The sequence below is a fragment of the Actinomycetes bacterium genome (assembly GCA_036510875.1).
Classification (GTDB): domain Bacteria; phylum Actinomycetota; class Actinomycetes; order Prado026; family Prado026; genus DATCDE01.
On record DATCDE010000361.1, the window covers coordinates 1 to 43,190 of the forward strand.

31 protein-coding genes and 1 pseudogene are annotated in these 43,190 nt (G+C 69.8%); 23 read left to right on the forward strand and 9 right to left on the reverse strand.

Annotated features, from left to right (window positions below):
• Nucleotides 1-135 precede the first annotated feature (135 nt).
• Complete coding sequence (gene polA, locus VIM19_20690) at nt 136-2,829, forward strand: DNA polymerase I (GenBank protein ID HEY5187254.1); 2,694 nt, start codon at nt 136-138, stop codon at nt 2,827-2,829.
• 118 nt (nt 2,830-2,947) lie between these two features.
• Here the strand turns inward: polA and VIM19_20695 are convergent, their stop codons facing one another.
• Complete coding sequence (locus tag VIM19_20695; protein ID HEY5187255.1) at nt 2,948-3,904, reverse strand: hypothetical protein; 957 nt, start codon at nt 3,902-3,904, stop codon at nt 2,948-2,950.
• 427 nt (nt 3,905-4,331) lie between these two features.
• Between VIM19_20695 and VIM19_20700 the strand changes: the two genes are divergently transcribed.
• Nucleotides 4,332-6,083 (forward strand): hypothetical protein, encoded by a 1,752-nt coding sequence (locus tag VIM19_20700; GenBank protein ID HEY5187256.1) that lies wholly within the window; start codon nt 4,332-4,334, stop codon nt 6,081-6,083.
• Nucleotides 6,084-6,119: 36 nt separating this feature from the next.
• Nucleotides 6,120-6,245 (forward strand): hypothetical protein, encoded by a 126-nt coding sequence (locus VIM19_20705; protein ID HEY5187257.1) that lies wholly within the window; start codon nt 6,120-6,122, stop codon nt 6,243-6,245.
• On the opposite strand, the gene VIM19_20710 is transcribed toward VIM19_20705, so the two are convergent.
• Entirely contained in the window at nt 6,230-7,426 is a 1,197-nt protein-coding gene (locus VIM19_20710; protein HEY5187258.1) for a glycosyltransferase family 4 protein, read from the reverse strand. The genes VIM19_20705 and VIM19_20710 overlap by 16 nt on opposite strands.
• A gap of 197 nt (nt 7,427-7,623) precedes the next feature.
• Between VIM19_20710 and VIM19_20715 the strand changes: the two are divergent.
• A pseudogene (locus VIM19_20715) lies at nt 7,624-9,630 on the forward strand (alpha-(1->3)-arabinofuranosyltransferase family protein).
• Nucleotides 9,631-11,682: 2,052 nt separating this feature from the next.
• Here the strand turns inward: VIM19_20715 and VIM19_20720 are convergent.
• Nucleotides 11,683-12,855: an acyltransferase gene (locus tag VIM19_20720; protein ID HEY5187259.1), complete on the reverse strand. Its 1,173-nt coding sequence runs from the start codon at nt 12,853-12,855 to the stop codon at nt 11,683-11,685.
• A complete protein-coding gene (locus VIM19_20725; GenBank protein ID HEY5187260.1) occupies nt 12,852-14,462 on the reverse strand; it encodes a hypothetical protein in 1,611 nt (536 codons plus the stop codon). The genes VIM19_20720 and VIM19_20725 overlap by 4 nt, the downstream gene beginning before the upstream one ends.
• A 433-nt stretch (nt 14,463-14,895) precedes the next feature.
• On the opposite strand from VIM19_20725, the gene VIM19_20730 reads away from it, so the two are divergent.
• Together VIM19_20730 and VIM19_20735 are read left to right on the forward strand one after the other, a co-directional pair.
• On the forward strand, nt 14,896-16,005 hold the full coding sequence (locus tag VIM19_20730; GenBank protein HEY5187261.1) for a DUF3068 domain-containing protein: 1,110 nt from the start codon (nt 14,896-14,898) through the stop codon (nt 16,003-16,005).
• A gap of 205 nt (nt 16,006-16,210) precedes the next feature.
• The gene (locus VIM19_20735; protein HEY5187262.1) at nt 16,211-18,175 is read left to right on the forward strand and encodes an acyltransferase family protein; all 1,965 of its coding nucleotides are present in this window, start codon (nt 16,211-16,213) and stop codon (nt 18,173-18,175) included.
• A gap of 45 nt (nt 18,176-18,220) precedes the next feature.
• On the opposite strand, the gene VIM19_20740 is transcribed toward VIM19_20735, so the two are convergent.
• A complete protein-coding gene (locus tag VIM19_20740; protein ID HEY5187263.1) occupies nt 18,221-19,015 on the reverse strand; it encodes a methyltransferase domain-containing protein in 795 nt (264 codons plus the stop codon).
• A gap of 169 nt (nt 19,016-19,184) precedes the next feature.
• On the opposite strand from VIM19_20740, the gene rpsA reads away from it, so the two are divergent.
• Nucleotides 19,185-20,663 carry a 30S ribosomal protein S1 gene (gene rpsA / locus VIM19_20745; GenBank protein HEY5187264.1) on the forward strand — a complete coding sequence of 493 codons (1,479 nt, stop codon included), beginning with the start codon at nt 19,185-19,187 and terminating at the stop codon, nt 20,661-20,663.
• A gap of 79 nt (nt 20,664-20,742) precedes the next feature.
• Nucleotides 20,743-21,339 (forward strand): dephospho-CoA kinase, encoded by a 597-nt coding sequence (gene coaE / locus VIM19_20750; protein HEY5187265.1) that lies wholly within the window; start codon nt 20,743-20,745, stop codon nt 21,337-21,339.
• A gap of 16 nt (nt 21,340-21,355) precedes the next feature.
• Here the strand turns inward: coaE and VIM19_20755 are convergent, their stop codons facing one another.
• On the reverse strand, nt 21,356-21,529 hold the full coding sequence (locus VIM19_20755; protein ID HEY5187266.1) for a hypothetical protein: 174 nt from the start codon (nt 21,527-21,529) through the stop codon (nt 21,356-21,358).
• A gap of 70 nt (nt 21,530-21,599) precedes the next feature.
• On the opposite strand from VIM19_20755, the gene uvrB reads away from it, so the two are divergent.
• Complete coding sequence (gene uvrB, locus VIM19_20760; GenBank protein ID HEY5187267.1) at nt 21,600-23,705, forward strand: excinuclease ABC subunit UvrB; 2,106 nt, start codon at nt 21,600-21,602, stop codon at nt 23,703-23,705.
• Nucleotides 23,706-23,803: 98 nt separating this feature from the next.
• Nucleotides 23,804-24,787 carry a TerC family protein gene (locus tag VIM19_20765; GenBank protein ID HEY5187268.1) on the forward strand — a complete coding sequence of 328 codons (984 nt, stop codon included), beginning with the start codon at nt 23,804-23,806 and terminating at the stop codon, nt 24,785-24,787.
• Nucleotides 24,788-24,942: 155 nt separating this feature from the next.
• On the opposite strand, the gene VIM19_20770 is transcribed toward VIM19_20765, so the two are convergent.
• The 3 genes from VIM19_20770 to VIM19_20780 form a co-directional block, all read right to left on the reverse strand.
• Nucleotides 24,943-25,161 (reverse strand): hypothetical protein, encoded by a 219-nt coding sequence (locus tag VIM19_20770; GenBank protein HEY5187269.1) that lies wholly within the window; start codon nt 25,159-25,161, stop codon nt 24,943-24,945.
• Nucleotides 25,162-25,276: 115 nt separating this feature from the next.
• On the reverse strand, nt 25,277-25,930 hold the full coding sequence (locus VIM19_20775) for an MBL fold metallo-hydrolase (protein HEY5187270.1): 654 nt from the start codon (nt 25,928-25,930) through the stop codon (nt 25,277-25,279).
• A gap of 26 nt (nt 25,931-25,956) precedes the next feature.
• The gene (locus tag VIM19_20780; GenBank protein HEY5187271.1) at nt 25,957-26,670 is read right to left on the reverse strand and encodes a maleylpyruvate isomerase family mycothiol-dependent enzyme; all 714 of its coding nucleotides are present in this window, start codon (nt 26,668-26,670) and stop codon (nt 25,957-25,959) included.
• A 132-nt stretch (nt 26,671-26,802) separates the two neighbouring features.
• Between VIM19_20780 and uvrA the strand changes: the two genes are divergently transcribed.
• The 13 genes from uvrA to VIM19_20845 form a co-directional block, all read left to right on the forward strand.
• Nucleotides 26,803-29,748, forward strand: a complete 2,946-nt coding sequence (gene uvrA, locus VIM19_20785; protein ID HEY5187272.1) for an excinuclease ABC subunit UvrA — start codon at nt 26,803-26,805, stop codon at nt 29,746-29,748.
• Complete coding sequence (locus VIM19_20790) at nt 29,745-30,161, forward strand: Rieske (2Fe-2S) protein (protein HEY5187273.1); 417 nt, start codon at nt 29,745-29,747, stop codon at nt 30,159-30,161. Before uvrA ends, VIM19_20790 begins: the two co-directional genes overlap by 4 nt.
• A 24-nt stretch (nt 30,162-30,185) precedes the next feature.
• Nucleotides 30,186-32,201, forward strand: coding sequence for an excinuclease ABC subunit UvrC (gene uvrC / locus VIM19_20795; GenBank protein ID HEY5187274.1), 2,016 nt, complete (start codon nt 30,186-30,188; stop codon nt 32,199-32,201).
• Nucleotides 32,202-32,245: 44 nt separating this feature from the next.
• Nucleotides 32,246-33,079: an RNase adapter RapZ gene (gene rapZ / locus VIM19_20800; protein HEY5187275.1), complete on the forward strand. Its 834-nt coding sequence runs from the start codon at nt 32,246-32,248 to the stop codon at nt 33,077-33,079.
• Entirely contained in the window at nt 33,076-34,032 is a 957-nt protein-coding gene (gene yvcK / locus VIM19_20805) for a uridine diphosphate-N-acetylglucosamine-binding protein YvcK (GenBank protein ID HEY5187276.1), read from the forward strand. Before rapZ ends, yvcK begins: the two co-directional genes overlap by 4 nt.
• A complete protein-coding gene (gene whiA, locus VIM19_20810; GenBank protein ID HEY5187277.1) occupies nt 34,023-35,003 on the forward strand; it encodes a DNA-binding protein WhiA in 981 nt (326 codons plus the stop codon). Before yvcK ends, whiA begins: the two co-directional genes overlap by 10 nt.
• Nucleotides 35,004-35,107: 104 nt before the next feature.
• Nucleotides 35,108-36,115: a type I glyceraldehyde-3-phosphate dehydrogenase gene (gap, locus tag VIM19_20815; protein ID HEY5187278.1), complete on the forward strand. Its 1,008-nt coding sequence runs from the start codon at nt 35,108-35,110 to the stop codon at nt 36,113-36,115.
• Nucleotides 36,116-36,123: 8 nt separating this feature from the next.
• The gene (locus VIM19_20820) at nt 36,124-37,314 is read left to right on the forward strand and encodes a phosphoglycerate kinase (GenBank protein ID HEY5187279.1); all 1,191 of its coding nucleotides are present in this window, start codon (nt 36,124-36,126) and stop codon (nt 37,312-37,314) included.
• Between the two features lie 8 nt (nt 37,315-37,322).
• The gene (gene tpiA / locus VIM19_20825; protein HEY5187280.1) at nt 37,323-38,141 is read left to right on the forward strand and encodes a triose-phosphate isomerase; all 819 of its coding nucleotides are present in this window, start codon (nt 37,323-37,325) and stop codon (nt 38,139-38,141) included.
• Nucleotides 38,142-38,390: 249 nt separating this feature from the next.
• On the forward strand, nt 38,391-40,136 hold the full coding sequence (locus VIM19_20830) for an ABC transporter substrate-binding protein (protein ID HEY5187281.1): 1,746 nt from the start codon (nt 38,391-38,393) through the stop codon (nt 40,134-40,136).
• 147 nt (nt 40,137-40,283) lie between these two features.
• Nucleotides 40,284-41,303, forward strand: coding sequence for an ABC transporter ATP-binding protein (locus VIM19_20835; GenBank protein ID HEY5187282.1), 1,020 nt, complete (start codon nt 40,284-40,286; stop codon nt 41,301-41,303).
• Nucleotides 41,304-41,347: 44 nt separating this feature from the next.
• Nucleotides 41,348-42,409 (forward strand): oligopeptide/dipeptide ABC transporter ATP-binding protein, encoded by a 1,062-nt coding sequence (locus VIM19_20840; protein HEY5187283.1) that lies wholly within the window; start codon nt 41,348-41,350, stop codon nt 42,407-42,409.
• Nucleotides 42,396-43,190 (forward strand): ABC transporter permease (locus VIM19_20845; GenBank protein ID HEY5187284.1); only part of this gene is annotated, 795 nt, incomplete at its 3' end. The genes VIM19_20840 and VIM19_20845, both read left to right, overlap by 14 nt.

A 43,190-nucleotide genomic window follows, 5' to 3' on the forward strand; every position in this document is an offset into this window, starting at 1 on the left:
CATCCGTTACCCGAAGGCCGCGTAACCATGTTCGGAAGACCGTCGATAAGCCGTGTGCGGGAAAACCGCACGCACGGTTTGAAAGGGGGATGGGGAACCAGGGCCGCTACGCGGCTCCTGCGCCCCTGACTACCAATGACCACCGCCGACCGGTCGACCGAGCGGCCGCGGCTGCTGCTGCTCGACGGGCACTCGCTGGCCTACCGGGCGTTCTACGCGCTGCCGGTCGAGAACTTCTCGACGACGACCGGCCAGCCGACGAATGCCGTCTACGGCTTCACCTCCATGCTGATCAACGCGCTGCGCGATGAGCGGCCCACCCACCTCGCGGTGGCCTTCGACGTCTCCCGGCAGACGTTCCGCAGCGAGGAGTACCCCGAGTACAAGGCCACCCGCAGTGCGACTCCAGACGACTTCAAGGGGCAGGTGAGCCTGATCCAGGAGGTGCTGGGCGCGCTGAACGTCCCGGTGCTCCAGGTCGACGGGTTCGAGGCGGACGACGTGATCGCCACCTTGACCAGCCAGGCGGAGGCCGCCGGGTTCGAGGTCGACATCGTCTCCGGTGACCGGGACGCGTTCCAGCTGGTCAGCGAGCGGACCACCGTCCTGTATCCCCGCAAGGGGGTCTCCGACCTGGCCCGGATGACCCCGGCTGCGGTCGAGGAGCGGTACGGCCTCACGCCGACTCAGTACCCCGACTTCGCCGCCCTCCGCGGCGACCCCAGCGACAACCTGCCGAGCATCCCGGGGGTCGGCGACAAGACGGCGGCGAAGTGGGTCCGCGAGTTCGGCTCGCTCGCGGAGCTGATCGACCGGGTGGACGAGGTGCCCGGCAAGGCGGGGGAGTCGCTGCGGGCGCACCTGGCCGAGGTCGAGCGCAACCGTCGGCTGACCGAGCTGGTCCGCGACGTCCCCCTGGACCTGGGGCCGCTGGACCTGGCGCTTCGCCCATGGGACCGGGACGCCGTCCACAAGGTGTTCGACGCCCTGCAGTTCCGGGTGCTGCGCGACCGCCTCTACCAGACCCTCACGTCGACCGAGCCGGAAGCGGAGTCCGGCGTCGAGGTCACGGTTTCGGCGCTCCCGCCCGGGGAGCTCGCCGCCTGGCTGGGCTCGCACGCCGCCAACGCCCAGCGCTGCGGGGTCGCCGTCCACGGGACCTGGGGGAGAGGGACCGGGGAAGTATCGGCCGTCGCGGTGGCCGCCGCCGACGGCAGCGCGGCCTGGTTCGAGCCGGCCGAGCTGTCCGAGGCCGACGACCGGGCGTTCGCAGCCTGGTGCGCCGACCCGACCGCCCCGAAGGCCCTGCACGACGCCAAGGGGCCACTGCTGGCGCTGCGCGCCCGCGGCTACGACCTGCAGGGGGTGACCAGCGACACCGCGCTGTCGGCCTACCTGGTGCTCCCCGGCCAGCGCACGTTCGACCTCGCCGACTTGTCACTGCGCTTCCTCAAGCGCGAGCTGCGCGCCGACGACGAGGGCACCGGCCAGCTCTCCTTCGACGGCGCGGAGGAGGCCGCGTCCGTCGAGGTGCTGGGCGTGCGGGCCGCTGCGGTGATGGCCCTCGCGGACGTGCTGGACGCCGAGCTGCAGGCAAAGGGGCAGACCCCGCTGCTGCGCGACGTCGAGCTGCCGCTCGTACGGGTGTTGGCCGACCTGGAGCACGTCGGCATCGCCGTGGATGCCGACCACCTAGCCCATCTCGAGGCCCACTTCGCCGGCGAGGTGAAGGCCGCCGCCCAGGCGGCGTACGCGGTGGTGGGGCGGGAGTTCAACCTCGGGTCGCCCAAACAGCTGCAGGGGATCTTGTTCGACGAGCTCGGGCTGCCCAAGACCAAGCGGATCAAGACCGGGTACACCACGGACGCCGACGCGCTGCAGGGGCTGTTCGCGCAGACCGGGCACCCACTGCTGGAGCACCTGCTGCGGCACCGGGACATGTCCAAGCTGCTGGTGACGGTGGAGGGGCTGCAGAAGTCGGTCTCCGACGACGGCCGGATCCACACCACGTTCAACCAGACCGTGGCGGCGACCGGGCGGCTGTCCTCGACCGACCCGAACCTGCAGAACATCCCGATCCGCACCGACGAGGGACGCCGGATCCGGCAGGCGTTCGTCGTGGGGCCCGGCTTCGACTCGCTGATGACCGCCGACTACAGCCAGGTCGAGATGCGGATCATGGCGCACCTGTCCGGCGACGAGGGCCTGATCGCCGCGTTCGCCTCCGGGGAGGACCTGCACACCACCGTCGCGTCGCGGGTGTTCTCGGTGCCGGCGTCCGAGGTGACCCCGGTGATGCGCGGCCGGATCAAGGCGATGTCGTACGGGCTGGCCTACGGGCTGTCCGCCTACGGGCTGTCCCAGCAGCTCGGCGTCACCCCGGACGAGGCGCGCGGCCTCATGGATGAGTACTTCGAGCGCTTCGGCGGCGTGCGCGCCTACCTGCACGACGTCGTCGACGAGGCCCGCCGCACGGGGTACACCGAGACGATCATGGGACGGCGGCGCTACCTGCCCGACCTCACCTCCGACAACCGGCAACGGCGCGAGATGGCCGAGCGGATGGCGCTCAACGCGCCGATCCAGGGCTCGGCCGCGGACATCATCAAGGTCGCCATGCTGCGCGTCGACGACGGGCTGCGCGCCGCCGGGCTCGCCTCTCGGGTCCTGCTGCAGGTGCACGACGAGCTGGTGCTCGAGGTCACCGACGCGGAGCAGCCCGAGGTCGAGGTGCTGGTCCGGGCCGAGATGGCCGGTTCCTACCCGCTGCGGGCACCACTCGACGTGTCGGTCGGCTACGGCCGCACCTGGGACGACGCCGCGCACTGATGGATGGAGGCGCCGCCCCAAGGTCGGGCAGCTGAGCTCGGGTTCGCCGTGCCGGGTCGCTGGAGGCCGGCCTAGGCGACGCGGAGTTCTCGCAGTACCAGGCACGTTCGATGAGTGCTCACGACAGGGGCAGACGTACCGAGCCCGTCCTTTGCTGCCCACGTTCGAAGGCAAGGGCAAAAAGGAGCAACAACCCTGTCGTTGCCAGCGCGGCGGTGACCACCTCGACCGGCGAGCCGTGGGCCCGCCAGGCAACCACCAGGCTCTCAACCCCCACGGCCGCCCAGAGGCCCAGAACGGCCCAGCGGTCCCGGCGGGCAAGCCGGCCGAACAGGAGGAGCTGGGCGAGGCTGAAGCATGACCCCAGCAGGGCGAACATCCAGGCGTAGCCGTCGAGACCCGAGTACCCGTGACCTCCGACCAGCAGGACGGCGAGCCCGCCGGTCGCGGCCACACCCAACGTGACCAGGACACCGCTGGCGGCGACCAGGACAACCGAGATGCGCAGTGTCGACTCCCGGCGGGCCAGGTCGCTCATCCGGGGCAACGCAAGCACGACGACGAACTGAGGCAGCCAGAATGCGACCTTGGTGATGACCGATCCCACACCGTACTTGCCTGCCTGGTCCGCGCTGAGGAAGTGCCGGGCGAGCAGCAGGTCGAGGTTCGACAGCACCAGGAAGGCCAGCATCGAGTGCACGGCGTGCGCGGTCTCGCGGACGCCAACGGCAGGCCTGCGCGGCCTCCCGACGCCACTTCTGACCATGAAAGTGGCGGCCACGGCGCTCAGGGACGTTCCGACGGCCATGAATGCTGTCACGCCGATCAGGGTGGGCGTGGCCAAGACCCCCGCAATCGCCCCTCCGAGCCTGCCACCGGCAGTGAGCAGGAGCAGTACGGCCAGCAGTCCGAAGTCTTCCTCCCCTTGGGCCAGCCCGAGGACGTAGCCGGTCCATGTGAGAGGTACCAACGTCGCTGCGAGAAGCGCGACCGGTGTGGGGGATGGCAGGTGTAGGAACGCCTGTAGCGGGCGGGCGGCCGCGACGGCGACGATCCCGATGGCGATCGAGGCCACAATGGCCATAAGAGCCAGCCGCCCAGACTCGGAGGGTCTCGCGGCCAGCCGTGCCTGAACCACCCTCCGCGTGGTCACCGTCTGGACAGACGTCGACGCGACGTACCCGATGACGATCAAGCCCAACAGCGACGCGAGCGCACCGAACCCAGCCGGTCCGAGGCGCCGTGCCGCGATGATGTTCAGGCCGTAGGCCGATACGTTCGCAAGAGTGACGACTGCAGCGATGGCCACGCCCTCACGGACAACGTGAGTCGACGTCGTCACTCTGGCAGCTCGAGCCCACATGGTTGATCTGGTTCGACCCACCCGAAGGTGCCTCCCCGCCAAGGGCGCCGCGAGATCATCGAACGCCGGACTACAGTGCAGCGCACAATCGAGGACACGGTAGCCTCACTGGCTCCTCGGCCGAGGAGGTTTGGCAGCGATGCTGCGCAGGGGGTTGAGGAGCCGGCCGAGCTACCTGCTCCTCAGCTGGGTCCTCCTACTGACGCTCGCGATCCTTGCGCCCACTCTTCGACGCGGCTATGTGCTCACGCACGACATGGTGTTCACCCCTCGCCAGAGCCTCCTTCCGGACTCCCTGGGCGTCGGCTCTGCGCTGCCGCGCGCAGTGCCCGTCGACGCGGTCGTCTCCGTGCTGACGACGGTGGTTTCGGGCCAGGTGGTGGAGAAGGCCGCTCTCCTGCTCACGCTCTTCTTCGCTGGGTGGGGGGCGGGCGTGCTGGTGCCGTCCGGCTCCACACTCGTCAGGTGCCTTGCCGCAACGCTCTACCTGTGGAATCCCTATGTGGCCGAGCGCCTGTTCATCGGTCACTGGAGCCTGCTCGTTGCCTACGCCGCCCTGCCCTGGCTGATTCGCTCCCTCCTGTCGCTGCGAGCTGGACGAAGCAGGGCTTGGGCGTCCATCGTGCCGCTGCTGGCTGTGTCCGCAGTGACTCCCGGAGGCGGATTGATCAGCGCGCTCACCTCACTGTCGGTGCTGGCCTGGCCTGGGATACCGGGCCGGCTCCGTGACACCGGGCGGCTCGTGGGGGTGTGGGTGCTAGTCAATGCCCCGTGGTGGCTTCCCGGAGCGCTGCACGGCGCGACTGGTGCCGGCTCGGCTGGTGGCGTCGATGCCTTCGCCTCACGGGCGGAGCTGCCGCTCGGCACTGTCGGAAGCCTCATTGGTCTGGGCGGGATCTGGGATGCCGATGTCGTCCCGGCGTCCCGGGGGTCTGTCGTTGCGCTGGCTGCCGCACTGCTGTGGCCGGCGCTGGCGATTGCGGGCTGGGACTGGCTGCGCAGGGGATGGGGTGGCGCAGCGGCGGGTCTGCTCGCTGCAGCAGTTCTCGGTACCGTCCTGGCAGCGGCAGGCGCCGTTCCAGGCTCTTCCGAGGTCCTGCGCTGGGCCGTAGTATCCCTGCCGGGGGCCGGTCTTCTCCGCGATGGGCAGCGGCTGGTCGCTCCGCTCGCTCTCGTCCTGGCCGTCGCAGCGCCGCTCGGCCTGGCTCGGTTGGTCCAACGCTTGGCCGAACCGGCGGTCCGGACCGTGGTCCTCGGCGGGCTCCTCCTGCTGCCCATCGTGGTGCTTCCAGACCTTGCGTGGGGAGGGCTGGGGCGCCTCGATCCGGTTCACTATCCAGCGGACTGGCGACAGGTTCGCTCCATCCTCGCCAATGACCCGCAGGGTGGCGACGTCGTCGCTCTGCCCTGGCAGCCGTACCGACAGTTCTCGTGGAACGGTCGACGGACCGTGTACGACCCGGCCCCACGGTTCATGACGCGAGAAGTGGTGCTGGACGGCAGCCTGGCCGTCGGTGGGCTCACGGTGCCGACGGATGATCCCCGGTCCGCTCGCGTGGGAGCGCTGCTCAGTCAGCACCGGGTGCCCGACCTTCGCCTTTTGGGGGTCGGTTGGTTCCTCGTAGAGAAGGGGACCCCCGGGGTCGTCGATCCCGCACTGCTCCAGCAGGGTGTCCTGGTCTTCGATGGGCCAACGATCGCCCTCTATCGGATCGGCCCAGCGACAGGTGGCGGCTGGCCGCGGGAGTCCTGGCTCGTGGCCTCAGTCGATCTGATCGTGCTGCTCACCGTCGCCGCTTCGGTCGTCTTGCTGGCGCGGTTCTGGCTGGTTCGGCCGTCGTCGCGTCTCGGCGCTGCTATCGTGCGAAAGAGCGGGTACGGGAAGCCTTGACATTCGGGAGAATCGCTCATGGGTACGGTTGCGGGGTTGGCAGTCTCGTTGGCCGTCGGAGTCGTTTTGGCCGTCGTGGCCACGTTCACCGGCGCCACGTTGATCCAAAACAGCGCCCCGTCGACGGTGAGCGCGCCGCTGGTGGTCTACGGCAGTCGTTGAGCTGTGCTGACGCTGACGCGAGGATCTGTCGCGGCGACCCGGCGGGTGCCGCTCAGCGCCGCGTTCAGGACGATCCCGAACGACTCAGCCGTCTGAACCCAGGTGAAGGACTTGGCACGATCTCGGGCCGCGGCGCCGAGCGATTCCCGCAGGTCCCGGTCGGTCAAGAGCTGGTGCAGCGTATCGGTGAATGCGCGGACGTCGTCGTCGACCAGGACGCCGGTCACGCCGTCGACGATGGACTCGGCGACCCCCCCAGCGCTGTGATACGCGACCGAGGGGGTGCCGTGAGTGGCTGCCTCGACGACGGCCAAACCCCATCCCTCCTTGAGCGAAGGCAAGGCGAGCACCCAGGATTGGGCCAACAGCTCGTGCTTGCGCTTCTCGTTGACGAAGCCAGTGAACTCCGTCAGGTCATCCACGCCGAGCCGTTGCGCCTCCGCGTTGAGCCGGTCTGACCACCAGCCGTCACCGACAACCACGAGTCGGATGCCCGGCATTGTCGTCCGGAGCTCCGCGACCGCCTGAAGACAGTGCTCAACCCGCTTATGTGGCACCAGTCTTCCCAGAACGATGAGGGTGGGGACGGGGGATCGCTCGACGGGTCGGATCGGGACTTCCTCGGTGCCGTTGTGAACCACTGCCACCCGTTCCGCGCGGATCCCCAATTCGGCGAGCTCGCGTTTGGTCACCTCTGATACGGCGACGTACTGACAGTTCCGGTAGATCCTGGGGGCGAGCCAGGACTCGACCCACCAGCCGATCCGGGCCCGAACGCGGCCGTAGACGATCGGCCACTGCTCACGGTGCACGTGATGGACGAGCACGATCACCGGCCGGCGGGTCACGAGGCGGCTGAGGAAGGGCACCCCGTTCTGCACGTCAACCACGACGTCCACGTGACCGAGCCGGTGAGTGGCGATCGCGGTCGCGGCCGCTGGGTATACGCCGAGCTTGCTGCCTCGACGGACGAACCGCACTCCGTCTCGCACCTCGTCGTCGGGCGCATTGCGGTGAGCGGCGCAGACGATCGTCACCCGATACCCGGCCTGGACCAGCGAGGCGGCGACCCTTTCCACGTAGCGCTCGGAACCTCCGCCTTCCGGATTGTCCGTGTCGCGCCAGTTCAGGAAAGCGACATGCGGCGCCCGGGCGGCGCTGACGGGGGTCAGGCGCTGCATCGTCCCCGACCTCCTGCCCTTCGCCGGCCCGCTTCCGGTGGGAACGAACGTAGACCACTTCGAGTCTCCGGATGGCCTGGAAGCGAGAAGTCCCTCGGTTAGGGTCGGGGGATGCTCGCGCGCACCGCTACCCGCCGCTCCCCGCGGCGATGCTCTCGGGGGACCATCAGGTGACCCTTGGGCCGCAGCCGGTGCACATGCGCGTCGTCTGGTGGACCCGACACGCGGCGATCTGCGCTCTTCTCGCGGCTCTCACGTTCGCCCAGGATCCCGGGCAGGTGGTCCCGGACACCAAGGTCGACTTGACCGCGAATCCGCTCGGCCTGCTCACAAGGTCGCTGCACATGTGGGACCCCCACGGCTATCTGGGACAGGCGCAGGACCAGGCCTACGGCTACCTCTTCCCGATGGGACCGTTCTTCCTGGTCGGGCGCTGGTTCGGCGTCGCTGCCTGGGAGTTGCAGCGCCTTTGGTGGGCACTCCTTCTCTGCGTCGCCTACCTCGGGGTCGTCCGGCTCGGCCGTGTGCTCGGTATCGGCACACCGTGGTCGCTGGCGGCGGCCGGCCTGTTCTACGCGTTCGCCCCGCGGATGGCCGGTGACGTCGGGCCGATCTCGGTGGAACTGCTCCCGATGGTGCTCCTGCCGTGGGTCGTGGCCCCGCTAGCCGTAGGCACCCGGTACGGCTCACCGCGCAAGGCCGCCATGCGCAGCGGGGTGGCGGTGTTGTGCATGGGAGGGGTGAACGCCTCCGCGACCCTGTCGGTGCTGCCACTGCCGCTCCTGTTCCTGCTCACCCGTGAGCGAGGCCAGCGACGGCGGGCGCTGATGGGCTGGTGGCTGCTCGCCGTCGCGCTGGCCGTCGTCTGGTGGGTGGTGCCTCTCATCCTGCTCGGCCGCTACAGCCCGCCCTTCCTCGACTGGATCGAGAACGCCCACGTCGCCACCGCGGCCACGTCGCTGGTCGAGACCCTTCGGGGCAATTCGAACTGGCTCTCGCTGTTGACGGGTCCCTACGGCCCGCAGCGGCCCGCAGGATGGTGGTTCGCGACCAGTCAGCTTGCGGTCCTGGACACGGCCCTTGTCGCCGCCCTCGGCCTGTACGGTCTCGCCCGGCGTGATCTACCGGAACGCCGCTGGCTCGTGCTCGGTGTCCTCATCGGCGCGGTAGCGGTCACCTTCGGGCACCTCGGTGCCCTGGCACCGCCGTTCGCCGGGTTGGAGAACCGGCTCCTGGACGGTGCGCTGGCCGCCTTCCGCAACGTGCACAAGTTCCAGCCGCTCGTGACGCTACCCCTGGCGCTCTCCCTCGCACACGTGGTTGGGCTCGTCACCTCCGCTGCCGCGGCTCGCTCCCCGAGCGTGGCATTCCCGCGCCCTGCCGCTGCGGGCTCGCTGCTGCTTCTTGCCCTGGCCGGAGTCGGGTTCGTCCTGCCGGCCGTGGACGGTTCGCTGGTGCCCCCCGGCAGCTACGCCGGGATCCCCACGTACGAACAGCAGGCGGCGGGCTGGCTGGACCAGCGGGCCAGCCAGGGCAGCGTTTTGGTGGTTCCAGGGTCGTCCTTCGCGGTGTTCACCTGGGGGACGACGCAGGACGACCCGCTCCAAGCGCTGAGCCGCGACGACTGGGTTGTTCGAAGTGCAGTTCCGCTGACACCGGCTGGCACGATTCGAATGCTGGACGCTGTCCAGCAACGGCTCGCCACGGGTGTTGGTTCTGCCGGACTGGCCACGTACCTCGCCCGCGCCGGGATCGCGTTCCTCCTTGTTCGGAACGATCTCGCCTACGGTCAGGCCGACGCGCCGCGACCCGTCCTCGTCCATCAGGCGATCGACGACTCGCCCGGTCTGGCACGAGTCGCCGCTTTCGGCCCGCTGGTTGGTGGCACGCAGGATGGTGCCGTCACTGAGGACCAGTCGCTGGATCGCCCTTACAACGCGCTCGAGGTGTACCAGGTGACCGTCCCGGTCGCCGCCGTGAAGGCTGTGCCGCTCGCGGACTCCCCACGGGTGGTTGGGGGACCCGAGTCGCTGCTTTCGCTTGACGACGGCTCTGTGTTCCAGGGCACGCCGACCAGAATCGTCGGCGCCACTGCTGGTGGGGCCGTCGGGCCTACCGTCGTCACGGATGGCCTTCGGCGGCGTGCGCGCAACTTCGGCCAGATCGACAACTCGGCATCAGCGACGCTCACCCCCACCGAGCCGAGTCGCTCCTTGGGCGTCGTTCCCGACTACTTCCCACCAGGTTCCGGCCCCCGGACCACTGCGAGATACCTGTTCGCGCAGGTGTCTGCGTCCTCGTCCGCGGCAGACGTCTACACCGTCGGCGGGGCGCGCCCATACGAGCAGCCCTACGCCGGAGTGGACGGTTCTGGTGTCACCCAGTGGGTCTCGGCTCCCGCAACGACGGCAATCGGGCAGTGGCTGCAGCTGACCTTCCCGTTCGCGACCGACGTGCGTGGGAGCACATTGCAGCTTGGCACGGATCCCTCGGGATCAGTACCGACCCAAGTGGTTGTCTCCGGCGACAGCCAGCGGTACGTCGTCAATGTCGACAACCCGCAGGGGACCGTCCAGCTCCCGGATCTGGCGCCCACGAAGGCGCTTCGCATCACGTTGTCCGCCGAGAGCGGTGGCGGCGGCCTTCGCTCGTTCGCGATCCGGGAGATCGACGTGCCCGGCGTCCAGGTGCAGCGCACCCTGGTGACCTCCCCCGCTCCGCCAGGCTCTCTGGCGGCGGCCATCGTGCTCACGACGGCAGATGGTGCAGTCAACGGGTGCCCTCGATCGCAGGGGCGCTCCTGGTGCGCCTCCGGCCTCGAGGCCCCAGGTGAGGACGAACTCGGACTGGACCGTACCGTCGAGGTCGGCACGGACCGTGAGACGCTGCCGGTGCACGCCGTCGTGCTGCCGCATCCAGGCGCCGCGCTGGACAGGTTGATCGACCTGGCGTACCCCGGGATCCGGGTGACCTCGAGCTCCGCCTCGGTGAGCGATCCCGCAGGTCGCGCGCAATCAGCGTCCGACGCGGACCCGACCACCGGCTGGGTAGCTGCGACCGACGACGCTAGGCCGACGCTGGATCTCACCCTGCCGGAGAAGCGCGAGATCTCATGGTTGCGGCTTGACGTCGACCCGTCTCTGGCTGCCTCGCCTCCAACGGCTGTCCACATCAGCGCGCCCGGGCTCATTGCAGACGCCCCCGTCCCCCCGGACGGCCTCGTCGTGCTGCCTCGTCCGGTGGTCGTCGACAGCCTGTCAATCTCCTTGGTGGCGGCGCAGCAAAGGCAGTCCCACAACCCGTACGACAACATCACGTCACCGCTGCCGGTGGGAGTCTCCGAGCTGACTCTCGGCGGTGCCGAGGACCTTCGACAGCCGGTCGACCTCCAGCGACAGGTGCAGTTGCCGTGCGGCAGCACGCCCTCGGTCATCGTCGACGGGTTGGCCGTCCGGACCCAGGGCATGACAACAGTGGGTGACCTCATCGCGCTGCGGCCGATGGCGCTGACCCCCTGTGGCCCGCGATCTACGGCCGAGGTCGGTCCAACGAGCCGGATCGAGCTTCACTCGACCGACCTGTGGACGGCGCGGCAGGTAGTCCTGGGGCCAGCCGTGGACGTCGTGGTCCCTACGATCGCCGCCCGGGTTACCGTCGACTCGCCGGCGAGCCGCAGCATCGATGTGGCAGCGCGACCCTCCGCGACGCTGCTGGCCTTCTCCCAGAACGCGAATCCTGGCTGGCGCGCTACGGCGGGAGGACGGCCACTGGTCGCCGTGACCGTTGACGGGTGGCGCCAGGGCTACGTCCTACCGGCCGGTCCGGCCACGTCCGTCACGATGACCTTCGGCCCGGATCACGCCTACAGGCTCGGCCTGCTGGGGGGGCTGCTCGCCGCGATCCTGCTCGTCTCCGCCGCTGTGGCCCCTGCGAGAGGCGGTGAGACCGCCCCACGGAACTCAAGCAACCGGCTCGCGACCCCGGTTGCGGTCCTGGTCGCCTGTGTGCTGATGGCCACTCTGGGATGGTGGCCGGCAGCGTTCACCGCCTTCCTTGCCGCCGCAACGGCGCGGTGGTGGCCGGCGGTAGCCCGCTGGCTTCTTCCGGCGGTGGCGGCTGCGACCGCCACGGCGGCGGGGCTTGTCCTGTTGTCCGCCCCGTGGGGCGGGAGCTCCCCGTACATCGGTAACTCGGCGCTGCCCCAGGGCCTCTGTCTCGTCTCCCTCGCGGCCGTGGCGGGCGGCTTAGCGTTTCGGTCAGAGCGGAACCCTGCGTTTCAACCGCAGGAAGGGTCGCTCGAGGATCGACCAGCTGGTGAACGAGACCGCGACCGTCCAGGTCCAAGTGAGGGCGAACACGGCGAGGAACCCCCCAGCGAACTCATGCAGGCCAAGGACCTGGAAGGCCGTAGACAACAGGATGAGGTGCCACAGGAACATGCCGTAGGAGACCTCACCCAGGCGGTGCGCGACGCCGCCACTCGTGATCCGCAGGAACAGCCCCGGCCGTTCCGAGGGTAGCGCCGCTGGAAGGACCACCAGGACAGCGATGACGAGGTAGAGGAGGTTCTTCACCACGGCTGCTCCGGGCGTCTGGGCCGCCTCGAACGCTCGCGGCCCCGCGATCGGGGTGGCGGCCAGCAGCAGGAGCGCTCCTGCGGTCGCCCAGCAGGTACCCGGTGACGCTGCCAGTGACCTCAACGTAGACCCCCATGACGGCAGCTCTCCTGGCGCAAGCAACCGTTCGACAAGGGCAGCGAGCAGCATCCCTGCGCCGAACCAGGCCAGGTAACCGGGCAACCAGAAGGACCAGTACGAGGGTCGGCCGGCACTGTGCGAGAGGATCTGCCAGTAGATCCCCACAACGAGCATGACGATCGAGCCGGCGATCACGGCGCGCAGCTGGCCCACGACGCGCCCGACGGTCGTGATCGCGAGCGCGAGCAGCGGCAGGATCAGGTAGAAGGCCACTTCTGTGGCCAGGCTCCACATCTGGGTCAGCCCCTCCGAGAGCAGGCCGGGAGCGTAGATCTGAACGAGGAGGAGCTGGGCGACCCACTGTCGGGGGGTTGCCGCGATGTTGGCCGGCATCAGGGTGAGGGCCACGACGACGACCAGCCAGTAGGCCGGGAGGATTCGCAGGGCCCGATGCAACAGGTACGCGGAGGCTTTCGGCCGGCGGGCGTCGAACTGGGCGGCGACGGCCCACGGGCGGTAGAGCAGGAACCCAGAGAGGACGAAGAAGACGGCCACGCCGCAGTCCATCCGTGCGAGCACCGCCCCAACCGGCCCGCGAGCAGCGGTCCCGGTCTGGAACGCGGCGTGGGTGCTGAGTACCGCGGTCGCTGCCACGACGCGCATCGCGTCCAGCGCAGGGAGACGTGTGAGCGGGATGTCCCTTGCGCTGGGGGGGAGAGTGGCGATGGTCATGGACCTATCACGACCTCAGCCTGTCCGACTTGCGCGGCTCCGATGCACATTACGGCTGCGGGGTCCTGCAACGTGACGTTCAACTGGTCGCCGCCGCCCGCGAGCACGACGTAGACGTCGTGGAGCCCGCGTTCGAAACGCACCGGGACCGCGGGACCTGAACCTAGCTGCACCGTTCCATCGGTGCTGGACCCGTCCATATAGGCGAGGTGAAGGGTGTGCTGCCAATTGACGGCTGAGGCCGCAAGGCGGACGAGGCCGGCGCCGTCCGCAATCCGCCAGCACCCGGGGAGCGGCGGCGCAGCAGCTTCGGTCCCGCTGACCGCGCCAGGTCTGAGCACCCCATCCTGATCGAAAACCTGAAGCCGGGAGGTTTGGGCCGTGAAGGGTGGGCGGTTGGGATACGCAGCGAACACTCGTGAGGTGAGGTTGTCCGGGTATGACAACGGGAAGAGGACAAAGTCCGGGACGGTTTGGGGAAGCAGCCCCACGGCTTGGGGGGCTGCCTCGAGGCTCCGCTTCATGTTCACCAGCCACGGCTTCGAGGTGTTCGTTGTCGACCAGATATGGCCATAAGCCATGCTTGACGCCAGACAAAGCAGCAGGAAGGTCGCAGCTGTGACGGTGGCCACCGCGGTTGTCTGCGCCGGGTTACGGGCAAGGACTCGACGGGTGACGGCGACGGCCTCCTGCTCCACTTCCCCTCGGAGGGGCATCAGGACCAGCCCGAGCATCAGGGCGACGAAGACGGCGCCGTCGGCCGTGTACCGCAGCGCCAGTGGGAGCAGCGGCGCGAACGGGGCCGCCCCCCGGCCCACCTGGATGACGAACAGGTCAACGAGGACGTAGGCCGCCGCTGCAAGCCAAGCTCGGCGCGCCCTCATGCGGATGGCCGACGTCGCCAGCACGACGACGGTCACGGCTCCGGCGGCAGAGACCATCAACCAGACAGGGGGGTTCACGATGGCGCTGCCGTTGCCAGTGGGTACCCAGTCCACTGGCCCGCCCACAGCGGCGGGCACCACCGCCTGGCCAAGGCCACGTACCACGAGCTCGAGGAGCACCTTCTGGGGGTCTCCGAGCATGCTTGGGCGATCGCTCAAGGACAGGTAGACGACGACGTAGGCCACGGCGAGGACGGCGTAGGCGCGCCACAGCCACCTGAACCGCCAGAGGCTGCCGATCCAGGAAGTGCCGGTGGCACGGGAACCTGGCGCAACGACGAGCGTGGCCAGCACGACGCCCACGATGATCAGTAAGGACTTCTCGAAGAAGACCAGACTGACCGCCACGGCCCCGACCTGGCCGCCGAGATACGTCAGCCGCTCCGTCCTCAGGTAGGACAGGTGCATGCCCAGGGCGACGGCAAAGGCCGCCTCCATGGGAAGGATGTTCACCGCGGCTGCCCACCAGAGACCGGACGGGAGGGTGAGCGGGGAGAAGAGGAACAGCCCAAGCGGCACAAGGATCAGCGGACGGGCGCCGAAGGCTCTGACCAGCAGCCACAGCACCAGCGCGGACACTGCGGCCTGCAGGACCAGCAGCTCGATCGTGAGCGCGATCGGCGCCAGGGGCGCGAGCCTGGTCGTGAGCCAGGCGATCGCCAAGCCACCCGGCATGAGGTGACCGTCGTGCTGGTCAAGGAGGAACCCGGGACCACTCCGGCCTGGGACCGAGACAAGGCTCTGGAGGGCGAAGTCGTCGCTGTAGAGGGAGCCGCGCAGCGAGAGCCAGGCGTGGACCCCCAGCTGGATAGCGATCAGCCCTGTGGCGAGCGCGAGGACGTGCGGCCGCCGAATCCCGGTCAGCCGGACGTCGGCCCTGTCTGTGGGTGCGCCTTCCCGCGCCGTGAGCGGGAAGGCGAGGAGTGTCATCGGTACTCAGCTCATCACCGTGCCGTTTCCCGGGGCGGGCCGCCGGCCGGGGGCCCAGGGTAGCGGAGATTCCGCGGCGAGCAACCGCGAAGTCGCCACCGAGTCTGCTCAGTTCCGATACGGTCACCAGCGAGGCGGGAGCGAAGGCCATCGGAGGTGGGTCACGGTGCGGAAGACCCTGGGACTGGTGCTAGTCGGTCTGGGCGCATTGCTGTTGGTCATTGCGCCTCTGCTCAAGTGGTACGTCGCTCCACGCGCGGAGGTGACCCCACTGGCCTGCACGGGCACCACGCTGTGTGACGGTGGTGTCAGCCTCTCGCCCTCTGCGGGTATGGCTGCCACGCTGTTCGACGCGGGCGCACTCAAGTCGGTCACCAACGTGTCGTTGGTCTCGACGAGCCGGTACCGGACCGACGTTGCCGCGAGCCACGGGGCCGACAACCGAACTGTTTTCGAGGTCTTCCAAAGCGTCAACGCCTCGCCTGTGAGCCAGATCTCGGCCCCGGACGGACTCGTCGACGCATCAACGTCGCGGTACGCCTTCGACGGGCACACGTCCGACATGATCAACTGCTGCAACGCTAACCTGTCCGGTACGCCGATCACCGACTTCACCGGCATGGTGCCGTTCAAGTTCCCGTTCAACGTGGCTCAGAAGTCCTACCCCTATTTCGACTCCACTCTCGGCAAACCGGTCACGATCGAGTTCAAGGGCACCGCGACCCTCCAAGGACTCAAGGTCTACAAGTTCAGCCAGACAATCCCGCCAACGCAATACGCGACGCTTGAGGTTCCGGGCTCACTCGTCGGCCAGCCGGACCAGCCCTCAGTTAAGGCCCCGCGGTTCTACACGAACGAGCGGACGGTTTGGGTCGAGCCGACGACGGGGTCAGTCGTCAACGGCACGGAGCACCAGCGGCAGACTCTGCGTGGCTCTGACGGCACCGACCAGCTGGTTCTGCTCGATGCCACGTTGTCATTCACCCCCGAGAACGTCCGAGGTTCAGTCGACGCCGCGAAGAGCGGCGCGAACAAGATCAACCTGATTGGGAGCACCCTGCCCCTCATCTGTTTGATCCTTGGGCTGGTACTGCTGCTGCTCGGTCTCTACTTCGCCCTCGGTCGCCAGGGGGGCGCCGCTCATGCCGGTCCGACCGGTCCGAAGGACAGCCCCGGCAGCACGGCCCAGACCGAGGCCGCTACAAACCTGACTGCTTTGCTCAACGAACCACGTCCCGCGAGCCCCGATCTACCTGGGCCCCCACCGGGGACGTAGAGCCTCGGTCACGGGTCCGAAGTCCGAGCCCGCTCCGGATCATGATTTGTGGGCGACTTCATCTCTCAGGGCAGCGCCGGGGACTACACGTGGCTCCACCGTCGCTGAGCTGACCTATTTCCCTGATGGGGATTCATGGCAAGGCACCAGCCGCCCTTCGCTACCGGGATAGTCTCCTTGCCTCGGGTGGACAAGAGGAGCCGGGTTGGCAGAACGCACGCTCCCGCATCGGCCTGCCCTGGACGGCGTGCGGGCTCTGGCCGTGCTTGCCGTCCTGCTCTACCACGGGGACGTGCCGTGGACCCAGGGCGGATTCCTCGGGGTCGACCTGTTCTTCGTGCTCTCCGGCTTTCTCATCACCTCGCTGCTGCTCCGCGAGCACGAGGTCACCGGTCGGCTGGATCTGGGCCGATTCTGGGCTCGCCGGGCGCGACGGCTCCTCCCGGCGCTCGGGGTCCTGCTGGTCGTCGTGATGTGGGTGCTGCCTCTCGCCGGTGTCGTGTGGGGGCAACGCGTGCGCGGCGATGCGATCGCGACACTGGTCTACGTCTCTAACTGGCGCTTCATCCTCACCGGACAGTCCTACGTCGACCAATACGCCGGTCCGTCGCCCCTGCTCCACACCTGGTCCCTGGCCATCGAGGAACAGTGGTACCTCGTCTTCCCGCTGATCGCCCTGTTCGTCCTCTCGCGGCCCCTCGGGCGGCGGTACCTGCCATGGATTCTCGGCCTGGGCGTGGCCGGCTCTGCCCTGCTGACGATGGTCCTCCAGGCTCATGGCGCCAGCCTGACGCGGTTGTACTACGGCACGGACACGCGGCTGCAGGCCATTCTCGTGGGCGCCCTCGCTGCCAGCTTGATCGGCCACCGGGTCTGGGACCACGAGCCGGGGGGGCACCGGGGCGCCTGGTATCGGTCGGTCTCGCTACCAGGATTCGCGGTCCTGGTGCCACTGCTCGTCCTCGCCCGGCCGGAGTCCGCGTGGCTGTATCAGGGCGGGCTGCTTCTCGTGGCAACTGCTTCGGTACTCGTGGTCGTCGGGGTCGCCGCGGAACCGGACGCCAGCGGTCCGACCCGTTGGCTGGGCTGGCGCCCGCTGGTCCTCCTGGGCACCATCTCGTACGGGGTGTACCTCTGGCACTGGCCGGTGTACGTGGTCCTCGACGCGCAGCGGACCGGGCTGAGCGCAGCGCCGCTGCTGGTCCTGCGGATCCTCGTGACGTTGGCCGCCGCCACCGGCTCATACCTGCTGGTCGAGCGTCCGGTCCGGCGGGGCTCGTTGCCGCAGCTGGGTCCCATGCCGGCCGAGGCGCTTCTGGACATCTCCGCGGCGGTCGTCATCCTCGCCGTGCTGGTCCCTTTGCCGGGCAAGGCCGTGCCCTCGTCCGACTCGATAGATGCGCTGGCGAAGGTCGCCGCGAGCCTTCCCAGCACTGCTCCTCAGGCGGCGCCGCCCAGCCCAAAGGGTACGGCCATTCGGTCCGTCGTGCTGGTTGGGGACTCGCAGGCCCTGAGCCTGTACGCGGGAATCAAGGACGATCCTTCGAGCACTCTCACGGTCCGCCTCGTGACCCGGCTCGGTTGTGGAGTCGTCCCCTACGTCTCCGTTGTGGGCGGGCAGCCAGTGAGCCCGCAGGAGCCGCTCTGCGACGACTGGGCCAAGGCGCGAGGGTCCGAGATCGCGAATGCGGCTGGTGACCTTGGGGTGCTGTTCGCAGGCAGCTGGGAGCAGTACGACCGGTGGGTGGATGGGCGAGCGGTGCCCTACACCGACCCGGAGTGGATGACGCTGACGGTCGCCGACTACCGCACGGTGCTCGCCGAGATCCTCCACTCCATGCCCCACGCCGCCGTCGTCCTCGACCACTGCCACGACGTGCCGAACGTCGACATCCCGGCCAGCACGCTGTTCCAGTGGGGGCGTTACCCACCGGTGGTCAACGATCCCGGCCGCATCGCGGCGACCAACCGCGCGGTCGAGACCGCGGCGTCGTACTTCCCCGCCGTCACGGTGGTCGACGTGGGGAGCCTGCTGTGCGCCCACGGCTACCAGGCCTCAGTCGACGGGGTCCAGCTGCGCACCGATGGACTGCACTGGACCACCGAGGGTGCGCGTCTAGTATGGCGGTGGATGGAGCCCAAACTCGTGGCAGGTGCCGGGGTCCCGTGAGTGCGGCCGCCCACCTTCATAAGCTGCAGCGCCCGGTCTGGGCCGCTACCGAGTGACGCACACGAAGATCGCCGTCCCAGGGACCAGCGCGCCGCGTAGGGGGCTCCAGCCGCCCCAGGTCGAGCTGTTCGACGCCGGCCACTCCGGCTCGACCAGGTCCACCAGCTCGAACCCGGCGGCCACGAGCTCGCGCACCCTGTCGCCGAGCGTGCGGTGGTGCTCCACGTAGGTCGCTCGCCCGGCGTCGTCCTGCTCGACGTAGGGCGCCCGGTCGAAGTACGAGTGCCGCACCACCAGGCCCTCGGGACCGGGGGAGTCCGGCAGCGCCCAGCGCAGCGGATGGGTCACCGAGAACACCCAGCGCCCACCCGGGCTCAGCACCCTGGCCACCTCGCGGTGCAGGGCGGTCGGGTCTGCGACGAACGGTACCGCCCCGTAGGCCGAGCAGGCGACGTCGAACGACGCCACGGCGAACGGCAGCGCGCAGGCGTCCGCCTGCACCAGCGGCACCGGGACGCCGGTGGACGCCGACAGCCGGGCCGCGTGGGCCAGCTGCCCGCCCGACAGGTCAGTCGCCACGGCACGGGCCCCCGACGCGACCAGCCAGCGGGCTCCCGAGGCGGCCCCGCTGCCCACCTCGAGGACCCGCCGTCCGCCCACCGGGCCGAGCAGCCCGGCGTCCGCCTCATCCAGCCCCTCGGGGCCCCAGACGAAGCGCACGTCGCCCAAGAAGCTGCCATGCTCGGCCTGGTAGGCGTCCGCCTCGGCGTCCCACCAGGACCGGCTGGCCCGCCGGGACTCGTCCGTCCCAGCCGGCCGGCGCTCGATTGACCCTCCCACCTGCGCAAACGTAGACTGTCCGCTGCGTTGTGGGCCTGCGCGACCTCGGACCGAGCAGGCTCGCGCTCGATGCGTCTCCCCAGTCCTCCCTGACCGGGTCCCGGCACGTCGATCCACGGGCCCTCTGCGCGCCGTTCGACCATCTGTCCGCATCGGAGTCCCTACCCCTATGACCGCAAGCACCGCCGACACCGTCGCCGTCCCGACCGCGACGCCGCAGGTAGCCGTGAACGACATCGGCTCCGCGGAGGACTTCCTCGCCGCGATCGACCTGACCATCAAGTACTTCAACGACGGCGACATCGTCGAGGGAGTCATCGTCAAGGTGGACCGTGACGAAGTCCTGCTCGACATCGGTTACAAGACGGAGGGTGTCATCCCCTCCCGCGAGCTCTCGATCAAGCACGACGTCGACCCCAACGAGGTCGTCAAGGTCGGTGACGAGATCGAGGCCCTGGTCCTGCAGAAGGAGGACAAGGAGGGCCGGCTGATCCTGTCCAAGAAGCGCGCCCAGTACGAGCGCGCCTGGGGCACGATCGAGCAGCTCAAGGAGGAGGACGGCGTCGTCACCGGCACCGTCATCGAGGTGGTCAAGGGCGGCCTGATCCTCGACATCGGGCTGCGCGGCTTCCTGCCGGCGTCCCTGGTCGAGATGCGCCGGGTGCGCGACCTCCAGCCGTACGTCGGCAAGGAGCTCGAGGCCAAGATCATCGAGCTGGACAAGAACCGCAACAACGTCGTGCTGTCCCGCCGGGCGTGGCTGGAGCAGACCCAGTCCGCGGTGCGGCAGAACTTCCTCACCACGCTGCAGAAGGGTCAGGTGCGCAGCGGCGTCGTCTCCTCGATCGTCAACTTCGGTGCGTTCGTGGACCTCGGCGGCGTCGACGGTCTGGTGCACGTCTCCGAGCTGTCCTGGAAGCACATCGACCACCCGTCCGAGGTCGTCGAGGTCGGCCAGGAGGTCACCGTCGAGGTCCTCGACGTAGACATGGACCGCGAGCGGGTCTCGCTGTCGCTCAAGGCGACGCAGGAGGACCCCTGGCAGCAGTTCGCCCGGACCCACCAGATCGGCCAGGTCGTCCCCGGCAAGGTCACCAAGCTGGTGCCGTTCGGCGCGTTCGTCCGGGTGGACGAGGGCATCGAGGGCCTGGTCCACATCTCCGAGCTGGCCGAGCGCCACGTGGAGATCCCTGAGCAGGTCGTCCAGGTCGCCAACGACATCTTCGTCAAGGTCATCGACATCGACCTCGAGCGGCGCCGGATCAGCCTGTCCCTGAAGCAGGCCAACGAGGGCACCATCGGCGAGGCCGTGGAGTTCGACCCGACCATGTACGGCATGGCGGCGAACTACGACGAGCAGGGCAACTACATTTACCCCGACGGCTTCGACCCGGAGACCGGCGAGTGGCTGCCCGGCTACGAGACGCAGCAGGCCGAGTGGGAGAAGCAGTACGCCGCGGCCCAGGAGCGGTTCGAGGCGCACAAGGTGCAGGTCGAGGAGGCCCGTCGCAGCGACGCCGAGGCCACCACCGAGGCGCCGTCGGCCTACTCCTCCGAGGGCAGCGACGACGCCGAGGAGGCCGCTGGCACCCTCGCGTCGGACGAGGCGCTGGCCGCGCTGCGCGAGAAGCTGACCGGCGAGTCCTGATCCAGCGGACTGGCTGGCTGCGGCCCCGCACCCCACCGGGTGCGGGGCCGCAGCACGTTCTCCGTCTACGCTTCGAACCGTGCTGACGATCGGGCTCACTGGCGGGATCGGGGCCGGCAAGAGCGAGGTGGCCCGCCTGCTCATGACCTACGGTGCGGTGCTCATCGACGCTGACCGGATCGCCCGCGAGGTGGTCGAACCGGGCACCTCGGGTCTCGCCGAGGTCGTCGCGCAGTTCGGCTCCGAGGTGCTGACCGCAGACGGGGCGCTGGACCGGGCCGCCATGGCGCGCCTGGTGTTCGGCGACGAGCGGGCCAGGCGGCGGCTCGAGGCCGTGGTCCACCCGCTGGTGGCCCAGCGGACCCAGGACCTGCTCGCATCGGTCCCACCGGACGCCGTCGTCGTCCACGACGTCCCGCTGCTCGTGGAGAAGGGCTACGCGGCGCGCTACGACATGGTCGTCGTGGTCGAGGCGCCCGAGGACGTGCGGGTGGACCGGCTGGTCGAGCACCGGGGGTTCAGCGCCGAGGACGCCGGTGCCAGGATCGCCGCGCAGGCGACCCCGGCCGAGCGGGCCGCCGTCGCCGACGTCGTCATCGACAACGCCGGGACGTTCGCTGACCTCGAGGTGCAAGTGGCCGAGCTCTGGGTGGAGGTCACCTCACGGCTGGCCTGACCGCACGGCCGCCCGCTCAGGTGCTCACCAGGGCGTCGACGACCAGCAGACTGAAGACGACGACCATGATGCCGGCGGCGACGACCAGCGGGACGACCCAGCGGGAGTAGGGGTCGGTGCGCACACGGTGCCGCCCGGCCGGCCACCAGGGGTGGGTACGGCGGTGCCGCGGGAGGGACGCACCAGCCACCTTCACCATGATAGGCGTCGGCGGCGGACGGCCCTGGGCGGTTGTCGGACCCGCCCCCTACCGTGGACCCATGCGCCCCGTGACCGACCTGCAGCGCCGGGTGGCCCCGTTCCAGGTGATCTCCGAGTTCTCGCCGTCCGGCGACCAGCCCGCCGCCATCGACGAGCTCGAGCGGCGGGTCCGCGCGGGGGAGCGCGACGTCGTGCTCCTCGGGGCCACCGGCACCGGCAAGTCCGCGACCACGGCCTGGCTGGTGGAGCGGCTGCAGCGGCCGACCCTGGTGATGGCCCCGAACAAGACCCTCGCGGCCCAGCTGGCCAACGAGTTCCGCGAGCTGCTGCCCAACAACGCGGTCGAGTACTTCGTCTCGTACTACGACTACTACCAGCCCGAGGCGTACATCCCGCAGACCGACACCTACATCGAGAAGGACTCCTCGATCAACGACGAGGTGGAGCGGCTGCGGCACTCGGCCACGAACAGCCTGCTCACCAGGCGCGACGTCATCGTGGTGGCCTCGGTGTCGTGCATCTACGGCCTGGGCACCCCGCAGGAGTACGTCGACCGGATGGTGCGGCTGCGGGTCGGCCAGGAGTTCGACCGGGACCAGCTGCTGCGCCGGTTCGTGGACATTCAGTACACCCGCAACGACATCGCGTTCACCCGGGGCACCTTCCGGGTGCGTGGCGACACGATCGAGATCTTCCCGGTGTACGAGGAGCGAGCCGTTCGGATCGAGATGTTCGGCGACGAGATCGAGCGGCTGATGACCCTGCACCCGCTCACCGGCGAGGTGGTGACCGAGGACGAGGAGCTGTACGTCTTCCCGGCGTCCCACTACATCGCCGGGCCGGAGCGCATGGAGCGGGCGATCGCCGGCATCGAGGCGGAGGCTGCGGAGCGGCTGGCCGAGCTGGAGCGGCAGGGGAAGCTGCTGGAGGCGCAGCGGCTGCGGATGCGTACGTCGTACGACGTGGAGATGATGCGGCAGGTCGGCAGCTGCTCCGGGATCGAGAACTACAGCCGGCACATCGACGGCCGCGCGCCCGGCACGCCACCGAACACCCTGCTCGACTACTTCCCCGAGGACTTCCTGATGGTCATCGACGAGTCGCACGTGACCGTGCCACAGATCGGGGGCATGTACGAGGGGGACATGTCCCGCAAGCGCAACCTGGTCGACCACGGCTTCCGGCTGCCCAGCGCCATGGACAACCGGCCGCTGCGCTGGGAGGAGTTCGTTGAGCGGGTCGGGCAGACGGTCTACCTGTCGGCGACCCCCGGCCCCTACGAGCTCGGCCGTGGCCACGGGGTGGTCGAGCAGATCATCCGGCCCACCGGACTGGTCGACCCCGAGGTCGTGGTCAAGCCCACGAAGGGCCAGATCGACGACCTCGTGCACGAGATCAGAGAGCGGGCCGAACGGGACGAGCGGGTGCTCGTCACCACGCTGACCAAGAAGATGGCGGAGGACCTCACCGACTACCTGCTCGAGCTGGGCATCCGGGTGCGGTACCTGCACTCCGAGGTCGACACGCTGCGCCGGGTGGAGCTGCTGCGCGAGCTGCGGCAAGGCGAGTTCGACGTCCTCGTGGGCATCAACCTGCTGCGCGAGGGTCTGGACCTGCCCGAGGTGTCCTTGGTGTCCATCCTGGACGCCGACAAGGAGGGGTTCCTGCGGTCGGGGACGTCGCTGATCCAGACCATCGGCCGGGCGGCCCGCAACGTCTCCGGCCAGGTGCACATGTACGCCGACCAGATCACCCCGTCCATGCAGCACGCGATCGACGAGACCAACCGGCGCCGGGCCAAGCAGGTCGCCTACAACACCGAGCGCGGCCTCGACCCGCAGCCGTTGCGCAAGCGGATTAGCGACATCACCGAGCTGCTGGCCAGGGAGGACGCCGACACCGAGCAGCTGATCGGCTCCGGCCGCAGCCAGTCGCGGGGAAGGGGGCCGGTCCGGGGAGGTGGCCGGGGCGTCGACGTCGGCCGGCACTCCACCGACCTGGCCGGGATGCCGCGCGCCGAACTGGCCGACCTGATCCAGCAGCTCACCGACCAGATGCACGCGTCCGCTGCCGAGCTGCAGTTCGAGGTGGCGGCCCGACTGCGCGACGAGATCGGGGACCTGAAGAAGGAGCTGCGCGGCATGGACGCCGCAGGGGTCGGCTGACGCGGCCTGGGCCTCCGATGGCGAGGAGACGACCTCGGGCGGCCAGCCGTTAGGGTGGATTGAGCCGGCCCTTGCTCCCGGAAGGAACGTCACGCTCCATGGACGTCTCACCAGCCGTCTGGGGCGCCACGCTCGCCGGCATCCTCGCCGTCATCGCGATCGACCTGGTCGCGGTCAGCCGCCGACCGCATCGGCCGACGATGCGCGAGTCGACCGCGTGGGTCTTCTTCTACATCGCGCTCGCCCTTGCCTTCGGGGCCGTGGTCGCCGTCGCGTTCGGCAGCCGCTACGCCGGTGAGTTCTACGCCGGGTGGCTGACCGAGTACAGCCTGTCGGTCGACAACCTGTTCGTGTTCGTCATCATCATGTCCCGGTTCCGGGTCCCGGCGACCGCCCAGCAGACCGTGCTGATCATCGGGGTGATCCTGGCCCTGGTGTTCCGCGGGATCTTCATCGCGCTCGGCGCGGCCGCGATCGCCCGGTTCTCCTGGGTGTTCTACCTGTTCGGCGCGTTCCTGCTGTACACGGCGTACAAGCTGTTCAGCCACGACGAGGACGAGGAGGACGAGTTCAAGGGGAACGCGCTGTTGCGCCTGGTGCGCCGGGTGGTGCCCACCGCCCCCGACTACGACGGGATCAGGCTGCGCACCACGGTGGCAGGGCGACGGCTGTTCACCCCGATGCTCGTCGTGATGGTCGCCATCGGCACCACCGACGTGCTGTTCGCCCTCGACTCCATCCCGGCGATCTTCGGGCTCACCAAGGAGCCCTACCTGGTGTTCACGGCCAACGCGTTCGCGCTGATGGGCCTGGTCCAGCTGTACTTCCTGCTCGGCGGGCTGCTGGACCGGCTGGTCTTCCTGGGCCGGGGGCTGGCGGTCGTCCTCGCGTTCATCGGCGTGAAGCTGGTGCTCGAGGCGCTGCACACCAACACGCTGCCGTTCATCAACGGGGGCGAGCCGGTGCCGTGGGCGCCGGTGATCCCGATCACGCTGTCGCTGGTGGTGATCGTGGTGATCCTCGGGGTCACCGCCGTGGCCAGCCTGCTGCACACCCGCCGGACGGCGCAGGCCGACGGCTGAGCCCGGCCGCGCGCCATTGGTCCCCGACCATTTGCGTGGGAACCAGCGCGTGCGGGCTCGCTCACCGGCGCGACGTCCCCGACCCCCATGGTCGCTGGGTCCGTGACCGAGAAGCCGAGTCGTTCAGAACGCGAGTAGGCGTCGGCGTGTCGCAGTCAGGCCAGGTCGAGGACGTGGGCGCGCGCCCAGCAATGCTCAGTGGAGCAGTCTCGGCAGTAGTGCGCCGGGGCCACGCCGTCACCCAGCACAAGGCCGCGGGCCGGTTGTCCGCGCCCGCAGCTGTGGGCGGTGTCGTCGAACCCGCTCAGGTCCACCGGCTGGGTCAGCGGCGAGGCAACGACCAAACCGGCCCGGAGCCTCTCCGCGTCGTCCATGACTGCATCGTGTACCCGATCGTTCGGCTGTGGCGGCTTCGGTGGCAGCTTCCTCGCGGAGTAGGTGACCAGCCCCCGCGACGGCCCACCGGGCTCGCGCCAAACCTTCTGGCGTTCACCAGCCGCGGGCTGCCCACTTGGCCAGGTGGGGACGCTCGTCGCCGAGGTTGGTGTCGTCGCCGTGGCCCGGGTAGACCCAGGTCTCGTCGGGCAGCTTGTTGAACACCTTGGCCAACACCCCTTGGTAGAGGGACTCGAAGTCTGCCGGGCTTGCTGTCTTGCCTACGCCCCCTGGGAACAGGCAGTCGCCGCTGAACAGGTGCGGGCTGCCCTCCGGGTCGTCGTACAGCAGGGCGATGCTGCCCGGCGTGTGCCCGACCAGGTGGATCACGGCCAGCTCCACCTCGCCGAACCGCACCCGGTCGCCGTCGCGCAGGAACACGTCGGTCTCGACCGGGATGCCCTCGGAGTCGTCGGGGTGCGCGAAGGTCCGTGCCCCGGTGGCCTTCGCGACCTCGGCCAGCGCCTGCCAGTGGTCCGCATGCCGGTGGGTGGTGACGATCCCGCCCACCCCGCCGGGACCGATCAGCTCGAGCAGCCGGTCGGCATCGTTGGCGGCGTCCACCAACAGCTGCTCGCCGGTGACCCGGCAGCGCAGCAGGTAGGCGTTGTTGTCCATCGGGCCGACCGAGATCTTGCTGATGACCAGCTGTGCCAGCTCGTGGACGTCGGCGGATCCACCCGGGTGGACGTGTCCGGTGTAGGGCATGGCAGCCTCCTGATCCGAGCCAGCGGTCATTGCCACGGCGGTGCGGACGGTACCGAACCGGTCCCGTCGAAGGACAGCCCGGTCCCGTCGCTGCGGCCGACCAGCCAACCGAGCAGGTCCTGCGCGGGGCCGGTCAGGACCGGCCGGTCGGGCGCGAGAGCCCACGACCGTCCGGTGTCCGGGTCGCGGAGCACGCCGACGGGGGAGCCGCCGATGGACGGCGTCAGCTCGGCCAGCGTGCGCTCGGCGAACGCGAGCGACCAGTCGGCCGGGTGGTAGGCCGCGGCGAGGTCGACCAGGTGGATCTCGACCTCGCGGATCCGGCGCAGCGGCAGCCCGGCAGCCGGGACGGTGGCCCCGGACCCCACCCGCAGCTCGACGCCGAGCGCGCCAGCCGGCAGGTCGGCCAGCGCCGCGGCGAGGCGTTCGCTGGCGGCCTCGGTGTCCGCGACCTGCTCGGACGCCGGCCGGCCCGCATCCCGCTCGATCTCGGCGTCCCGCGCTGCGCGGCCCCCCGGGTACATCGGGGTCTCGACCCCGGTGCGGGCCCAGGTGGCCAGGTTGACCAGCCCGTCGGCATTGCGGGCGAGGTGGGTGACCACGTGCCCCCGGGTCCATCCGGGGAGCAGCGACGGCTCGCGCAGCGCTGCGTCGTCCAGGGCTCGCACGGCCGCGACCAGCCGGACCGTCGAGCCGCTCAGCTCGGCCAGTGACGCCGCGTAGGGGTCAGCAGGGGGCATGCCCCGACCGTACTGCTCCGTCTCGGTGGGCGGGGCGGCCGGTCGCCGAGGACGCACCTGTCGGTGGCCCCGGCTAGCCTGGACGCTGCGCGACCTGCCCCCGAGCCGCCCTGATAGAACGAGGACGCCGCTGTGCCCGACCGCCTGATCGTGCGTGGTGCTCGCGAGCACAACCTGAAGGACGTCTCGCTCGACCTGCCCAGGGACAGCCTCGTGGTGTTCACCGGGCTGTCCGGGTCGGGCAAGTCCAGCCTGGCCTTCGACACCATCTTCGCCGAGGGCCAGCGCCGCTACGTCGAGAGCCTGTCCGCCTACGCCCGCCAGTTCCTGGGCCAGCTGGACAAGCCGGACGTCGACTTCATCGAGGGGCTGTCCCCAGCGGTCTCGATCGACCAGAAGTCCACCTCGCGCAACCCCCGCTCCACCGTGGGCACGATCACCGAGGTCTACGACTACCTGCGGCTGCTGTTCGCGCGCATCGGCCAGCCGCACTGTCCGGTCTGCGGCCAGCCGATCGCGCGGCAGACCCCCCAGCAGATCGTCGACCGGGTGCTCGAGCTCGACGAGGGCGGCCGGTTCCAGGTGCTGGCCCCCGTGGTCCGGGCCCGCAAGGGCGAGTACGTGGACCTGTTCCGCGAGCTGCAGACCAAGGGCTACAGCCGGGCCAGGGTCGACGGCACCGTGATCAGCCTGGCCGAGCCGCCGACCCTGAAGAAGCAGGAGAAGCACACCATCGAGGTGGTGGTCGACCGGCTCCAGGTCAAACAGTCCGCGCGGCGCCGGCTCACCGACTCGATCGAGACCGCGCTCACCCTCGGCGGCGGGCTGGTCGTGCTCGACTTCGTGGACCTGCCGGAGGACGACCCGCACCGCGAGCGCACCTTCTCCGAGCACCTGGCCTGCCTCGACGACGACCTGTCCTTCGAGGAGCTCGAGCCCCGGTCGTTCTCGTTCAACAGCCCATTCGGGGCCTGCCCCACCTGCACCGGCCTGGGCACCCGCATGGAGGTCGATCCCGAGCTCGTCGTGGCGGACCCGTCGGTGTCCCTCGACGAGGGTGCGCTGGTGCCGTGGCGCGGCGCCACCACCAGTGACTACTTCGGCCGGCTGGTCCAGGCGCTGGCCGACACCATGGGCTTTCGCACCGACGTCGCGTTCGAGCGGTTGCCGGCCAAGGTCCGTACGGCGCTGCTGCACGGCATCGACGAGCAGGTGCACGTGCGCTACCGCAACCGGTACGGCCGGGAGCGCTCGTACTACACGGCGTTCGAGGGGGTGATCCCGTTCGTCCAGCGCCGGCACGCCGAGGCCGAGTCGGACACCGCGCGTGACCGCTGGGAAGGCTTCATGCGCCAGGTCCCGTGCCCGGACTGCGGCGGGTCCCGACTCAAGCCCGTCGTCCTCGCGGTGACCGTGGGCGGGCACAACATCGCCGAGGTCGCGGGGCTGCCGATCGGGGAGTGCGCCGAGTACCTGCGCACCCTCGACCTGTCCCCACGGGACCAGCAGATCGCCGAGCGGGTGCTCAAGGAGGTCAACGAGCGGCTGCGGTTCCTGCTCGACGTGGGCCTGGACTACCTGTCGCTCGACCGGGCCGCCGGCACCCTCGCGGGCGGCGAGGCCCAGCGGATCCGACTGGCCACCCAGATTGGTTCCGGCCTGGTCGGTGTCCTCTACGTGCTGGACGAGCCGTCGATCGGGCTGCACCAGCGGGACAACCGCCGGCTGATCGAGACCCTGGTCCGGCTGCGCGACCTCGGCAACACCTTGATCGTCGTCGAGCACGACGAGGACACCATCCGCACCGCCGACTGGGTCGTCGACATCGGCCCGGGTGCGGGGGAGCACGGCGGCCAGGTGGTGGTTTCCGGCACCGTCGAGGATCTGCTGGCCGCGGAGCACTCGATCACCGGGCAGTACCTCACCGGCGCGCGCAGCATCGAGATCCCCGCCGTCCGCCGACCGCGGACGAAGGGGCGCGAGCTGACCGTCGAGGGCGCCAAGGAGCACAACCTGCGCGACGTCTCGGTGCAGTTCCCGCTCGGCTGCTTCGTGGCGGTCACCGGGGTGTCCGGGTCCGGCAAGTCCACCTTGGTCAACGACATCCTGTACACGGCCCTGGCCAGGGAGCTCAACGGCGCCCGGGGGGTGCCCGGGCGGCACCGGCGGATCACCGGCACCGACCTCGTGGACAAGGTCGTGCACGTCGACCAGAGCGCGATCGGGCGCACCCCGCGGTCCAACCCGGCCACGTACACGGGCGTGTTCGACCACATCCGCCGGCTGTTCGCCGAGACCACCGAGGCCAAGGTCCGCGGCTACCTGCCCGGCCGGTTCTCGTTCAACGTCAAGGGCGGGCGCTGCGAGGCGTGCGCCGGCGACGGCACCATCAAGATCGAGATGAACTTCCTGCCGGACGTCTACGTCCCGTGCGAGGTCTGCCACGGGGCCCGGTACAACCGGGAGACCCTCGAGGTGCACTTCAAGGGCCGCACCATCTCCGAGGTCCTCGACCTGCCGATCGAGGAGGCCCTGGACTTCTTCGAGGCGGTGCCTCCCATCGCACGGCACCTGCGCACGCTCACCGACGTCGGCCTGGGCTACGTGCGACTGGGTCAGCCCGCGCCCACCCTGTCCGGCGGCGAGGCGCAACGGGTGAAGCTCGCCTCCGAGCTGCAGCGCCGGTCGACTGGGCGAACCGTGTACGTGCTCGACGAGCCGACCACCGGGCTGCACTTCGAGGACATCCGCAAGCTGCTCGGGGTGCTCGGCCGGCTGGTCGACGCGGGGAATACCGTGATCGTCATCGAGCACAACCTGGACGTGATCAAGACCGCGGACTGGGTCGTGGACATGGGCCCGGAGGGCGGCACCGGGGGCGGCCTGGTGGTGGCGACCGGCACCCCCGAGGAGGTCGCCGTGGCCGAGGGCAGCCACACAGGGACCTTCCTGCGGGAGGTGCTCGCCGACCGGCTGGCCGGGAACCTGCCGGGGCCACCGTCCGTCCCGGCTCGAGCCAGGCGCAGCGCGGTGAAGTCCACGACCGCCCGAAAGTCCCGAGCCCGAGGAGCGTCGTGACCGACCGTTCCACCCCGGTCAGCCGCCGATCGGTCCTCAAGGGCGTCGCCGCAGCCGGGGTCGCCGCCCCGGTCCTGGCCGCCTGCGGCGGCGGGTCCGGGTCGGGAAGCGGCACCTCGGGGGGCGGCACGGTCACGACGGTCAAGGCCGCCGACGTGCCGGTCGGTGGTGGCGTGGTGAGCGGGCAGGCCGTGGTCGTCCAGCCCAGCGCGGGGACATTCAAGGCGTACTCGGCCGTGTGCACCCACGCCGGCTGCCTGGTCTCACAGGTCCAGGACGGCGAGATCATCTGCCCGTGCCACGGCAGCACGTTCGCCGTGGCCACCGGGGCGCCGGACGGCGGCCCGGCGCCGTCCCCGCTGGGCGCGCTCACCGCGACCGTGCAGGGCGACTCCGTCATCGTCACCGGCTGACCGGGCCGGCCGTAGCCTGGCACCGTGGCCGACCCGTCGACGTACCGTCCGGCACCGGGCTCGGTGCCGGACGAGCCCGGGGTGTACCGGTTCCGCGACGAGCGCGGCCGAGTCATCTACGTCGGCAAGGCGAAGAGCCTGCGGCAACGGCTCGGCTCGTACTTCCAGGACCTCGCGGCGCTGCATCCCCGGACCCAGACCATGGTCCGCAGCGCCGCGTCGGTCGAGTGGACCGTGGTGGCCACCGAGGTCGAGGCGCTGCAGCTGGAGTACTCCTGGATCAAGGAGTTCGACCCCCGGTTCAACGTCAAGTACCGCGACGACAAGAGCTACCCCTACCTCGCGGTCACCGTCGGGGAGGAGTACCCGCGCATCCAGGTGATGCGTGGGGCCAAGCGCAAGGGGGTGCGGTACTTCGGCCCGTACTCGCACGCCTGGGCGATCCGGGAGACGGTGGACCTGCTGCTGCGGGTCTTCCCGGTGCGCACCTGCAGCGCCGGCGTCTTCCGGCGCGCCCAGCAGACCGGCCGGCCCTGCCTGCTCGGGTACATCGACCGCTGCTCGGCGCCGTGTGTGGGCCGGGTGGACGCCGAGGCGCACCGGGCGATCGTGGAGGACTTCTGCTCCTTCCTGGCCGGCAACACCGCCCCGTTCCTCCGCCGGGTCGAGGTCCGGATGGTCGCGGCGGCCGGCCAGCTCGACTACGAGACGGCGGCCCGGCTGCGCGACGACCTCGGGGCGCTGAGGCGGGCGCTGGAGAAGAACGCCGTCGTCCTCGGCGACGCCACGGACGCCGACGTCTTCGCCCTGGCCGAGGACCCGCTCGAGGCCGCCGTCCAGGTGTTCCACGTCCGAGGCGGCCGGATCCGCGGGCAACGGGGCTTCGTCGTGGAGAAGGTGGAGGACCTCGACACCGGTGACCTCGTCGAGCACCTGCTGCAGCAGCTGTACGGTGGGGAGGCCGGCGATGCCGTGCCCCGCGAGGTGCTCGTGCCGGTCCTGCCGGACGACCGGGCGGCCCTGACCGACTGGCTCCAGGAGCGGCGCGGCGGGCCGGTCGACGTGCGGGTCCCGCAGCGGGGGGACAAGAAGTCGCTGCTGGAGACCGTGGCGCGCAACGCGCAGCAGTCGCTCGCCCTGCACAAGACCCGGCGGGCCAGCGACCTGACCAGCCGCTCGCAGGCCCTGCAGGAGCTGCAGGAGGCCCTCAGCCTGCCCGAGGCACCGCTGCGGATCGAGTGCTTCGACGTGTCCAACCTGCAGGGCAGCGACATCGTGGCGTCGATGGTCGTCTTCGAGGACGCGCTGCCGCGCAAGTCGGAGTACCGCCGGTTCGCGATCCGCGAGACCGGCGGCCCGGACGGCCCCGACGACGTGGCCAGCCTGCACGAGGCGGTGTCCCGGCGGTTCCGCCGCTACCTGGACGAGGCCACCGACTCCGGCGACCCCAGCCAGCTGGAGGCGTCCGGCCTCGACCCGGCCACCGGCCGACCCCGCCGGTTCGCCTACCCGCCCAACCTGCTGGTCGTCGACGGCGGTCCGCCTCAGGTGGCGGCCGCGCAGCGGGCCCTCGACGAGCTCGGCATCGACGATGTGGCGCTGTGCGGTCTGGCCAAGCGACTGGAGGAGGTCTGGCTGCCGGGCGACCCGGACCCGGTGATCCTGCCCCGCACCAGCGAGGCGCTCTACCTGCTGCAGCGGGTCCGCGACGAGGCCCACCGGTTCGCGATCACCTATCACCGCCAGCGCCGTTCCCGGCGCATGGTCGTCAGCGTCCTAGACGACGTCCCCGGGCTCGGCGAGGTACGGCGCAAGGCTCTGCTCCGGCACTTCGGCTCGCTGAAACGGCTGCGCGCCGCCACCGTCGAACAGGTCGCTGAGGTGCCGGGCATCGGCCGGGCGACCGCGGAGGCCGTGGTCCGGGCCCTGACCCCGGCTGCGGGGGCGCCGGTGGCGGAGCCCGTCGCCGTGAACACCGCGACGGGTGAGATCCTCGACGACGTGAGCGACCAGACACACGCTGCTTCGGGGACGCCGTGAGCGGCCCCGACAGCAAGCCGCCCGAGGTCACCGTCGTCACCGGCATGTCGGGGGCCGGCCGGAGCACGGCCGCCAAGGTGCTCGAGGACCTGGGCTGGTTCGTGGTGGACAACCTGCCCCCGGCTCTCATCCCGACCATGCTCGAGCTCGGCGGCCGCAGCCAGGGCGGGGTGCCCCGCATCGCCGTCGTCGTCGACGTCAGAAGCGGCGAGTTCTTCGCCGACCTCAGCGCCGCCCTGGACACTCTCGCGGCACACGGTCGTACGCCGCGGCTGATCTACCTCGAGGCCAGTGACGCGGCCCTGGTCCGACGCTTCGAGAGCGTCCGCCGCATGCATCCCCTGCAGGGCGACGGACGGATCCTTGACGGCATCGCCGCGGAGCGGGCCCTCGTCGAGGACCTCAGGGCGGCGGCCGACGTGGTCATCGACACCACCGAGCTCAACGTGCACGAGCTGCGGGAGAAGGTCGAGCAGGCCTTCCTGGCCGAGGGTGAGCAGAGCCGGCTGCACGCCACCGTGGTGTCGTTCGGGTTCAAGTACGGGCTCCCGGTGGACGCCGACCTCGTGGTCGACGTCCGCTTCCTGCCCAACCCACACTGGGTGCCGGAGCTGCGCCCGCTCACCGGCCTGGACCCGGCGGTCTCGGGGCACGTGCTCGGTGACCGGCAGGCCCAGGAGCTCATGGACCGCTACGCCGAGGTCCTGCGGGTGATCGTCCCCGGGTACCTGCGCGAGGGGAAGCGCTACCTCACCCTCGCCGTGGGGTGCACCGGGGGCAAGCACCGCAGCGTGGCCATCGCGGAGGAGGTGGCGCGGCGGCTGCGCGCCGCCGGGATCGACTGTCAGGTCGAGCATCGCGACCTGGGCCGCGAATGACGTCGGGCCCCTCGGTCGTGGCCCTGGGCGGGGGTCACGGGCTGGCCGCCTCGCTGCAGGCCCTGCGCCGGGTCACCGACCGGCTGACGGCCGTGGTCACCGTGGCCGACGACGGCGGGTCCAGCGGCCGGCTGCGCGACGAGTTCGACTGCCTGCCGCCAGGCGATCTGCGGATGGCGTTGGCGGCGCTGTGCGGCGACGACGAGTGGGGCCAGCTGTGGAGCCGGCTGGCGCAGCACCGGTTCAGCAGCGGGGGAGAGCTCGACGGGCACGCCGTGGGCAACCTGCTGATCGTCGGGCTGTGGCAGCTGCTCGGCGACCCGGTCGCCGCGCTGGACCAGGTCGGGCGGCTGCTCGGCGCCCAGGGCCGGGTGCTGCCGATGTCGCGCGAGCCGGTCGGCATCGCTGCCGCCGTCGTGTTCGACGGCGAGCCCGCCCCGCAGATCGTCCGTGGGCAGGTGGCCGTGGCGACGACGCCCGGCCGGGTGGTGGAGCTGCTGCTCGAGCCGCCGACCCCGGTGGCCTGCGAGGAGGCGGTGCGGGCCATCGAGGCGGCCGACTGGGTGGTACTCGGCCCGGGCTCCTGGTTCACCAGCGTGCTGCCGAACCTCATGGTACCGGGCCTGCGCGACGCGCTGGTGAGCACCGACGCCCACCGCATGGTCGTGCTGAACCTGGCTCCCCAGCCGGGGGAGACCGAGGGCTTCTCCCCGGGCCAGCACCTCGACGCCCTCGCGGCGCACGCCCCGACGCTGGCCATCGACGTCGTGCTCGCCGACCCGCGGGCGGTGCCCGACGTGGCCGCGCTGGCCGCGGTCACCGCGGGTCTCGGCGCCAAGCTGGTGCTGGAGCCGGTGGCCCGGGCCGACGACCCGCTGCGTCACGACCCGGTTGCGCTGGCAGGAGCGTGTGCCCGCCTGCTGGACCGTGGCAGGATCGGCGCATGGCGATGACAGCAGCGGTGAAGGACGAGCTCTCGAGGCTGAACATCACCAAACCCTGCTGTCGCAAGGCCGAGGTGTCGGCCATGCTGCGGTTCGCCGGCGGCCTGCACATCGTGAGCGGCCGGATCGTCATCGAGGCGGAGCTGGACACCGGGGCGGCCGCCCGGCGGCTGCGCCGAGAGCTGGCCGAGGTGTTCGGGCACGCCAGCGACGTCGTCGTGCTCGCCCCGGCCGGGCTGCGCCGCGGCAACCGCTACGTGGTCCGAGTCACCAAGGACGGCGAGGCGCTGGCCCGGCAGACCGGCTTGCTCGACGGGCGTGGTCGCCCGGTCCGCGGACTGCCGTCGCAGGTCGTGTCCGGCTCCGCCTGCGACGCCGAGGCCGCGTGGCGCGGGGCCTTCCTGGCCCACGGCTCGCTGACCGAGCCGGGCCGCTCGTCGTCCCTCGAAGTCACCTGCCCGGGGCCGGAGGCGGCCCTCGCTCTGGTCGGTGCCGCCCGCCGGCTGGGCATCCCGGCCAAGGCCCGCGAGGTGCGGGGCGTCGACCGCGTGGTCATCCGCGACGGCGACGCGATCGGCGCGCTGCTGACCCGGCTGGGTGCCCACGACACCGTGCTGGCCTGGGAGGAGCGGCGGATGCGCCGCGAGGTGCGGGCCACCGCCAACCGGCTGGCCAACTTCGACGACGCCAACCTGCGCCGGTCGGCCCGGGCCGCCGTCGCCGCCGGGAGCCGGGTGAAGCGGGCGCTGGAGATCCTCGGCGACGACGCTCCCGAGCACCTGGCCGCCGCCGGTCGGCTGCGGCTCGAGCAGTCCCAGGCCAGCCTCGAGGAGCTCGGCCAGCTGGCCGACCCGCCGCTGACCAAGGACGCGGTGGCCGGTCGGATCAGGCGGCTGCTGGCCATGGCGGACAAGCGAGCCGAGGAGCTCGGCGTGCCCGGCACCGAGGCCGAGCTCACCCCCGAGATGCTGCAGGGCTGACCGGGACCTTCGGACCGGCCAGGCGTTTGTCCGGTTCGATAGGGTCGTGAGCGAACCGTGACCAATGGCGCCGGTGTACGGCCGGCGGGACCGAGGAGATCAGCGTGACCATCCGCGTAGGCATCAACGGCTTCGGACGCATCGGCCGCAACTTCTACCGGGCGCTCCTCGCGCAGGAAGCGGCGGACATCGAGATCGTCGGCGTGAACGACCTCACCGACAACGCCACCCTCGCCCACCTGCTGAAGTACGACAGCATCCTCGGGCGCCTCGGCGTCCCGGTGAGCCACAGCGAGAAGGCGATCACCGTCGGCGACAAGAGCTTCGCAGCCCTCGCCGAACGTGACCCGGCCGCGCTGCCCTGGAAGGACCTCGGTGCGGACATCGTCCTGGAGTCGACCGGCCACTTCACCAAGGCCTCCGACGCCCGCAAGCACGTCGACGCCGGCGCCCAGAAGGTGATCATCTCCGCTCCCGCGAAGGAGGAGGACGTCACCGTCGTCATGGGTGTGAACGAGTCGGACTACGACCCGGCCACCCACACCGTGATCTCCAACGCCTCGTGCACGACGAACTGCCTCGCCCCGATGGCCAAGGTGCTCAACGACACCTTCGGCATCGAGCACGGCCTGATGACCACGATCCACGCGTACACCAACGACCAGGTGATCCTGGACTTCCCGCACAAGGACCTGCGCCGGGCCCGCGCCGCCGCGATCAACATGATCCCGACGACCACCGGCGCCGCGAAGGCGATCGGGCTGGTGCTGCCCGACCTGAAGGGCAAGCTGGACGGCTACGCGATGCGCGTCCCGGTGCCCACCGGCTCGGCCACCGACCTCACCTTCAAGATGGCCCGCCCGGCCGGCAAGGACGAGATCAACGCGGCCATGAAGGCCGCGGCCGAGGGGCCGCTGCGCGGCATCCTGGAGTACACCGAGGACCCGATCGTCTCCACCGACATCGTGACCAACCCGGCGTCCTGCATCTTCGACTCCGGTCTGACCAACGTCATGGGTGACAGCGCGAAGGTCGTCGGCTGGTACGACAACGAGTGGGGCTACTCGAACCGGCTGGTCGACCTCATCACGTACGTCGGCGCCTCGCTGTAGGCGGCGGCGTGCGCACGGTCGACGACCTGGACGTCGCTGGTCGACGGGTGCTGGTCCGCTCCGACCTCAACGTCCCGCTCAAGGACGGCGTCATCACCGACGACGGCCGGATCCGGGCCAGCCTCCCGACCATCCAGGCACTGGCGGCACGGGGGGCACGGGTCGTCGTGTGTGCGCACCTGGGCCGGCCCAAGGGCGAGGTCCGGCCCGAGCTGTCGCTCCGGCCGGTGGCCGACCGGCTCGGCGAGCTGCTCGGCCGGCCGGTCGCCTTCGCCTCGGACGTCGTGGGCGACCGCGCCCGAGCGGTCGTCGGCGGCCTGGCCGACGGCGAGGTCGCCGTGTTGGAGAACCTGCGGTTCGACCCGCGGGAGACGTCCAAGGACGACGCCGAGCGGGCCGCCATGGCCGCCGACCTGGCCCAGCTCGCCGACCTGTACGTGAGCGACGGCTTCGGGGTCGTGCACCGAAAGCAGGCCTCGGTGTACGACATCGCCGGGCTGCTGCCGCACGCCGCCGGCGGCCTGGTGCTGAAGGAGGCCAAGGCGTTCGACCGGGTACTCAACGACCCCGAGCGGCCCTACGTCGTCGTGCTCGGCGGGTCCAAGGTGTCCGACAAGCTGGGGGTCATCGGGAACCTGCTCGGCCACGTCGACCGGCTCCTGGTGGGCGGCGGCATGTGCTTCACCTTCCTCAAAGCGCAGGGCCTCGAGGTCGGGGACTCCCTGCTGGAGGCCGACCAGGTCGACGCCTGCCGGGGTTTCCTCGAGCAGGCCGCCAGTGCTGGCGTCGAGCTGCTGCTCCCCGTCGACGTCGTCGTCGCCCAGGAGCTGGCCGCGGACGCAGAGACCCGCGTCGTTCCCGCCGAGAGGATCGAACCGGGCTGGAAGGGCCTGGACATCGGGCCGGCCACCATCGAGCTGTTCGGCTCGCGGCTCGCCGACGCGCGGACGGTCGTCTGGAACGGACCCATGGGTGTGTTCGAGCTGGCGCCGTTCGCGGAGGGGACCCGCGCGGTCGCCGAGGCGATCACCCGGGTCGACGGCACCACCGTCGTCGGCGGCGGCGACTCGGCCGCTGCGGTCCGTCAGCTGGGGCTGCCCGCGGACGGCTTCACCCACATTTCCACCGGCGGTGGTGCCAGCCTCGAGTTGCTCGAGGGCAAGACGCTGCCCGGCCTGGCCGTCCTCGAGGAGGACTGAACCGCGTGATCGACGTCCGACGCCCGCTCATGGCCGGCAACTGGAAGATGAACCTCAACCACCTCGAGGCCATCGCCTTGGTGCAGAAGCTGGCCTTCTCGCTGACCGACAAGGACCTCGCTGCGGTCGAGGTTGCCGTCCTGCCCCCGTACACGGACCTGAGGTCCGTGCAGACCCTGGTCGATGGGGATCGGCTGGCGATCAAGTACGGGGCGCAGGACCTGTCCGAGCACGACGCGGGTGCTTACACCGGCGAGGTGTCGGGGGCGATGTTGGCGAAGCTGGGGTGCAGCTTCGTCGTCGTGGGCCACTCGGAGCGGCGGCAGTACCACGCCGATGACGACGCGGTGGTCGGAGCCAAGGTGCGCGCCGCCTTGCGCAACGGCCTGGTGCCCATCGTGTGCGTGGGGGAGGGCCTGGACGTCCGCACGGCGGGGGAGCAGGTTCCGTTCACCCTGGCACAGCTGGACGGTGCCTTCGCCGGCGTGCCCGCCGAGCAGGCCCGGCCCGTGGTCGTGGCCTACGAGCCGGTGTGGGCGATCGGGACCGGTGAGGTGGCCACGCCAGCCGATGCGCAGGAGGTCTGTGCCGCCATCCGCACCCGGCTGGCTGAGCTGTACTCCGGCGATCTGGCCGACGGCGTCCGGGTGCTGTACGGCGGCTCGGTCAAGGCGTCCAACGCGGCGGGGATCATGGCCGAGGACGACGTCGACGGGGCCCTGGTCGGCGGCGCCAGCCTGACTGCCGAGGAGTTCGTGGGGATCTGCCGGTACCGGCTCACGCCGCCTGACCCCGCCACGCAAAGCGCGGGCCACCCCCTGCTCTGATGCGGGCCCGATCGGGCGGAGCATCTACGGTCGTCGCCGGTCGTCACCGTAGGCTCTTTCGCATAACCGTTGGGTCACGATTGCGCTCGGGGGCTCTTTGGTTGGCTGCACCGGCCCACGGTGTCCGTATCGTTTGTTGGCGACATCGGTCGATGTCGGCAATTCCTGCTCTCGTCACAGTGGGCGAGGGCGGTTGGAGGGAGAAGGATGCTCAAACCCCGAAGAGGCTTGGCGGCCGGCGTAACCGGCGTGGCGCTCGCCCTCGTGCTCGCTGCCTGTGGTGGCGGGAGCAGCGGTGGCGGGACTGGCGCGAGCGGCGACAAGACTGCCGTCAAGGGTGGCGTCCTGAACATGCTCGGTGCGGGTGATGTGACCTATCTCGACCCGAACGTGAGCTACTACTCGCTCGACTACATGGCCGAGCGCATGTACACACGCCAGCCCTACACCAACCCCGCCATCGAAGGTCAGTCCACGAAGCCTGTCGCTGACCTGGCCGAGGGCGACCCCGTGGTGACCGACAGCGGCAAGACGGTCACGATCAAGCTGCGTACCGGCGTGCAGTGGAACTCGACCCCGCCGCGCGACGTCGTCGGCGAGGATCTGGTCCGTGGCCTGAAGTACGCCTGCAACCCGGCCCAGCCGTTCGGTGGCCTGCCGGACTTCATCGACCTGTTCGTGGGCTACAAGGCCTTCTGTGACGGCTTCGCGAAGGTCGGCCAGACCGCGGCGGCCATGGCGGCCTACGCGAACAGCCACCAGGTTGAGGGCATCCAGCAGGGTGCTAACGCGCAGGAGGTCGTCTTCAAGCTCACGCATCCAGCGTCGTACCTCAAAGACATGATGACGCTGGTGACGTTCTCACCGCGGCCGAAGGAGTACGACGCGTATGTGCCGGCGAGCCTCGAGCTCTACCAGCACCTGCTGTCGATCGGCCCCTACAAGATCGAGTCCTACGTCCCGACGAAGAGCCTGACGTACGTGCGCAACGACGTTTGGAAGGCTGACACGGACCCGGTTCGCAAGGCCTACGTCGACAAGATCGTGGTGAACCAGACGCTGACGCAGGAGAGCGTGCAGCAGCAGCTGGAGACCGGCACGCCGACGGCCGACACCCAGTGGGACGTCCACACGCCGGCGTCGCAGATCCCGGGCCTGCTGGCCAAGAAAGACCCGAACCTGGTGTTCGGTGAAACGTCGTCGAGCAACCCGTACGTCGTCTTTAACAACGTGTCGCCGAACAACGGCGGCGCGATGCAGAAGGTGGAGTTCCGCAAGGCGCTGATGCAGGCGATCAACCGCGACAACCTGATTCAGGACTTGGGTGGGCCTTCGCTGAACACCGCGCTGACCCAGGTGCTGCCGTCCAACATCGTGGGCGGCGAACAGAAGATCGACCTCTACAAGTACGACCCCGAGGCGGCGAAGAAGGCGATCGCGGGGCTCGGCTTGCAAAACGTCACCTTGAAGTTGCTCTACCGCAACGCTAACGAGGGCTCGCGCAAGGAGTTCGCCACCATGCAGCAGGACCTCGCGAAGGCTGGCATCAATTTGGTCGGGGTCCCGTCACCCAACGCGGACTTCTACTCGAAGTACCTGCAGGTGCCGGACGTCGCCAAGCGCGGCGTGTGGGACCTGTCCACGGCTGGCTGGGGTTCGGACTGGTACGGTAACGCGGCACTCAGCTACATGGGCCCACTGTGGTCCGGCCAGGCCGCGTTCCCCCCGATCGGCTCGAACTTCGGCTTCTACGAGAACCCGAAGACGAACGACCTGATCACGCAGGCGACCCTGGCGCAGAACCTGGATCAGGCCAAGAACCTGTGGCACCAGGCCGACCAGCAGATCATGCAGGACGCGGCATTCTTCCCGATCACCAACCCGAAGGGCACCGTCTACCACGCCACGCAGGTGCACAACTGCTTCTACATGGACGTGTTCCAGATGTGTGACCCGACGAACGTGTGGCTGGACAAGAACACTCAGGGCGGCTGATCCCCAGAGGTTAGCTGACCGATGCCCCGCCGGCATCGTCAACACCACGGTGTTGTCGAAGTCGGCGGGGCATCATCAGCTGTGACCTATGATCGAGCGGACGCGAAGAGCGCAGCGATCCGACACTGATCGACGTTGGAGTCAAGAGTGGCCTTGCTCGAAGTCACGGACCTGCGGGTGTCGTTCAACACGCCCGACGGGGTCGTGCAGGCGGTGCGCGGGCTGTCGTTTGCAGTGGACCACGGGCAGACGCTCGGCATCGTCGGGGAGTCAGGGTCGGGTAAGAGCGTGGCCACTCAGACGATCATGGGTCTGACCGTCGGCGCCGAGATCACCGGCGAGGCGCTCTTCGAGGACCGTGACCTGCTGACCGTTCCGGCCAACGAGATGGGGAACTATCGCGGCGAGAAGATCGGTATGATTTTCCAGGACCCGCTGTCGAGCCTGCACCCCTACTACCGGGTGGGCTGGCAGATCGTCGAGATGATCCGTGCGCACCAGCCGGATACCAGCAAGGCCAAGGCGCGGGCGCGCGCCGTCGAGCTGCTCGACCTCGTCGGGATCCCGCAGGCCAAGAGCCGCGTCGACGACTTCCCGCACCAGTTCTCCGGCGGAATGCGCCAGCGGGTGATGATCGCGATGGCGATGGCACTCAACCCGCAACTGCTCATCGCCGACGAGCCGACGACCGCTCTTGACGTGACCGTGCAGGCGCAGGTGCTGCAGGTGATGAAGCGGCTGCAGGAGGAGTTCGGCACTGCGATCATCATGATCACCCACGACCTGGGCGTGATCGCCGACATGGCCGACGAGGTCGTCGTGATGTATGCCGGCGCGGCCATGGAGAAGGCCGACCGGCGCGAGCTCTTCTACCACCACCATCACCCCTACACCGAGGGGTTGCTGGCCTCGCTGCCGACGCGCGGTGCGAAGAAGGAACGGCTCACCCCGATCAAGGGGCAGCCGCCAAGCCTCATCGACCTGCCGCCAGGGTGCCCATTCAGCACGCGCTGCCCGTACGTTTTCGACAAGTGCTTCGCCGAGCCGCCGCCGTTGCAGCAGGTCTACGACAGCCCGAGACACGTCTCCGCTTGCTGGCTCGCCCTCGACGAGCCTACCCGTCGTGCGCAGCGGACCGAGATCGACAAGGTGAGGGGTTGGGCGTGACAGCGACCCAGAGCGGTGCCGGCCCCGCGGCTGCCACGGGTGACGTGCTGCTGCGGATCGAGCACGTCAAGAAGTACTTCCCGGTGCAGTCGGGCAAGTTGTTCGGTCGAAGCGCCGACGTCGTCCACGCGGTGGATGGCGTCACCCTCGAGGTGCGCCAGGGCGAGACGCTCGGGCTCGTCGGGGAGACCGGCTGTGGGAAGTCCACTCTGGCGCGGTGTATCACGCGGCTGTTCGACGTGACCGAGGGCCGGATCGAGTTCCAGGGCGAGGACATCACTCACCTGAGCCGGCGGGAGATGCGGCCGTACCGTCGAGAGATGCAGATGATCTTCCAGGATCCTTTCGGGTCGCTGAACCCACGCCGCCGGGTGGGGTCGATCATCGGGGACCCGTTCGCAATTCACGGCGTCGCCGACGGCAAGAGCCGAAAGAGCCGAGTCCAGGAGCTGATGGAACTCGTCGGCCTCAACCCCGAGCACTACAACCGGTTCCCCGCCGAGTTCTCCGGCGGTCAACGGCAGCGGATCGGTGTGGCCCGGGCGCTCGCGCTGCACCCGAAGCTGATCGTCTGCGACGAGCCGGTGTCGGCACTCGACGTGTCGGTCCAGGCTCAGGTGATGAACCTGCTCACCGACCTACAGGACGAGTTCAACCTCACCTATATTTTCATCGCGCACGACCTGTCGGTGGTGCAACACGTCAGTGACCGGGTCGCGGTGATGTACCTCGGCAGTGTCGTCGAAATCGCCGACGTCGATAGGCTGTACGGCCACCCGCGACATCCGTACAGCAGCGCGCTGCTCTCGGCGGTGCCGGTGCCGGACCCCGACGTCTCCGACCGGCGCGAGCAGATCATCCTCAGGGGCGACGTCCCGTCCCCCGTCAACCCGCCATCGGGCTGTCGCTTCAATCCCCGCTGCCCGAAGTCCCAGCAGGAGTGTGTCGATAGGGTGCCGCTGCTGGAGCCGCGCCTGGCCGACGGCCCGCTGCACCTGACGGCTTGTCACTTTCCGATGCAAGATGGTGAGAAGCTCAGCTACGTTACGGCCACGATCGCACAGGCACATGACGAGCATTCGGAGACTTCCGGTGACCACGCCTGACACTGCTGACGACGCGACCGCGCCGGAGGAGGAGCCCCTCGGGGTCGCTTCGTCGAGCAACCCGGCGCAGCTCCGAGGCACGACTGTCGAGATTGCGGCAGACGAGCTGCCCGAAGTGGCCAAGAAGATCCAGGGTCGCAGCCCCTGGCAGCTCGCATGGGCGCGGCTCAAGCGTGACCGGGTCGCGATGGTGTCTTTGGTCGTCATCATCGTCATCATCATGGTCGCGCTGGGTGCGCCGCTGATCGCGAAGCTCGTCGGGCACGGTCCCTATGAACAGTACCGCGAGACCGGGTTGACCCCGGCGGGGCTGCCGAAGGGACCGAGCTCGCTCTTCTGGCTTGGCACCGACTCGCTCGGCCGCGACATCCTCGTGCGGATCGTGTACGGGGCGCGGGTGTCGCTGTTCGCCGGCGTAGTAGCCACCGGCATCGCGATCAGCCTCGGGGTGGTCGCCGGTCTCGCCGCCGGGTACTTCGGCAAGCGCGTCGACACGGTGATCGCCCGCGTGATCGACGTGCTCCTCGCGTTCCCTTTCTTCTTGTTCGCCATCGCGCTCACGTCCGTCTTCCAGCCCAGTCTGAAGATCACCATCCTCGTCATCGGCTTCTTCTCGTGGGCCGCCATCGCCCGTATCGTGCGCGGCCAGGTGCTGTCCATCCGTGAGAAGGAGTATGTTGAGGCGGCCCGGTCGCTGGGTGCCGGCGACTGGCGCATCATCTTCGTCGACGTGTTCCCCAACGTCCTCGCGCCGGTCATCGTCTACACCACGCTGCTGATC

Bases quoted from the DNA above. Each gene is read 5' to 3' on its own strand.
- polA (HEY5187254.1), top strand. From the start codon at position 136: ATGACCACCGCCGACCGGTCGACCGAGCGGCCGCGGCTGCTGCTGCTC.
- rapZ (HEY5187275.1), top strand. From the start codon at position 32,246: ATGTCGGGGGCCGGCCGGAGCACGGCCGCCAAGGTGCTCGAGGACCTG.
- VIM19_20780 (HEY5187271.1), bottom strand. From the start codon at position 26,670: ATGCCCCCTGCTGACCCCTACGCGGCGTCACTGGCCGAGCTGAGCGGC.
- VIM19_20710 (HEY5187258.1), bottom strand. From the start codon at position 7,426: ATGCAGCGCCTGACCCCCGTCAGCGCCGCCCGGGCGCCGCATGTCGCT.
- VIM19_20775 (HEY5187270.1), bottom strand. From the start codon at position 25,930: ATGCCCTACACCGGACACGTCCACCCGGGTGGATCCGCCGACGTCCAC.
- VIM19_20765 (HEY5187268.1), top strand. From the start codon at position 23,804: ATGGACGTCTCACCAGCCGTCTGGGGCGCCACGCTCGCCGGCATCCTC.
- uvrB (HEY5187267.1), top strand. From the start codon at position 21,600: ATGCGCCCCGTGACCGACCTGCAGCGCCGGGTGGCCCCGTTCCAGGTG.
- whiA (HEY5187277.1), top strand. From the start codon at position 34,023: ATGGCGATGACAGCAGCGGTGAAGGACGAGCTCTCGAGGCTGAACATC.
- VIM19_20770 (HEY5187269.1), bottom strand. From the start codon at position 25,161: ATGGACGACGCGGAGAGGCTCCGGGCCGGTTTGGTCGTTGCCTCGCCG.
- VIM19_20720 (HEY5187259.1), bottom strand. From the start codon at position 12,855: ATGACCATCGCCACTCTCCCCCCCAGCGCAAGGGACATCCCGCTCACA.
- VIM19_20700 (HEY5187256.1), top strand. From the start codon at position 4,332: ATGCTGCGCAGGGGGTTGAGGAGCCGGCCGAGCTACCTGCTCCTCAGC.
- rpsA (HEY5187264.1), top strand. From the start codon at position 19,185: ATGACCGCAAGCACCGCCGACACCGTCGCCGTCCCGACCGCGACGCCG.
- yvcK (HEY5187276.1), top strand. From the start codon at position 33,076: ATGACGTCGGGCCCCTCGGTCGTGGCCCTGGGCGGGGGTCACGGGCTG.